Origin of the sequence: Allosphingosinicella sp. (assembly GCF_036403745.1) — a bacterium.
Lineage (GTDB): Bacteria > Pseudomonadota > Alphaproteobacteria > Sphingomonadales > Sphingomonadaceae > Allosphingosinicella.
On the sequence record NZ_DASWQI010000043.1, the window covers coordinates 228,627 to 282,080 of the forward strand.

61 protein-coding genes, 1 other RNA gene and 2 pseudogenes (2 of these 64 running past the window's edge) are annotated in these 53,454 nt (G+C 69.2%); 28 read left to right on the forward strand and 36 right to left on the reverse strand.

What is annotated here, in order from left to right; genetic code table 11:
- Window positions 1–165, forward strand: partial view of a YbaB/EbfC family nucleoid-associated protein gene (locus tag VGC56_RS07720; protein WP_464124300.1) — the 3' portion only. Its footprint begins 159 nt before the window's first position; only the last 165 of its 324 coding nucleotides appear in the window; its start codon lies off the left edge, out of view; it ends in the stop codon at window positions 163–165.
- Between the two features lie 302 nt (window positions 166–467).
- Here the strand turns inward: VGC56_RS07720 and mtgA are convergent.
- The 4 genes and pseudogenes from mtgA to VGC56_RS07740 form a co-directional block, all read right to left on the reverse strand.
- A pseudogene (mtgA, locus tag VGC56_RS07725) lies at window positions 468–1,181 on the reverse strand (monofunctional biosynthetic peptidoglycan transglycosylase); the annotation flags it as partial.
- A 53-nt stretch (window positions 1,182–1,234) separates the two neighbouring features.
- A complete protein-coding gene (locus VGC56_RS07730; RefSeq protein WP_464124301.1) occupies window positions 1,235–2,599 on the reverse strand; it encodes a M28 family peptidase in 1,365 nt (454 codons plus the stop codon).
- Between the two features lie 115 nt (window positions 2,600–2,714).
- Window positions 2,715–3,617, reverse strand: coding sequence for an RNA polymerase sigma factor RpoH (gene rpoH, locus VGC56_RS07735; RefSeq protein ID WP_464124302.1), 903 nt, complete (start codon window positions 3,615–3,617; stop codon window positions 2,715–2,717).
- Window positions 3,618–3,677: 60 nt separating this feature from the next.
- A complete protein-coding gene (locus VGC56_RS07740) occupies window positions 3,678–4,628 on the reverse strand; it encodes an RluA family pseudouridine synthase (RefSeq protein ID WP_464124303.1) in 951 nt (316 codons plus the stop codon).
- 112 nt (window positions 4,629–4,740) lie between these two features.
- Here VGC56_RS07740 and VGC56_RS07745 point away from each other — a divergent pair, with 112 nt between their 5' ends.
- From VGC56_RS07745 to VGC56_RS07785, 9 genes are all read left to right on the forward strand, one after another.
- Window positions 4,741–5,382 (forward strand): histidine phosphotransferase family protein, encoded by a 642-nt coding sequence (locus VGC56_RS07745; protein ID WP_464124304.1) that lies wholly within the window; start codon window positions 4,741–4,743, stop codon window positions 5,380–5,382.
- Window positions 5,383–5,633: 251 nt separating this feature from the next.
- On the forward strand, window positions 5,634–7,949 hold the full coding sequence (locus VGC56_RS07750) for a chemotaxis protein CheA (RefSeq protein WP_464124305.1): 2,316 nt from the start codon (window positions 5,634–5,636) through the stop codon (window positions 7,947–7,949).
- A complete protein-coding gene (locus tag VGC56_RS07755) occupies window positions 7,946–8,368 on the forward strand; it encodes a chemotaxis protein CheW (RefSeq protein ID WP_464124306.1) in 423 nt (140 codons plus the stop codon). Before VGC56_RS07750 ends, VGC56_RS07755 begins: the two co-directional genes overlap by 4 nt.
- A gap of 73 nt (window positions 8,369–8,441) precedes the next feature.
- Complete coding sequence (locus VGC56_RS07760) at window positions 8,442–8,807, forward strand: response regulator (protein WP_464124307.1); 366 nt, start codon at window positions 8,442–8,444, stop codon at window positions 8,805–8,807.
- A complete protein-coding gene (gene cheB / locus VGC56_RS07765) occupies window positions 8,804–9,919 on the forward strand; it encodes a chemotaxis-specific protein-glutamate methyltransferase CheB (protein ID WP_464124308.1) in 1,116 nt (371 codons plus the stop codon). The genes VGC56_RS07760 and cheB overlap by 4 nt, the downstream gene beginning before the upstream one ends.
- Window positions 9,910–10,749, forward strand: coding sequence for a CheR family methyltransferase (locus VGC56_RS07770; RefSeq protein WP_464124309.1), 840 nt, complete (start codon window positions 9,910–9,912; stop codon window positions 10,747–10,749). Before cheB ends, VGC56_RS07770 begins: the two co-directional genes overlap by 10 nt.
- A gap of 34 nt (window positions 10,750–10,783) precedes the next feature.
- Complete coding sequence (locus VGC56_RS07775; RefSeq protein ID WP_464124310.1) at window positions 10,784–11,479, forward strand: N-acetylmuramoyl-L-alanine amidase; 696 nt, start codon at window positions 10,784–10,786, stop codon at window positions 11,477–11,479.
- Between the two features lie 6 nt (window positions 11,480–11,485).
- Window positions 11,486–11,850: RNase P RNA component class A (rnpB, locus tag VGC56_RS07780), an RNA gene on the forward strand.
- Window positions 11,851–11,906: 56 nt separating this feature from the next.
- Window positions 11,907–12,446, forward strand: a complete 540-nt coding sequence (locus VGC56_RS07785) for a J domain-containing protein (protein WP_464124311.1) — start codon at window positions 11,907–11,909, stop codon at window positions 12,444–12,446.
- On the opposite strand, the gene VGC56_RS07790 is transcribed toward VGC56_RS07785, so the two are convergent.
- The 11 genes from VGC56_RS07790 to VGC56_RS07840 all read right to left on the reverse strand — a co-directional run bounded on the left by VGC56_RS07790 (window position 12,430) and on the right by VGC56_RS07840 (window position 16,314).
- Window positions 12,430–12,816 (reverse strand): PaaI family thioesterase, encoded by a 387-nt coding sequence (locus VGC56_RS07790; protein ID WP_464124380.1) that lies wholly within the window; start codon window positions 12,814–12,816, stop codon window positions 12,430–12,432. The two genes, VGC56_RS07785 and VGC56_RS07790, sit on opposite strands and share 17 nt — an antisense overlap.
- A gap of 47 nt (window positions 12,817–12,863) precedes the next feature.
- The gene (locus tag VGC56_RS07795) at window positions 12,864–13,271 is read right to left on the reverse strand and encodes a SufE family protein (RefSeq protein ID WP_464124312.1); all 408 of its coding nucleotides are present in this window, start codon (window positions 13,269–13,271) and stop codon (window positions 12,864–12,866) included.
- Window positions 13,272–13,309: 38 nt separating this feature from the next.
- A complete protein-coding gene (locus VGC56_RS07800) occupies window positions 13,310–13,531 on the reverse strand; it encodes a hypothetical protein (RefSeq protein WP_464124313.1) in 222 nt (73 codons plus the stop codon).
- The gene (locus VGC56_RS07805; protein ID WP_464124314.1) at window positions 13,528–13,758 is read right to left on the reverse strand and encodes a hypothetical protein; all 231 of its coding nucleotides are present in this window, start codon (window positions 13,756–13,758) and stop codon (window positions 13,528–13,530) included. Before VGC56_RS07805 ends, VGC56_RS07800 begins: the two co-directional genes overlap by 4 nt.
- 9 nt (window positions 13,759–13,767) lie before the next feature.
- The gene (locus tag VGC56_RS07810) at window positions 13,768–14,034 is read right to left on the reverse strand and encodes a hypothetical protein (protein WP_464124315.1); all 267 of its coding nucleotides are present in this window, start codon (window positions 14,032–14,034) and stop codon (window positions 13,768–13,770) included.
- A gap of 11 nt (window positions 14,035–14,045) precedes the next feature.
- On the reverse strand, window positions 14,046–14,372 hold the full coding sequence (locus tag VGC56_RS07815; protein ID WP_464124316.1) for a hypothetical protein: 327 nt from the start codon (window positions 14,370–14,372) through the stop codon (window positions 14,046–14,048).
- Window positions 14,373–14,397: 25 nt separating this feature from the next.
- The gene (locus tag VGC56_RS07820) at window positions 14,398–14,658 is read right to left on the reverse strand and encodes a hypothetical protein (RefSeq protein ID WP_464124317.1); all 261 of its coding nucleotides are present in this window, start codon (window positions 14,656–14,658) and stop codon (window positions 14,398–14,400) included.
- Between the two features lie 32 nt (window positions 14,659–14,690).
- Entirely contained in the window at window positions 14,691–15,074 is a 384-nt protein-coding gene (gene pspC / locus VGC56_RS07825; protein ID WP_464124318.1) for an envelope stress response membrane protein PspC, read from the reverse strand.
- Entirely contained in the window at window positions 15,071–15,391 is a 321-nt protein-coding gene (gene pspB, locus VGC56_RS07830) for an envelope stress response membrane protein PspB (protein ID WP_464124319.1), read from the reverse strand. Before pspB ends, pspC begins: the two co-directional genes overlap by 4 nt.
- 4 nt (window positions 15,392–15,395) lie before the next feature.
- Window positions 15,396–16,070 carry a phage shock protein PspA gene (gene pspA, locus VGC56_RS07835; protein WP_464124320.1) on the reverse strand — a complete coding sequence of 225 codons (675 nt, stop codon included), beginning with the start codon at window positions 16,068–16,070 and terminating at the stop codon, window positions 15,396–15,398.
- A 112-nt stretch (window positions 16,071–16,182) separates the two neighbouring features.
- Window positions 16,183–16,314 (reverse strand): hypothetical protein, encoded by a 132-nt coding sequence (locus VGC56_RS07840; protein ID WP_464124321.1) that lies wholly within the window; start codon window positions 16,312–16,314, stop codon window positions 16,183–16,185.
- A gap of 167 nt (window positions 16,315–16,481) precedes the next feature.
- On the opposite strand from VGC56_RS07840, the gene pspF reads away from it, so the two are divergent.
- The 3 genes from pspF to VGC56_RS07855 all read left to right on the forward strand — a co-directional run bounded on the left by pspF (window position 16,482) and on the right by VGC56_RS07855 (window position 18,843).
- Complete coding sequence (gene pspF, locus VGC56_RS07845; protein ID WP_464124322.1) at window positions 16,482–17,528, forward strand: phage shock protein operon transcriptional activator; 1,047 nt, start codon at window positions 16,482–16,484, stop codon at window positions 17,526–17,528.
- A gap of 47 nt (window positions 17,529–17,575) precedes the next feature.
- The gene (locus VGC56_RS07850) at window positions 17,576–18,130 is read left to right on the forward strand and encodes a tetratricopeptide repeat protein (RefSeq protein WP_464124323.1); all 555 of its coding nucleotides are present in this window, start codon (window positions 17,576–17,578) and stop codon (window positions 18,128–18,130) included.
- A gap of 86 nt (window positions 18,131–18,216) precedes the next feature.
- Window positions 18,217–18,843, forward strand: coding sequence for a superoxide dismutase (locus VGC56_RS07855; RefSeq protein ID WP_464124324.1), 627 nt, complete (start codon window positions 18,217–18,219; stop codon window positions 18,841–18,843).
- 141 nt (window positions 18,844–18,984) lie between these two features.
- On the opposite strand, the gene VGC56_RS07860 is transcribed toward VGC56_RS07855, so the two are convergent.
- Genes VGC56_RS07860 through dapF form a run of 6 tightly spaced genes read right to left on the reverse strand, consistent with a single transcriptional unit; the run spans window position 18,985 to window position 24,331 of the window.
- Window positions 18,985–19,761: an ABC transporter permease gene (locus tag VGC56_RS07860; protein WP_464124325.1), complete on the reverse strand. Its 777-nt coding sequence runs from the start codon at window positions 19,759–19,761 to the stop codon at window positions 18,985–18,987.
- Complete coding sequence (locus VGC56_RS07865; RefSeq protein WP_464124326.1) at window positions 19,758–20,690, reverse strand: ABC transporter ATP-binding protein; 933 nt, start codon at window positions 20,688–20,690, stop codon at window positions 19,758–19,760. The genes VGC56_RS07860 and VGC56_RS07865 overlap by 4 nt, the downstream gene beginning before the upstream one ends.
- 17 nt (window positions 20,691–20,707) lie before the next feature.
- Window positions 20,708–21,322 (reverse strand): inner membrane-spanning protein YciB, encoded by a 615-nt coding sequence (locus tag VGC56_RS07870; RefSeq protein ID WP_464124327.1) that lies wholly within the window; start codon window positions 21,320–21,322, stop codon window positions 20,708–20,710.
- Window positions 21,319–22,254 (reverse strand): signal recognition particle-docking protein FtsY, encoded by a 936-nt coding sequence (ftsY, locus tag VGC56_RS07875; protein ID WP_464124328.1) that lies wholly within the window; start codon window positions 22,252–22,254, stop codon window positions 21,319–21,321. Before ftsY ends, VGC56_RS07870 begins: the two co-directional genes overlap by 4 nt.
- Window positions 22,251–23,543 (reverse strand): tRNA (N(6)-L-threonylcarbamoyladenosine(37)-C(2))-methylthiotransferase MtaB, encoded by a 1,293-nt coding sequence (mtaB, locus tag VGC56_RS07880; protein WP_464124329.1) that lies wholly within the window; start codon window positions 23,541–23,543, stop codon window positions 22,251–22,253. The genes ftsY and mtaB overlap by 4 nt, the downstream gene beginning before the upstream one ends.
- Window positions 23,540–24,331, reverse strand: a complete 792-nt coding sequence (dapF, locus tag VGC56_RS07885; protein ID WP_464124330.1) for a diaminopimelate epimerase — start codon at window positions 24,329–24,331, stop codon at window positions 23,540–23,542. Before dapF ends, mtaB begins: the two co-directional genes overlap by 4 nt.
- 217 nt (window positions 24,332–24,548) lie before the next feature.
- Between dapF and VGC56_RS07890 the strand changes: the two genes are divergently transcribed.
- The 3 genes from VGC56_RS07890 (at window position 24,549) to VGC56_RS07900 (ending at window position 26,373) form a co-directional block, all read left to right on the forward strand.
- Window positions 24,549–24,764, forward strand: coding sequence for a PEP-CTERM sorting domain-containing protein (locus tag VGC56_RS07890; RefSeq protein WP_464124331.1), 216 nt, complete (start codon window positions 24,549–24,551; stop codon window positions 24,762–24,764).
- Between the two features lie 120 nt (window positions 24,765–24,884).
- On the forward strand, window positions 24,885–26,093 hold the full coding sequence (locus tag VGC56_RS07895; RefSeq protein ID WP_464124332.1) for a serine hydrolase domain-containing protein: 1,209 nt from the start codon (window positions 24,885–24,887) through the stop codon (window positions 26,091–26,093).
- Window positions 26,094–26,160: 67 nt separating this feature from the next.
- The gene (locus tag VGC56_RS07900) at window positions 26,161–26,373 is read left to right on the forward strand and encodes a hypothetical protein (RefSeq protein ID WP_464124333.1); all 213 of its coding nucleotides are present in this window, start codon (window positions 26,161–26,163) and stop codon (window positions 26,371–26,373) included.
- Window positions 26,374–26,459: 86 nt separating this feature from the next.
- Here VGC56_RS07900 and VGC56_RS07905 read toward each other — a convergent pair whose 3' ends face one another.
- Window positions 26,460–26,669 carry a hypothetical protein gene (locus VGC56_RS07905; protein ID WP_464124334.1) on the reverse strand — a complete coding sequence of 70 codons (210 nt, stop codon included), beginning with the start codon at window positions 26,667–26,669 and terminating at the stop codon, window positions 26,460–26,462.
- A gap of 395 nt (window positions 26,670–27,064) precedes the next feature.
- Between VGC56_RS07905 and VGC56_RS07910 the strand changes: the two genes are divergently transcribed.
- Window positions 27,065–27,460: a DUF2147 domain-containing protein gene (locus tag VGC56_RS07910; RefSeq protein WP_464124335.1), complete on the forward strand. Its 396-nt coding sequence runs from the start codon at window positions 27,065–27,067 to the stop codon at window positions 27,458–27,460.
- Between the two features lie 66 nt (window positions 27,461–27,526).
- Window positions 27,527–28,375: a dienelactone hydrolase family protein gene (locus tag VGC56_RS07915; RefSeq protein WP_464124336.1), complete on the forward strand. Its 849-nt coding sequence runs from the start codon at window positions 27,527–27,529 to the stop codon at window positions 28,373–28,375.
- Window positions 28,376–28,566: 191 nt separating this feature from the next.
- Here the strand turns inward: VGC56_RS07915 and VGC56_RS07920 are convergent, their stop codons facing one another.
- Window positions 28,567–29,271 (reverse strand): PspA/IM30 family protein, encoded by a 705-nt coding sequence (locus tag VGC56_RS07920; protein WP_464124337.1) that lies wholly within the window; start codon window positions 29,269–29,271, stop codon window positions 28,567–28,569.
- Window positions 29,272–29,408: 137 nt separating this feature from the next.
- Here VGC56_RS07920 and VGC56_RS07925 point away from each other — a divergent pair, with 137 nt between their 5' ends.
- Window positions 29,409–30,158 (forward strand): phosphatase PAP2 family protein, encoded by a 750-nt coding sequence (locus tag VGC56_RS07925; protein ID WP_464124338.1) that lies wholly within the window; start codon window positions 29,409–29,411, stop codon window positions 30,156–30,158.
- On the opposite strand, the gene VGC56_RS07930 is transcribed toward VGC56_RS07925, so the two are convergent.
- Window positions 30,155–30,712 carry a hypothetical protein gene (locus VGC56_RS07930; RefSeq protein WP_464124339.1) on the reverse strand — a complete coding sequence of 186 codons (558 nt, stop codon included), beginning with the start codon at window positions 30,710–30,712 and terminating at the stop codon, window positions 30,155–30,157. The two genes, VGC56_RS07925 and VGC56_RS07930, sit on opposite strands and share 4 nt — an antisense overlap.
- Before the next feature lie 16 nt (window positions 30,713–30,728).
- Here VGC56_RS07930 and VGC56_RS07935 point away from each other — a divergent pair, with 16 nt between their 5' ends.
- The 5 genes and pseudogenes from VGC56_RS07935 to rimM all read left to right on the forward strand — a co-directional run bounded on the left by VGC56_RS07935 (window position 30,729) and on the right by rimM (window position 34,426).
- Complete coding sequence (locus VGC56_RS07935) at window positions 30,729–30,914, forward strand: hypothetical protein (RefSeq protein WP_464124340.1); 186 nt, start codon at window positions 30,729–30,731, stop codon at window positions 30,912–30,914.
- Window positions 30,915–30,972: 58 nt separating this feature from the next.
- Window positions 30,973–31,452, forward strand: coding sequence for a tetratricopeptide repeat protein (locus tag VGC56_RS07940; protein WP_464124341.1), 480 nt, complete (start codon window positions 30,973–30,975; stop codon window positions 31,450–31,452).
- A gap of 154 nt (window positions 31,453–31,606) precedes the next feature.
- Window positions 31,607–33,109 (forward strand): signal recognition particle protein, encoded by a 1,503-nt coding sequence (ffh, locus tag VGC56_RS07945; RefSeq protein ID WP_464124342.1) that lies wholly within the window; start codon window positions 31,607–31,609, stop codon window positions 33,107–33,109.
- 72 nt (window positions 33,110–33,181) lie between these two features.
- A pseudogene (gene rpsP / locus VGC56_RS07950) lies at window positions 33,182–33,673 on the forward strand (30S ribosomal protein S16); the annotation flags it as partial.
- Window positions 33,674–33,946: 273 nt separating this feature from the next.
- Window positions 33,947–34,426, forward strand: a complete 480-nt coding sequence (gene rimM / locus VGC56_RS07955; protein ID WP_464124343.1) for a ribosome maturation factor RimM — start codon at window positions 33,947–33,949, stop codon at window positions 34,424–34,426.
- A 340-nt stretch (window positions 34,427–34,766) separates the two neighbouring features.
- On the opposite strand, the gene VGC56_RS07960 is transcribed toward rimM, so the two are convergent.
- The 7 genes from VGC56_RS07960 to VGC56_RS07990 form a co-directional block, all read right to left on the reverse strand.
- The gene (locus tag VGC56_RS07960; RefSeq protein WP_464124344.1) at window positions 34,767–35,993 is read right to left on the reverse strand and encodes an argininosuccinate synthase; all 1,227 of its coding nucleotides are present in this window, start codon (window positions 35,991–35,993) and stop codon (window positions 34,767–34,769) included.
- A complete protein-coding gene (gene argR / locus VGC56_RS07965) occupies window positions 35,990–36,460 on the reverse strand; it encodes an arginine repressor (protein WP_464124345.1) in 471 nt (156 codons plus the stop codon). The genes VGC56_RS07960 and argR overlap by 4 nt, the downstream gene beginning before the upstream one ends.
- 151 nt (window positions 36,461–36,611) lie before the next feature.
- Window positions 36,612–37,484: an ornithine carbamoyltransferase gene (argF, locus tag VGC56_RS07970; protein WP_464124347.1), complete on the reverse strand. Its 873-nt coding sequence runs from the start codon at window positions 37,482–37,484 to the stop codon at window positions 36,612–36,614.
- Window positions 37,481–38,350: an acetylglutamate kinase gene (gene argB, locus VGC56_RS07975; protein ID WP_464124348.1), complete on the reverse strand. Its 870-nt coding sequence runs from the start codon at window positions 38,348–38,350 to the stop codon at window positions 37,481–37,483. Before argB ends, argF begins: the two co-directional genes overlap by 4 nt.
- Complete coding sequence (argJ, locus tag VGC56_RS07980; protein WP_464124349.1) at window positions 38,347–39,507, reverse strand: bifunctional glutamate N-acetyltransferase/amino-acid acetyltransferase ArgJ; 1,161 nt, start codon at window positions 39,505–39,507, stop codon at window positions 38,347–38,349. The genes argB and argJ overlap by 4 nt, the downstream gene beginning before the upstream one ends.
- Window positions 39,504–40,505: an N-acetyl-gamma-glutamyl-phosphate reductase gene (gene argC / locus VGC56_RS07985; protein WP_464124350.1), complete on the reverse strand. Its 1,002-nt coding sequence runs from the start codon at window positions 40,503–40,505 to the stop codon at window positions 39,504–39,506. The genes argJ and argC overlap by 4 nt, the downstream gene beginning before the upstream one ends.
- A 44-nt stretch (window positions 40,506–40,549) precedes the next feature.
- A complete protein-coding gene (locus VGC56_RS07990; protein WP_464124351.1) occupies window positions 40,550–41,551 on the reverse strand; it encodes an alpha/beta hydrolase in 1,002 nt (333 codons plus the stop codon).
- Between the two features lie 149 nt (window positions 41,552–41,700).
- On the opposite strand from VGC56_RS07990, the gene VGC56_RS07995 reads away from it, so the two are divergent.
- Together VGC56_RS07995 and VGC56_RS08000 are read left to right on the forward strand one after the other, a co-directional pair.
- A complete protein-coding gene (locus VGC56_RS07995; RefSeq protein ID WP_464124352.1) occupies window positions 41,701–44,154 on the forward strand; it encodes a glycoside hydrolase family 3 protein in 2,454 nt (817 codons plus the stop codon).
- Window positions 44,154–45,704, forward strand: a complete 1,551-nt coding sequence (locus VGC56_RS08000) for an MFS transporter (RefSeq protein WP_464124353.1) — start codon at window positions 44,154–44,156, stop codon at window positions 45,702–45,704. The genes VGC56_RS07995 and VGC56_RS08000 overlap by 1 nt, the downstream gene beginning before the upstream one ends.
- Here the strand turns inward: VGC56_RS08000 and VGC56_RS08005 are convergent.
- From VGC56_RS08005 to VGC56_RS08020, 4 genes are all read right to left on the reverse strand, one after another.
- On the reverse strand, window positions 45,679–46,431 hold the full coding sequence (locus VGC56_RS08005) for a hypothetical protein (protein ID WP_464124354.1): 753 nt from the start codon (window positions 46,429–46,431) through the stop codon (window positions 45,679–45,681). The genes VGC56_RS08000 and VGC56_RS08005 overlap by 26 nt on opposite strands.
- Window positions 46,432–46,489: 58 nt before the next feature.
- Window positions 46,490–47,632: an acyl-CoA dehydrogenase family protein gene (locus tag VGC56_RS08010; RefSeq protein ID WP_464124355.1), complete on the reverse strand. Its 1,143-nt coding sequence runs from the start codon at window positions 47,630–47,632 to the stop codon at window positions 46,490–46,492.
- 117 nt (window positions 47,633–47,749) lie between these two features.
- The gene (locus tag VGC56_RS08015; protein WP_464124356.1) at window positions 47,750–48,865 is read right to left on the reverse strand and encodes an acyl-CoA dehydrogenase family protein; all 1,116 of its coding nucleotides are present in this window, start codon (window positions 48,863–48,865) and stop codon (window positions 47,750–47,752) included.
- Between the two features lie 3 nt (window positions 48,866–48,868).
- Window positions 48,869–50,035 carry an acyl-CoA dehydrogenase family protein gene (locus VGC56_RS08020; RefSeq protein ID WP_464124357.1) on the reverse strand — a complete coding sequence of 389 codons (1,167 nt, stop codon included), beginning with the start codon at window positions 50,033–50,035 and terminating at the stop codon, window positions 48,869–48,871.
- Between the two features lie 135 nt (window positions 50,036–50,170).
- Between VGC56_RS08020 and VGC56_RS08025 the strand changes: the two genes are divergently transcribed.
- Entirely contained in the window at window positions 50,171–50,749 is a 579-nt protein-coding gene (locus VGC56_RS08025; RefSeq protein WP_464124358.1) for a DUF805 domain-containing protein, read from the forward strand.
- On the opposite strand, the gene VGC56_RS08030 is transcribed toward VGC56_RS08025, so the two are convergent.
- The gene (locus VGC56_RS08030) at window positions 50,742–52,202 is read right to left on the reverse strand and encodes a flavin-containing monooxygenase (protein ID WP_464124359.1); all 1,461 of its coding nucleotides are present in this window, start codon (window positions 52,200–52,202) and stop codon (window positions 50,742–50,744) included. The two genes, VGC56_RS08025 and VGC56_RS08030, sit on opposite strands and share 8 nt — an antisense overlap.
- A 232-nt stretch (window positions 52,203–52,434) precedes the next feature.
- On the opposite strand from VGC56_RS08030, the gene VGC56_RS08035 reads away from it, so the two are divergent.
- Window positions 52,435–53,454, forward strand: partial view of an NPCBM/NEW2 domain-containing protein gene (locus VGC56_RS08035; protein WP_464124360.1) — the 5' portion only. The gene runs 867 nt beyond the window's last position; 1,020 of the gene's 1,887 nt are visible here — the first part of the coding sequence; it begins with the start codon at window positions 52,435–52,437; the stop codon falls past the right edge of the window.

The window sequence follows — 53,454 nt, forward strand, 5'->3', positions numbered from 1 at the left end:
ATCGACGAGAGCCTGCTGCAGCCCTCCGAGAAGCAGATGGTCGAGGACCTCGTCGCCGCCGCCTTGAACGACGCCCGCGCCAAGGCCGACGAAGCCGCCGCGGCCTCGATGCAGGACGTCACCGGCGGGCTGCAACTCCCGCCGGGCTTCAAGATGCCGTTCTGACGCCGAGCGTCGGTCCGGCGGTCGGCATCACCCCAGCGAAGGCCGGGGTCCCAGGGGGTGAAAAGCGTCTGCGCCAGTCCTCGCTGGGATCCCAGCCTGCGCTGGGATGACGGTCAGGCGCCGTTCGTCGTCTCGGCAGGCGGCGCAGGCTCCGGCACCGCCTGCTCCGGAGGCGCTCCCGCCCCCTGCGCCTGCTCCAGCTCCTCGCCCGGCAGCGGCTGCTGCGCCGGCGGCGGGGCATTGCGCCGCACCTTCGGCGCCGCCGGCTCCGGCCGATCCACGGGCGCCGCCGCATTGCGGTAGACGCAGCCATCCAGCCCGCCCCCCGCCACCACCGGAATCCGCGCCGCGATCATGTTGCCGTAGCGCCGCGTGAAGCCCTTGGGCGCCACCGCACCGCGCTTCTTGGGCAAGGGCAAAACCGCCGCGATCCGTGCCGCCTCGGTGCGGTTCAACGCGCTCGCGTCATGCCCGAAATAGCGCTCCGACGCGGCGTTGGCGCCATAGGTTCCGAGGCCGGTCTCGGCGAGGTTCAGATAGACCTCCATGATCCGGCGCTTCCCCCAGACATTCTCAATGAGCAGCGTGAACCACGCCTCGAGCCCTTTGCGGACATAGCCGCCGCCCTGCCACAAGAAGGCATTCTTCGCGGTCTGCTGGCTGATCGTCGAGCCGCCGCGGATGACGTTTCCGCCCCGCGCATTGCGCTTCATCGCCGCCGCGATCGCGTCCTCGTCGAAGCCGCGATGCGAGCAGAACTTGCTATCCTCCGCGGCAATGACGGCGCGCACCATGTCGCGGTCGATCGCCGCGATCGGCATCCATTGCCGTGCCACGTTGCGCCCCTGCAGCCGGTCGGCGAGCATCGTGAACGTGTAGGGCGGGTTCACCCACGCATAGAGCAGCACCCACAGCAGGCTGACGACGACGAAGCCGACGATCAGCCCAGCGATCCAGTTGAGCAGCCTCCGCCCCCATCCGCGGCGGCCCCGCGCGCGTGTCCTCGTCCGTGCCATGGCCGCCCTCTACGGCAAGCCGGCCGAACTGCAACGCCGATCGTCGCGGCGGTTCAGCGGCTCGGCTGGCCTCCCGCGTTCCACTTGGGCTGGAAGTCGCTGGCGGCGAGCCAGCGCACCGGCTCGATCAGCGACTGGATCGCGGCGGTCATGAACGGGAGGTCGAGGTTGGCGATCGTGTCGGTGGGCTGGTGATAGACCGGCGTGGTCGCCCAGCCGGACAGGGTGTGGGCAACGACGCCCTTGAGCGCGAGCTGGTAATTGTCCGACCGCTCGAAGAAATGCTGCTCGGGATAGGGATCGGGCGCCACCAGCGCGCCATGCGCCGCCAGCGTCTCGGCGAGATTCGAGCGCTCATAGCCCGTCACCATCAGCGCCCCGCGCGGCAGCTTCGGGTCCTGCGCCCCGATCATCTCGAACTCGATATTGAGGGCGATCTTGGAGAGCGGCACCGGCGGGTGCGCGCCGAAATAGGCCGAGCCGAAGCCTCCCATCTCCTCCGACCCGTAGCAGACGAACAATATGCCCCGCCGGCTGCGCGGCCCCGCGGCAAGCGCCCGCGCCAGCTCCAGCACCGCCGTCACGCCCGAAGCATCGTCGTCCGCGCCATGCATGATCGTCCCGTCGGGCCGCCGCCCCAGATGGTCGACATGCGCGCTGAGCAGCAGCACGCCGGCCTCGGGATCGGTGCCCGGCAGATAGCCCAACGCGTTGGTGGTGGTGCTCCGCGTCGCCGTCATCCCCGGGAGCGCCAGCGTAACCTCCTGTCCCGGCTTCTGCACGAGGCGGTCGAACTCGGCAGGCGGCAGCGTGGCGAGCGCGATCGACTCCGGCGCATCGCCCTCCAGATAGCCCGGGATGCGCGCGGCGCCGCCCATCTGCTTCAGGATGCCCTTCGTCTCGGCGCTTTCGCGCACGAGCAGCAGCTTGGCCCCATGCCCGCGCGCCGCCATCAGCATGGGAATCAGCGGCAGCTTGGGAGAGGCGAGGGCAATCACGTCCCCCGCCGGAAGGGCCGCGGGATCGTCAGAGGTCGCGATAACGAGCCGCCCGCGCACTTCGCCGGCCGGCGCCATGAGCAGCGTCAAGCCCGCCACGCTCTGGCCGCCGACACCAAGCGCCGGCGCCCCGCCGAGCTTCGGCTGAACGATTGTCGCCGTCTGTAGGTAGCCGCTCATCCCCGGCGCCCGGACCAGCCCGAACTGCTCGAACTGCGACGCGACCCACGCCGCCGCCTTCGCCTCATCCGGCGTGGCACTGCCGCGACCGGCCAGCGCATCGCTGGCCAGATAGGCCTCGTCCGCCTTCACCCATTCCGGCTTCACCACCCACGGCGCCGCCGGCGCCGCCAAGGCAGGTGCGCTCGCAAGCAGCAAAGCGAGAACCGCGCCAGCCCGGCCGAGCGTCGAATCGATCATCGAGAAATCCCTTATTATGCGCAGCTTGCATAACAGGGCCGGTCACCCCGCGTCACTCCGGAGAGACACGGCGCTCGAGCAACCCAGGTCGAAGTACCACTTCGACCTGAACCCATCACATCGCCGGCAGCAACCTCCGCTCGCCGGCGAGGCTCATCAGTGCCTTCTGGAGCTTCTCGAACGCCCTGACCTCGATCTGGCGGATGCGTTCGCGGCTGACGTCGTAGACCTGGCTCAATTCCTCGAGCGTCTTGGGCTCATCGGTCAGCCGCCGCTCGGTCAGGATATGCTTCTCGCGCTCGTTGAGCGACTCCATCGCCTCGACGAGGAGGTCGTGCCGGACCCGCGTCTCCTGCGCCTCGGCAACGCGCTCGTCCTGCAGCGGCTCATTGTCGACCAGCCAATCCTGCCAGGTCCCCTCGCCGTCCTCGCGCAGCGGCACGTTCAGGGAGGTGTCCCCTCCCATCGCCATGCGGCGGTTCATCGAGATGACGTCCTCCTCGGACACGCCGAGGTCGGTGGCGATCTTGGTGACGTCCGCCGGCTTCAGATCGCCGTCCTCGAACGCCTCGATCTGGTTCTTCATCCGCCTGAGGTTGAAGAACAATTTCTTCTGCGCCGCGGTGGTGCCCATCTTCACGAGCGACCAGGAGCGCAGGATGAATTCCTGTATGGAGGCGCGGATCCACCACATCGCATAGGTGGCGAGGCGGAAGCCCCTTTCCGGCTCGAACTTCTTCACGCCCTGCATCAGGCCGATATTGCCCTCGGAGATCAGCTCGCTGACGGGCAGGCCGTAGCCGCGATAGCCCATGGCGATCTTGGCGACGAGGCGCAGGTGGGAATTGACCAGCTTGGCCGCCGCATCGGTGTCCTGATGCTCGGTCCAGCGCTTGGCCAGCATATATTCCTCCTCGGGGGCGAGGATCGGAAATTTCCGGATTTCGGCGAGATAGCGGTTGAGGCCCGCCTCGCCGCCCATGGCGGGAATGGTCGCTACGCTCTTACCGCTTGCCATCGTCTTTGCTCGCTCCCTGGTATCCGGTGATCTTTGCGATCCTTGCCGGTCCGTTCGTGTCTATAGCGCAAGCGCGCTTAACAGTTCCTGCATATCGGACGGAATGTCGCTTTTGAACGACAAGGCCGCCCGTGTCACCGGATGGATGAAACCAAGCTCCGCGGCATGCAGGGCCTGGCGCTCGAAACCCAGTTCTTTCAGTACGTCCCGAAGGCCCTGCCGGATGCGCCCGTAGACCGGATCGCCGAGCAAAGGATGCCCGAGCGAGGTCATGTGGACCCGAACCTGGTGCGTCCGCCCGGTTTCGAGCCGGCATTCGACCAATGTGGCGTCCTTCAGCGGCCGGATCATCTTGTAGTGCGTCACGGCGCGTTTGCCCCGATCCGCCTCGACGATCGCCATCTTCTGCCGGTTGGCCGACGAGCGGGCGAGGGCGGCGTCGACCTTGCCCTCCGCCGGGTTCGGCCGCCCCGCGACGATCGCCCGGTAGCGCCGCTCGATGCTGTGCTTCGCGAACTGCGCCGCCAGCCCCTCGTGCGCCACGTCGGTCTTGGCGACGACGAGCAGCCCCGACGTATCCTTGTCGATCCGGTGCACGATCCCCGGCCGCGCCACCCCGCCGATGCCGCTCAGCCGGCCGGCGCAATGATGGAGGAGGGCGTTGACCAAAGTGCCGTCGAAATTCCCCGCCGCCGGGTGCACCACCATCCCCGCCGGCTTGTCGACGATCAGCAGATGCTCGTCCTCGAAGACGATCTCGAGCGCGATGTCCTGCGCCTCGTTATGCGCCGCCACCGGCGCCGGCACGTCGACCTCATAGGGCCCCGCCAGCGCCTTCGCCGCCGGATCCCGCACCAGCCCTCGCGGGCCCGTCACCCGCCCGCTCGAGATGAGCGCCTTCAGCCGCTCGCGCGACAGGGTCGGAACGGCTGCGGCGAGCGCCCTGTCGAGGCGCCAGCCGGCGGCGTCGTCGGCGATGGTGGCGGTGATGTGAGACTCCCCCCGGGTCATTCCTCACCCGATGTGGAGTGGATGTGATGGATATCAAGCCTCTGCGGGTTGCCAGCCGAATCCCATGCCGCCATTAGGGGCGGACGTCGTCGAACGGGGGCAGCCTTTCGCCATGAAATCCCACGAATTTGCGAGCCTTCTCTGTTCGCGCCTCTGCCATGACCTGCTGTCGCCGGTCGGCGCGCTCAACAACGGCATCGAACTGCTCTCGGACGAGCACGATCCGGAGATGCGCGCCCGCTGCCTGGACCTGCTCGGCGAGAGCGCGCGGGCGTCGGCGAACAAGCTGAAATTCTTCCGCCTGGCTTTCGGCGCCGCCGGCGGCTTCGGCGACGAAGTCGACACGCGCGAGGCCCGCGTCGCCATCGAAGGCCTGTTCGGCGGCGACGGCCGCATCCAACTGGGCTGGATGGTCGACGAGCCGACCATGGGCAAGGCGGCGCTGAAGGTGCTCCTCAACCTCGTCCTCATCGCCGGCGACGCTCTGGTCCGCGGCGGCCGCCTCGACGTCGGCGCCGAGAAGCACGATGCCGGCCTCGACATCGTCGTCCGCGCCGAAGGGCCGCGCATCGTCCTCGATCCCGAGCTCAAGAAGGTCCTCCTCGGCGAGACCGAGGAAGACAGCCTTGCCCCCCGCGCCGCCGCCGCCTGGCTCGCCCACTGCCTCGTCGAAGACAGCCGCGGCGAAATCCAGGTCGCCGACCAGGAGGAGGGCGTCCTCCTGATCGGGGCCAGCGTGCCGTCGGGGGGCTGACGGTTAACGGCGCTCGACCTGGACCTTGATCAGATCGCTACCACAAGAGCCCCTCTCCCCGAGGGGGAGAGGGTAGGGTGAGGGGGTTCGGGCCTCAGCGGATAATCTCATGAGGCAGAACCCCTCACCCCAACCCTCTCCCCTCGGGAGAGGGGGCTAAGGCTGAACACTCCTGGCCTTTCGCCCACTTCCCTTTAACCCCCCCTTTACCACGCCGCCGCCATAGCCTTCCGACAGCGACCGGCGGGGCCATGGACGACCTTCTCAACGAATTCATCGCCGAGACGAGCGAGATGCTGGGCGCATTGGGCGGCGCCATCGTCGCCTGGGAGGGCGCGCCGGACGACCGGCCGCGCCTCGACGAGATTTTCCGCTTCGTCCACACCGTCAAGGGCAATAGCGGCTTCTTCGACCTGCCGCGCATCACCGCGCTCAGCCACGCCGCCGAGGACGCCCTGGCCGCGGTCCGCTCCGGCAAGCGCCAGGCCGACCACCGTCTCGTCAGCGCCGTCCTCGCCGCCATCGATCGCCTCGGCGAGCTGGTCCACGCCATCGAGACCGGCGAAGCGCTCGCCAGCGCCGACGACGAGCCGCTGATCGAGGCGCTCTCCCGCGAGGAGCCGGCGCTGCAGCCGGAGGTCCAGCACGCCGCCGCCGCCGCCGCGCCCCGCGCTGCCGTCCGCACCATCCGCCTCCCCGTCGACTTGCTCGACCGGATGATGAGCGGCATCTCCGATCTCGTCCTCGCCCGCAACGCCCTCGCCAGGCGGCTGCGCGACGGCGCCGCCGAGGCCGAGGTCGCCGCCTGCTTCGAGCGGGTGTCGGGGACCGTCGCGGACCTTCGCGACGCCATCACCCGCACCCGCATGCAGCGGATCGAGAACCTCTTCGCCGCGCTCCCCCGCATGGTCCGCGACCTCGGCACCGAGACCGGCAAGAAGGTCGCGCTCGAGATAGACGGCGGCGACGTCGAACTGGACCGCGAGATGATCGAGATGATCCGCGATCCGCTGACCCATATCGTCAGGAACGCGATCGACCACGGCATCGAGCCCGGCGAGGACCGCCGCCGCGCCGGTAAGTCGGACGGCGGCCGCCTCACCGTCTCCGCCCGCCAGGCCGGCAACCAGATCCTCATTGAAATTTCCGACGACGGCCGCGGCATCGACGGCGACCGCCTCGTCGAGAAAGCTCTCGCCACCGGCACCCTCACCGCCGAAGCCGCCGCGCAGCTCACCCCGGCGCAGAAGACGGCCCTGATCTTCGAGGCCGGCCTCTCCACCGCAGCGGCAGTGACCAATCTCTCCGGCCGCGGCGTCGGCATGGACGTGGTCCGCGCCAACGTCGAGCGGATCGGCGGCATCGTCGAGGTCGACAGCCGGAAGGGAGAGGGCGTCACCTTCACCCTGCGCGTGCCGCTGACCCTCACCATCATCCCGGCGCTGACCGTCCGCGTCGCCGGCCAGGCCTTCGCCATTCCGCGCTCGGCGATCGAGGAGATCGTGCGGGTGAAGGGCGGCGCCGTCCGCGTCGAACGGCTCGGCCGCGCCGCCGTCGCCACCGTCCGGGACCGCCGCCTGCCGCTGGTCGATTTCGCGGAGATCATCGGCCTGCCGCCCGCCACCGAACCCGAAGACCGCATGCTGGTGGTGCTGAAGCCCGCGGGTGGCGGCCTCTACGCCCTCGCCGTCGATGCCGTGCAGGACCATGAGGAGCTGGTGGTGAAGCCCGCCGCGCCCGCCGTCATGGCGGCAGGCCTCTACGCCGGCACTACCCTCGCCGACGACGGCCGCCCCGTCCTCCTCCTAGACCCGCCGGGCATCGCCGCCCGCGCCGGCATCTCGTTCGCCCGCAAGGAAATCGAGGAGACCGAACGCGCCGCACCGGCCCGCGCCGCGACGCCCTTCCTGCTCTTCCGCACCCTCGCCGGCGTGCTGCGCATGGTCGAGGCGAGCGCCGCCCAGCGCATCGAGGAAGTGCCGGCCGAAGCGATCGCCGCCACCGCGGGGCGCCTCCGCGTCGCGATCGGCGAGGCGATCCTGCCGCTCGAAGGCTGCGCGGCAAAGCCCGACAGCCAGATCCGCCTCCTCCGCCTCACCGACGGGGGGACCGAGATCGCCTATGCGGTGCGCGAGATCGTCGACATCATCCCGTTCGCCGGCACTCCGATCCCGGCGTCGGCGCCCGGCGAAATCCGCGGCGTCGCGCTGGTCGAAGGCGAGCAGGTCGAGCTTCTCGACCTCCACTGGCTCTTCGCCCGCCACGCCGGCGCGCCCGCCGATGCGCGCCGCCCGATCTGCCTGCTGCCCACCGAGGACCCGTTCCTCGAGACCATCCTGCGCCCGCTGGTCGAATCGGCGGGCTACGAAGTCCGCACCGGCGGCCCGGACGAGGAGGCCGACCTCGTGATCCACACCGACGCCTCCGCCCCGCCGCCCGCGACCACCGGACGTGTCCTGCGCCTCCGCGCCGCCGCCGAGCCGGCAGGGGAGGGGGATGACAGCATCCACCGCTACGACCGCGACGCCCTGCTCCGTGCTCTGACAGAAGGAAGGAAGCGCGCATGAGCCTCGTCCTCGTCCTCACCCTTGCCGGGCAGCGCGTCGCGCTCCTTGCCGACGCAATGGAGTCGGTCGTGGAGATCGAGGCCATCGCCCCCGTTCCCGGCGCCGCGCCGCACGTCGCCGGTCTCTCGGCGCTGCGCAGCCGCGTCCTCACGGTCATCGACGCCCGCGCCTCCCTGGGCTTCGGCCCGACCGAAAGCCCGCGCGATGCCGTCGTCGCGATCGTCGACGGCCACCCCTACGCATTGCTCGTCGACACGGTCGAAGACGTGGTCGAAGGCGGTGAGCCGCGCCCGCTCGGCGCCTCCGCCGGCCCCGGCTGGAGCCGCGTCGCCCGTGCCGCCGTCGAGGCCGAGGGAAGCCTCATGCTGCTCCTCGATTTGCCGGCTTTGATAGCCGGCCCGGCCGCCGAAGCGGCTTAACCTCTTTAAGTCTGTCCTTACCAATTGCCGTTACCGTGCCTGCCACAGGTTTAGAAAAGCGAGACGATCGATCATGAAGAGCTGCCTCGTCGTCGACGATTCGAAGGTCATCCGGAAGGTGGCGCGCCACATCCTGGAGACGCTCCAGTTCGCGGTCGACGAGGCCGAGGACGGCCGCGAGGCCCTCTCGCGCTGCGAGGCGAAGATGCCCGATGTGGTCCTCCTCGACTGGAACATGCCGGTGATGGGCGGGATGGAGTTCCTCCGCACGCTGCGCGCGCGCGAATTCTCGACCCAGCCCAAGGTCGTCTTCTGCACGACGGAGAACGACACCGCCCATATCCGCGCCGCGATCGAGGCCGGGGCCGACGAATATGTCATGAAGCCGTTCGACCGCGAGACGCTGGAGAGCAAGCTGCAGATCGTCGGGGTGGCGTGAACCGTCCCGCCGCCGCGGCCGTGCCGCCGGCGGGCCCGCCCAAAGCCGCGCCGCCGCCGATTCGCCTCCTCATCGTCGACGATTCCGCCGTGGCTCGCGCCGTCTTGTCGCGGATGGTCACCAGCCAGCGCGGCTTCGAGATCGCCGCCACCGCCGCCAATGCCGCCGAGGCGGTCGAGGCGCTGAAGCGGGTCCGGGTCGACATCGTCCTGCTGGACGTCGAGATGCCCGGCCGCACCGGCCTCGAAGTGCTGCCCGAGATCCTTCGTCTGGGCCGCGGCGCGCGCGTCCTCGTCGTCTCGTCGCAATGCGAAGCCGGCGCCGAAGCGGTGGTGAAGGCCCTCGCCATGGGCGCCGCCGACACCTTGCCGAAGCCGGGCACCGAGAATTTCGCCGGGCGCTTCGCCTCCGTCCTCGCCGAGCGGCTGCGCAAGATCGGCCGCAACGAGGGGGCCGACGCGCCGCTTTTCCGCGCCGCCTCCCCAGCCGAAGCCTCGCTGCCGCCGCTGCGCGAGGTCGAGCCGTATCGCCTCGGCTGCCTCGCCATCGCTGCCTCGACCGGCGGCCTCCACGCCATCGGCGCCTTCCTGGAAAAGCTGCCGCCGCGGGTCGGCGCACCGATCCTCGTCACCCAGCACCTCCCGGCTTTGTTCATGCCCTTCTTCGCCTGCCAGGTCGCCGCCGCTTCCGGCCGCCCGGCGCGGGTCGCGGAGGAGGGGATGGAACTGCGCGCCGATCACATCCTCATCGCCCCGGGCGACGCCCACCTCTCGCTCGAGCAGCAGGGCAGCCGCGTCCGCGTTCGCCTCGACACCGCGCCCGCCGCGAGCGGCTGCCTGCCCAGCGCCGACGTGATGCTCGGCGCCGTCGCCGGCCTCTATGGCCGCAGCGGCCTCGGCGTCGTCCTGACCGGCATGGGCCGCGACGGCCTGGCGGGGGGCCGCAGCCTCGCCGCCCGCGGCGGCGTCCTCCTCGCCCAGGACAAGGGCTCCAGCGCCGTCTGGGGGATGCCGGGCGCCATTGCCGGCGCCGGCCTCGCCTCGCGCATCGCCCCGCCGGCCGAACTTGCCCACTACGTGGCCGAGCGCGCGCGGAGGCCGGCATGGAGCTGAGCGACGCCTCCGCCCGCATCCTCGCCGGCCTGCTCGAAGCGCGGACCGGCCAGCGCCTCGCCGTCAGCCGCCGCTGGCGCATCGAAAGCGCCCTCCAGCCCTTCGTCCGCGATTACGGTTCCCCCGACCGCCTCGTCGCCGCCCTTGCCCGCGAGCCGATGCTCGCCGAGGCGGTGGTCGAGGCGTTGCTCAACAACGAGACCTTTTTCTACCGCGACCGCCCCGCCTTCGACCTGCTGCTCGGCCCGGCGCTCTCCCGCGTCGAGCGCACCCGCGCCCAAGCCAAGCGCCTCCGCATCTGGTGCGCCGGCTGCTCGACGGGGCAGGAAGCCTATTCGATCGCCATGCGCTTTGCCGAGCAGAAGACCCGCTGGGCCGGCTGGACCATCGACATCCTCGGCACCGACGTCTCCCGCGCCGCCGTCGAAAAGGCCCGCAAGGGCGTCTACACCCAGTTCGAGGTGCAGCGCGGCCTCGCCGTCACCCAGATGATGCGCTGGTTCGCCGAGCAGGACGGCCAGACCTGGCAGCTCGCCGACGAGATCCGCCGCATGGTCCGCTTCGAGATAAGGAGCCTGCTCGATCTCGCCCCGCCGCCGCCGGCCAGCTTCGACATGATCCTCTGCCGCAACGTGCTGCTCTATTTCTGCGCGGAGCGGCGGCGCACCGTCTTTTCCCGCCTCGCCGGCGCGGCGGCGCCCGATTCGCTGCTGATGCTGGGGGCGGGGGAGACGGTGATCGGCCAGACCGACGCCTTCGTCACCGATCCCGATTGCCGCGGCCTCTATCTGCGCGCCCCGGAGCCGCACAGGCTCGCCGCAGCCTCTTGACGCGCGGCGGTTTTTGGCGCGGTTTGGCGCCGCCATGAGCGACATCATCGACGCGCCCTCTCCCAATTTCAACGAGCGGGACGCCCCCGTCTCGATGCTCGTCCTCCATTATACCGGCATGCGCGACGCGGCCTCGGCGATCGCCTGGCTGCGCAATCCCGAATCCGGCGTCTCGTCTCATTATGTCGTCGCCGAGGACGGCCAGATCCTCCGTCTCGTCGCGGAGGACAAGCGCGCTTGGCACGCCGGCAAATCCTGGTGGCGCGGCATCCAGGACATCAATTCAGCCAGCATCGGCATCGAGATCGTCAATCCCGGCCACGAATTCGGCTACCGGCCGTTCCCGATCCCGCAGATCGACGCGCTGATCCCGCTGGTCGCCGACATCGTCCGGCGCCACAAGATCCGTCCGCCCTACGTGGTCGGCCATTCCGACATCGCGCCGCGCCGCAAGGAGGATCCGGGGGAGCTCTTCCCCTGGGGCCGCTTCGCCAAACTGGGCCTCGCCATGGCCCGCCCCACCGCCAACCTCATGGACCCGCACTGGACCGACGGCGGCTTCCTGCTCGCGCTCGAGCGGTTCGGCTACGACGTCCACGATGCCAAGAAAGCGGTGACCGCCTTCCAGCGCCGCTACCGCCCCGAAATGGTGGACGGCATCATCGACGGCGAATGCCGCGCGATCCTATTGGGACTCCTCTTGGACCCGAAGAGCGCACCGGCTACATAGTCCCCGCCAGAGGATCGGGCGACCGCGGCCTGCGCAAGCGGGGCGAGGAAAGTCCGGGCTCCAAGTAGCAACGGTGCCGGGTAACGCCCGGCGGGGGCGACCCCAGGGACAGTGCAACAGAAAGCAGGTCGCACAGGCTTCGGTCCTGCGACAGTGAAAGGGTGGGGTAAGAGCCCACCGCGGACCCGGTAACGGGCGCCGGCACGGTAAACCCCACCGGGAGCAAGACCGAATAGGGACGGCGGGCTCGCTGCGGCCGATGTCGTCCGGGTTGGTTGCTGGAGGGGCGGAGCGATCCGTCTCCTAGAGGAATGGTCGCCCATCCGCTTTCGGGCGGTGGACAGAACCCGGCTTACAGATCCTCTGGCACTTTTTCCCTGAATGCAGCGGGTGGCGGCGCGGCCGCTTTGCCCCTATCTGGCCTCAGATGGCGAGATCGACGCGTTCCAACGACTGGGGTTTTCCGCGCTGGCGGGGCTATGGCAGCACCCGCGAGGCCGCCCAGGTTCGCCTGTGCGACCGCGAAGGCTGCACCAATGCCGGCAACCACCCAGCCCCCAAGGCGCCGAACAACCCGGAGCGCTGGCTGTTCTGCGAGGCGCACGCCGCCGAATATAATCGCGGCTGGAACTACTTTCAGGGTTTGAGCGCCGAGGAAGCCGCCGACCGCGAGGCCGACGAACGGCGCGGAAACAACGGCTACCGCCAGTCCGCCCAATATGCATGGGCCGGCCCCGGCGACGGCACCCGCTCGCGCGAGGAGATGCGCGCGCTCGACGTGCTCGAGGTCGAGACCGACGCGAGCTTCGACGAGATCAAGTCCGCCTACCGCCGCCTCGCCAAGGCCAATCATCCCGACGCCGCCCCCGGCGACGACGATGCCGCCAAGCGCTTCCAGGCGGTCCAGGCGGCGTACGAAGTGCTGAAGAAGGCCGAGGAACGGCGGACCGTCACTCCGTCCCGATGAACGTTCCTGTGACGTGGGCAACGGGGTCGTCCGGGTCGCCATCATGGGCGGTGCCGCGGACGAAGGCGATGCTCCGCGTCAGGCCGTAGCATTCGCCGCGGCCGAGGATGCGGCGGCCGGGCGTCGCCGGGCGGAGATAGTCGACCCGCATGTCGAGCGTCGCCTGCGGGCGGAAGCGGCCGAGCCGCACCCAGATCGCCATGCTCGTCGCCATGTCCATCAGGCTGATGATCGGCCCCGAGGCCAAGACGCCGGTCTCCACCACTCCGACCAGCTTCTGATCGTAGTCCAGCCCAAGCTCGACCCAGTCCGCACCGTGGCCGACATAATGGATACCGAGCGCGCCGCCGTGGCCGACCCGGCGGACCATCGACGTGAAGCGCTCAGGGTCGAACCCAGCCGTGAAATCGAAGCGGCTCACCCGGCGAGCCGCTGCGCCGTCGCCCGCACCAGGGCGATCATGTTCGGAATGCCCTGGGTGCGGTTGGAGCTCAGCTGGTTCTTGAGGTCGAACGGGGCCAGCAGCCCCTCGAAATCGGCGGCGAGGATCTCCGCCGGCGTCCGATCCTGCACCGCCGCCAGGACCAGCGCGACGATCCCCTTGGTGATCGCCGCATTGCTGTCGGCGAGGAAGTGTAGCCGGCCGTCGTCGCGGGGGAGGGGATAGAGCCAGACCGACGCCGAGCAGCCGCGCACGAGGCTCGCGTCGGCCTTCAGCGCGTCCGGCATCGGCTCCAGCGCGCGGCCGAGGTCGATCAGCAGCCGGTAGCGGTCGTCCGGCTCCAGCAGTTCGTAATCGCCGTAGATGTCGTCGAGGGGAGGCATGGCGGGCGGCGTAGCAGAGCCGCGCGGCCCCGCAAGCCTCAGCGCTCGACGCCGCTCGCGATCGCCTCCAGCCGGCGCACCCGCTGGCGCAGCGCGGCGACGTCGAGGCCGGCGGGGCTCGGCGCCTGTCCCGCGGCGAGGGCGGCGCGGCGCAGGTCCAGCCAGCCGTGCCAGGCGCGGAGCGCCGCGTAGCTCAGCAGCGCCAGCGCGATGACGCTCGCCAGCGCGAAGACCAAAAGGGGCGCCGCGGCGTCGGTCACCGGTCCCTCAGCTCCTCGATCTCATGCTCCAGGCGGCTGCTCTTGTCGGTGGCGATCCGCTCGAGGACGGCGATGCGGTCCTTCAAGACCTTCACCTCGTCGCGCAGCCGCGCCGCCTCCGGGTCGGGCTGCGGCGCCGGAACCCGCGGGTTGTTCTTCGCGATCGTTTTGATGACGCTGGCGATCATGACGATGGCGATGACGCCGAGGATGAACTCGTAGGGCATGTTCGTTCCTTAATTCACGCGGTCGTCGCGCAGCCGCTCGATTTCGTCCGAGACGACGATTCCCTTGTCGGTGACGATCCGCTCCAGCACCCGCACCCGCTGTTCGAGCCGCTCGGTGTGCGCCGCATATTGCGCCGCCTTTTCCGCCGACTGCGAGCCGACCGCCTGCAACTGCTTTTCCTTGAGCGCCAGGAAGCGGCTCATGGTGCGCGACAGGATCGCGACGATGGGGATCATCAGGGCGACGATCGGGATGAGTATTCCTGCTCCGTGCATGTCCGTTCCCCTCAATTCTTGGGCAGGCGCAGGGCTTCGATTTCCTGCGTGAGCCGGTGGCTGTCGTCGGTGACGATCCGCTCGACGTTGGCGAGCCGGTCCTTCACGGAACCCAGCTCGGCGCGCAGTTGCGCATTCTCCGAGGAGAGCAGCCGGATCCGCTCCATCGCCTCGTCGCTCTTCCTGGGATAGATTGCCTGGCCCCAAGCGCCGTCGAGCGGATAGCCGTGCTTGATCCGCATCCAGGTGGTGATCACCCAGCCGCCGACGCCGATCGCCGTCACGGCGATGATGAACGGGATGATCTCCCGAAAGAATAGAAGCTTTTGCGGGTCCATGTCTCGTTCGTCCCCAGATCCTTGCTCAGCGCAGCGCTTCGATCTCGCGCGCGGTACGCTCCGCGGGATCGGTCGCGATCCGCTCGAGCACCCGCAGGCGGTCCTCCAGCCGTTCCACCTGGCTCCTCAGCGCCGCATTTTCGGCGGCGAGCGCGGGATCCTCGCGGACGGTGACGCCGCCCTTCCGGCTCTCCAATGGATAGCCGTGCTTGGCGCGGATCCAGTTGTTGGCGACCCAGGCGATCGGCCCAATGCTTATGGCCACGATCGGTATCAGCAAAGCCATGTTCATCTCATTCCCCCTTCAAACCCTCGCGTTCAGCGCAGGCTCTCGATCTCGCGGGCGAGGCGCCCGTTGGAGCTGGTGACGTAGGTCTCGACGTCGGCAAGGCGGCGGTCGATCTCACGGAAGCGGGAGCGGACGTCGCGGACGGTGCGCGCCGGTGAGGTGCGCACGCCCTGCCAGAACTTGGCCTGCTCGGGCGTCTCGGCGATCAGCTCGTGCGGCTTGACCGGCGCGATCCAGGCGGCGACCCAATAAGCGATCAGCGTCCAGGGGAAGCCGCCGACGAAGGTCAGGACGACCAGGCCGATGCGGATCAAGGTCGCGTCGAAGCCGGTATAATCGGCGATCCCCGCGCAGACGCCCTTCCATTTCTTGTTCTGCTTATCGAGATAGAATTTGGTGTGACGGGCGCTCATCCCCGGATCCTTCCTGCGGTGCTGCTGCTCCTCGTGGAGCCGCGAAGCGTGTCGAGTTCGCCGGCAACCCGGCTTTCGAGGGCGGCGTCGACCGGATCGCAGCCGACCTGGCGCCAGTTCGGATTCTCGGCCGACATGATCCGCTCGATGGAGCACATCCGGTCGTCGAGGCGGCGGGCGAGGTCGAACAGCTCGTCGAGCAGATTCTCGTCCTCGCGGGTGATCGACGCATTCTTCTTCCACTGGGTGATGTAGTGGAAGATGATCCACGGGAGCCCGATGAACAGGATCGGGATGATGATGACTTCAGAGCCCATCTGATCAGCCCTCCTTGCTCTGGCTCATGCGCGCCTTGAGCGCTTCGAGCTCGGCGTCGACCTTTTCGGAATTGCGAAGCTCGGCGATTTCCTCGTCGAGCGTCTTGGGCGGCGCGCCCAGCGCCAGCGCATCGGCCCGGCCCTCCGCGAGATCGGCGTGGCGCTCCAGTACGTCGAAGCGCGAGAAGGCGTCGTCGACCTTGGGCCCCTGGTACATTTCCCGAAGTCGCGTGCGCTGGTTGGCGCTCTCGAGCCGCGTCTGGATGGCGTTCTGCCGGGTGCGCGCCTCGCGCAGCTTGCCCTGCAGCTTTGCGATGTCGGCCTCGGAGGCGCGGAGCGCGTCGTCGAGCACCTCGATCTCGGTGCGCAGGCTGTCGCCCATGTCGGCAGCCTTCTGCTTCTCGACGAGGGCCGCCTTGGCGAGATCCTCGCGGCCCTTCGACAGAGCCAGCTCGGCTTTCTCGACCCAGCTCTCCTGGAGCTTGTCGAGACGGGTGATCTGGCGGCGCATCTCCTTCTGATCGGCGATCGTGCGGGCCGCCGACGCACGCACCTCGACGAGCGTCTCCTCCATCTCGAGGATGATCATGCGGATCATCTTCGCTGGATCTTCGGCCTTGTCGAGAAGGTCGGCGAAGTTGGCGGCGACGATGTCGCGGGTGCGCGAGAAGATACCCATTCCTTACTCCTATTCACTGGGCCGGCAGAGGCCGGGGGCGCCAAGGGGGTGCGAAGCCCCCGAGCCCCTGCCGCCGGACCAGGCTGTACGCAGCCTGACCCGGTTATTGTTGTCAGGCAAGGCTTACGACGGCCGTCTCGGCTGCGCGCGCCGGACCGACGGCCGCCGTGACGGCGGTGGCGGTGCAGGTGGCGGCGAGCAGGATGGCGACGAAGCCCTGCGCGAATTTCCCCATGTTGAACATTTTCGGTCTCCCTGAAATCTCGTCCCGCTTTTGCGGTGTATTCTCTCCTTAACAAGAGGCGTGCCAAGTGGCGGGAGTGGCGGAAATCCGCCATTTTCATGGCTTCACACTCATTGTTGTCGCGTGCGCACTTGCCAAGCGTCGGGAAAATGCGCCAAATGTTGGCCATGGAGCGCAACACCCAGCTGGTCGGCCAGTCCTCGTCCTTCCTCGACGCCGTTGAGCGTGCCAGCCGAGCCGCGCCGCTCGACCGGCCGGTGCTTGTCATCGGCGAGCGCGGCACCGGCAAGGAGCTTATCGCCGAGCGCCTCCACCATCTCTCAAGCCGCTGGGACGGACCGCTCGTCACCATGAACTGCGCCGCGCTACCCGAGACGTTGATCGAGGCGGAGCTGTTCGGCCACGAAGCCGGTTCGTTCACCGGCGCCACCAAGACCCGCATCGGCCGCTTCGAAGAAGCCGACGGCGGCACCTTGTTCCTCGACGAGCTCGCCACCTTGAGCATGGGCGCGCAGGAGCGGTTGCTGCGCGCCGTCGAATATGGCGAGGTGACCCGGATCGGCGCCTCCAAGCCCCTGCGCGTCGACGTCCGCATCGTCGCGGCGACCAACGAGCATCTGCCGCGGCTCGCCGACGAAGGCCGTTTCCGCGCCGACCTTCTCGACCGCCTTTGCTTCGAGGTGGTGACGTTGCCGCCGCTGCGCCACCGCTCCAGCGACATCCCCGTCCTGGCCGATCATTTCGGCCGCCGCATGGGACTGGAGCTCGAATGGCAGAGCTGGCCGGGCTTCAGCAGCGGCGCGATGAACCGGCTGCTCGAATATAATTGGCCCGGCAACGTCCGCGAGCTGCGCAACGTCGTCGAGCGCGCCGTCTACCGCTGGGGCGATGCGACGAACCCGATCGACGCCGTGCAGTTCGACCCGTTCGAATCGCCCTGGCGGCCATTGAAGGGCCCCGGCGCGAGCGAAGAGGCCGAGTCGCGGCCGACGGTCGAAATCCTCCCGCCGGAAGGGGGGCCCCCGATGCCGTCGCCGCCATGGGACCCGTCGGGCTGCGCCGATTTCCGCCTCGCCGTCGCCGAATATGAAAAGGCGATCCTCGCCGCGGCGCTCGAAAAATGCCGCTGGAATCAACGCCAGGCGGCCTCCGCTTTGCAGCTCACCTACGACCAGCTCCGCCACGCGATGAAGCGCCACCAGCTCATGGCGTGAACCGGCAAATCCTGCTATGCTCGCACGCATTGCAGGAGGACTGGGCTATGACCGGTAAATTCCTCTTCGGGGCCGCTTTGGCGGCCTTTGCGGGCCCCGCGGGCGGCGCCGTGATGGTGATCGGCAACACGTCGGCCCGGATCTGCTACGAGGCCGCCGAAGCGCGTGCCTCGCCCGCCTGGGACAGTATCGGCAATTGCGACCGCGCTCTCGCCGAGGAAGCCCTCGGGGACGCGGACCGGGTCGCCACCTACGTCAACCGCGGTATCTTGAAGCTGCGCACCGGCAGGACCGAGGCCGCCATCGCCGATTTCGATCTCGCCATCGCCCGCGACCCCGCTTTGGGCGACGCCTATCTCAACAAGGGTATCGCGCTCGTCCGCGCCGGCCGCGATTCGAATGGGGCGATCGGCCTGTTCAACGCCGCGATCGAGAAGCGGACGCGGCGGCCCGCGCTGGCTTATTACGGCCGCGCCGTCGCCTATGAGACGACGGGCCGGATCAAGGAAGCTTATCTCGATTATCGCGAGGCCAACCGGATCGAGCCCAAATGGCGCGAGCCGCAGACCGACCTCGCCCGCTTCTCGGTGCAGCGCCCTTAGCGTCACCCTAGTGTGACCTTTGTCGTCGAAGGAAGGGAGCCCTCGCCTCCATCGCGCGTTCGCGGTGCGATTGAGGAGGAGGCCCGATGCCGTTCAGACTGCCCGATTTGCCGTTCGCCGCCGATGCGCTGGCGCCGCACATGTCCGCGGAGACGCTCGAATTTCACCACGGTAAGCACCACAAGGCCTACGTGGAGAAGACCAACGCGCTGGTCGCCGAGAAGGGGCTGGAAGGCGCGCCTCTCAGCGCGGTGATCCGCACCGCCGCCCAGCGCGGCGAGAAGGGCCTGTTCAACAATAGCGGGCAGCTGTGGAATCACAGCTTCTTCTGGCAATGCCTTGCCCCCGCCGGCGGCCCGCGCCCGACTGGCCGGCTCGCGGCCTTGATCGAGGAGGGGTTCGGTTCGACCGACACGATGCTGGAGCAGTTCAAGGCCGAGGCCGTGAACCATTTCGCCAGCGGCTGGGCGTGGCTGATCCTCGACGGCGGCGCGCTCAAGATCATTTCGCTCCACGACGGCGACACGCCCGTCGCCCATGAGGGGATGCAGCCCCTGCTGACGCTCGATGTGTGGGAGCATGCTTATTACATCGACTATCGCAACGCGCGGCCCAGGTTCGTCGACGCCGTCGTCGACAATCTCATCAACTGGGACTTCGTCGCGCAGAATCTCGACGGCAATGGCGTCAGCCGCGCGGACCAGCAGGGCTGAGATTATGCCTCCCCGCGAGCGCAGCTCGTGGGGAGGGGGACCACCGAAGGTGGTGGAGGGGTATTCGCCCCCGCCGCGTGCGCCAAATACCCCTCCACCAGCTACGCTGGTCCCCTCCCCATCTCGGATGGGGAGGCATGATCAGCTCTTCAGCCGATACCCCGTCCGGAAAATCCACGCGATTGCGATGAGGCACACGGCGAGGAACCCCATTGTGGCGCCCAGGCTCACCGCCACCGCCACGTCGCCCTTGCCGTAGAAGGACCAGCGGAAGCCGCTGATCAGGTACACGACGGGGTTGAACAGGGTCAGCGTCCGCCACGGCTGGGCGAGCATGTCGGTCGAGTAGAAGGCGCCGCCGAGGAAGGTGAGGGGCGTGACGATGAGCATCGGAATGAACTGTATCTGCTCGAAATTCTTGCCCCAGATGCCGATGATGAAGCCGAACAGGCTGAAGGCCAGCGCGATCAGCACCAGGAACGCCGCCATCCACACCGGGTGGAGGATGGTGATCGGCACGAACAAGGCGGCGGTGGCGAGGATGATGAGGCCGAGCATCACCGACTTGGTCGCGGCCGCGCCGACATAGCCGGTGACGATCTCGAACGGCGAGACCGGCGCCGACAGAACCTCGTAGATCGTGCCGGTGAACTTCGGGAAGAAGATGCCGAAGCTCGCGTTGAACAGGCTCTGCGTGAACAGCGACAGCATGATGAGGCCCGGCACGATGAAGGCGCCGTAGGGCACCCCGCCGACATCGTGCATGCGCGAGCCGATCGCCCCGCCGAACACGACGAAGTAGAGCGAGGTGGTGATCACCGGCGCGACGATGCTCTGCCAGATGGTGCGCAGCGCCCGCGCCATTTCGAAGCGGTAGATGGCCCAGACGCCGTAACGGTTGAAGGCGCGAACGCTCATGCCCCGTCTCCGGAATGCACTAGGCTTACGAAAATGTCCTCCAGCGAGCTCTGGCTGGTGTGAAGGTCCTTGAAGGCGATGCCCTCGTCGCTCATCCGCCGCAGCAGCGAGGGGACGCCGGTGCGCTCTGCATTGGCGTCGAACTCATATTCCAGCTCGCTGCCTTCCGCCTTCAGCCGCAGCTTCCATTCCGCCAGAGCCGGCGGGATGTCGGCCATCGGCTCCGCGAGGTTCAGCGTCAGCGTCTTGCGGCCGAGCTTGGCCATCAGCGCCTTTTTCTCTTCGACGACGATCAGCCGCCCCTTCGAGATCACGCCGACCCGGTCCGCCATCTCCTCCGCCTCTTCGATGTAGTGCGTGGTGAGGATGATGGTGACGCCGCTCTCCCGCAGCCGGCGGACCAGAGCCCACATGTCGCGGCGCAGCTCGACATCGACGCCGGCGGTCGGCTCGTCGAGGAACAGGATCTCGGGCTCGTGGGAGAGCGCCTTGGCGATCATCACCCGGCGCTTCATGCCCCCCGAAAGCTCCATGATCTTCGACTTGCGCTTGTCCCAGAGCGACAGCTCCTTCAGCACCTTCTCGATATGCGCCGGATTGGGCGCGCAGCCGAACAGGCCGCGGCTGAACGTCACCGTCGCCCACACCGTCTCGAAGGCATCGGTGTGCAGTTCCTGCGGGACCAGGCCGATCATCGATCGTGCCTTGCGATAATCGCGGCCGATGTCGAACCCGCCGGCGGAGACGCTGCCCGCCGTCGCCGTCACGATCCCGCAGACGATCGAAATGAGCGTCGTCTTGCCCGCCCCGTTCGGCCCAAGCAGCGCGAAAATCTCGCCCGGCTGGATGTCGAGGCTGACGTCGCTCAGCGCCTCATGGCCGCCGGCATAGCGCTTGGACAGGTTTCGGATCGAGACGACCGGCTGCATGTTCCCCCCTTCAGCCATTATTGGGAAGGCGGGACGGGCGGCTCGGCTGCCGCCTGCTCCAGCTCCAGCCCGTGCCGCATCAGCATCGGCACGTTGGCGAGCGCGAAGAAGAAGGTGGCGGGGAGGAAGCCCCACAGCTTGCTCCCGACCCAGAAGCTGGTCGTCGTCGAGCGCCACACGACTTCATTCAGCACCGCCATCACCGCGAAGAACACCGCCCAGTTGCGCGCCAGGAGCTGCCAGCCGCGCTCCGACAGCCCCGGATAGGCGCCGCCGAGCAGCACCTTCAGATAGTTGCGGCCGGTGAGCAGGCCGAAGCCGAGGATGCCGGAGACGGTCGCGTAATAGATGGTCGGCTTGACCTTGATGAACGTCTCGTTGTGCAGCCAGATGGTGAGGCCGCCCAGAGCCAGCACCATGACGGCGGAGAACCACAGGATCGGCGACACCCGCCGGTAGCGGAAGGCAGAAAACCCGATCGCCACGACGATCGCCACCATGAAGGCTGCCGTCGCGGTGAAGATGCCGCGCCACGCATTGGCGGCGAAGAAGATGACCAGCGGCCCCAGATCGATGAGGAGGCGCGCGCCGGCGCCGGGTTCCTTGGGCTTCGTGTCGGGCTTGGTGCTCACGCGCCCGCCCTCCCAAGGCCGGCGATGGCCCGGGCCGTCTCGCGGGCGTCGAACGGGCGCAGATCGTCCATCCCCTCGCCGATGCCGATGGCGTGGATCGGCAAGCCGAACTGCTCGGCCGCCGCGACCAGCACACCGCCGCGCGCCGTCCCGTCCAATTTGGTCATGATCAGGCCCGTCACTCCGGCAACCTCCTTGAAGACTTCGATCTGGCTCAACGCGTTCTGGCCGGTCGTGGCGTCGAGCACCAGCACCACGTCGTGCGGCGCCGCCGGATTGAGCCGCCCGAGCACGCGCCGGATCTTGGCGAGCTCGTCCATCAGCCCCTTCTTGTTCTGGAGCCGCCCGGCGGTGTCGACGATCAGCGTGTCGATCCCCTCCGCCGTCGCCCGCTTCACCCCGTCGAAGACGATTGCTGAGCTGTCGCCGCCCTCCGGCCCGGCGATAACGGGCACGCCAATGCGGTCCGCCCAGATCTTGAGCTGCTCGATCGCCGCCGCCCGGAACGTATCGCCCGCGGCGAGGAGGACGCCGTAATCCTGCTCCAGCAGCAGATGCGAAAGCTTGGCGATCGTGGTGGTCTTGCCCGAGCCGTTCACGCCGACGATCAGGATCACCTGCGGGCGCGGAAACGCCTCGATCTCGAGCGGCTTCGCCACGGGTGCGAGGATCTTCTCCACCTCCTGCGCGACGATCTCCCGCACCGCCTCTTCCGAAAGCCCGCGCTCGAACCGCTCGCCCGCCAGCCGTCGCCGGATCTTCGCCGCCGTCGCCGGCCCGAGGTCGGAGGCGATCAGCGCCTCCTCGATCTCGTCGAGCGTCTCGTCGTCGAGCGCGGCGCGGGTGAACAGGCCGGTGAGATTGTCGCCGAGCTTCTCGGAGGTCTTACGAAACCCGGCATTGAGCCGGTCGAACCAGGAGCCTTCGTTCACGCGGCAACTCCGACCAAGCGAGCGCCGTCGACGCCGGTGATGCGCACGGGGACGACCTCGCCCACTGCGCCGAAACCGGCGGGCAATCGCACCGGCGCGAAGTTCTCCGCGTGGCCACCGCCGCCACGCTCCGCGAGCACATGCTGCGTAGTCCCCACCAATCCCTCCAGCCAGATGCGCCGCTGCCGCGCGCACGCTTCGCGCAGGCGCCGCGCCCGTTCCTTGATCGCGGCGGCGCTCACCTGCGGCATCCGCGCCGCCGGCGTCCCCGCCTTGGCCGAATAGGGGAAGACGTGGCCCATGACGATGTCGCACTCCGCCACCAGCGCGACGCTGTTCTCATGCATCGCGTCCGTTTCCGTCGGGAAGCCGGCGATGAGGTCGGCGCCGATCGCCAGCGCCGGCCGTTTCGACTTCAGCCGCCGCACCGTCTCGACCGCCTCGGCGCGCGAATGCCGCCGCTTCATCCGCTTCAGCACCATGTCGTCGCCGGCCTGGAAGCTCATGTGGAGGTGCGGCATGAAGCGCGGGTGGGAAGCGATGATATCCTCCAGCCGCGCGTCGATCTCGATGCAGTCGAGCGAGGAGAGGCGCAGCCGCGGCAGGTCCGGCACGTGCCGCAGGATGCGCTCGATCAGCAGCCCGAGCGACGGCGCTCCCGGCAGGTCCGGCCCGTAGCTGGTCACGTCCACCCCGGTCAGCACCACTTCCTTGAAGCCCTCGCCGACGAGCGACTTGATCCGCTCGACCACCAGCCCCGCCGGCACCGACCGGCTGTCGCCGCGGCCAAAGGGGATGATGCAGAAGGTGCACCGATGGTCGCACCCGTTCTGCACCTCCACGAACGCGCGGGATCGGTCGGTGTAGCTGGCGGGGCCTGACGTCATCCCGGCGAAAGGGACCCCATCAAAGTAGTACTTTGATGGGAGCCCACCCGGGATCTCGTAGAGATTAGCCGCCGCGCCCGTAGCGGCGGGAGATTCCGGCTTCCGCCGGAATGACGGGAGGGCGAACTTCCCGCCATTCCCCACCACCCGGTCCACCTCCGCCATCGCCGCAAACGTCTCCGGCTCCACCTCCGCCGCGCACCCCGTCACCACCACCCGCGCCTCGGGCCGCGCGCGCTTGGCGCGGCGGATCGCCTGGCGGGTCTGGCGCACAGCCTCGTTGGTGACGGCGCAGCTGTTGACGATGATGAGGTCGTCCTCGCCGGCCGCGAGCTGCCGCATCGCCTCGCTCTCGGCGATGTTGAGCCGGCAGCCGAGCGTGATCATCTGCGGCCCGCTCACAGCTCGACCTCCCCCTCGAAGACCAGGGCCGCGGCGCCGGTCATCACGATGTCCCGCCCCGGCGCCCAGTCGATGGTCAGCACCCCGCCGGGCAGCCGCACCGTCACCGGGCTCTGGACCAGCCGCCGCCGGATCGCCGCCACCGCCGTCGCGCACGCCCCGGTGCCGCAAGCCTGGGTCAGCCCCGCGCCCCGCTCCCACACCCGCAGGCGCACCACCCCCTCCTCGATCGACGCGACGTTGACGTTGACCCGCTCCGGAAACAGCGCGTCCGTCTCGATGACCCGCCCCAGCCGGTCGAGCGGCACCGCCCGCGCATCCTCGACGAAGAATATGACGTGCGGATTGCCGACATTGACCGCCGCCGGCCCCTGCAGCTCGTCCCACCCCACCGGCAGCGCGTCCGTGTCCATCGGGTAGGCGAGGGGGATTTCGTTCCAGCCGAAGCGCGGCCGCCCCATCGCCACGCTGGCGCCGTCCCCCTTCGCGGAAGCCCGCAGCGTCCCGCCCGCCGTCTCGATCACCGTCTCGCCGCCGAGCAGCCAGGCGACGCAGCGCGAGGCGTTGCCGCAGGCTTCCACCTCGCCGCCGTCGCCGTTCCAGATCCGCATGCGCACGTCCGCGGTCTCGGAACGCTCCAGCACGATCAGTTGGTCGCAGCCGATACCGGTCCGACGGTCGGCGAGCGCACGGGCGCGATCCGCGTCCATCTCCAGCGGCGCCTCGCGCGCGTCGAAGATGACGAAGTCGTTGCCGAGGCCGTGCATCTTCCGGAACCGCCGCTTCATCGTCCCGCGCATCTAGGTGGGGCCAGGGGGCAAGTCCACCGCCGCTCCCGACACGGCGGCGCAAGCCCCCACGTTAACACCTTGAACCCCCTGCCGTATCAAAGCGGAACAGCCGGATTTTGGGCCTCCGGAGCCATAGCCGAGTGTCCGAATCGGGCGTATCTGACGCTCCACGGCCCCACCTTCCGGCGGCCACGGGCGACAACAGGAGGCTATTATGGCTCAGCTCAAGACTCTTCTCGTCATCGGCGGCGCCGCTCTCGCGATCGCGGCTCTTCCGGCTCCGGCGCAGGCCTGCCACAGCGGCTGCCCCGGCACCACCACCACCAGCTCCGGTTCGGGCGGCACGGACGTTCCGGCCCCGGCGGCTTTCGGCCTGTTCGGCGCTGCCGCGCTCGGCCTGGTCGCCCGCCGCCGCCGCGCCCGCGGCTGAAGCACGGCCCGGCGGCGCCCGCGCCGCCGGCCGCCGACACAAAGGAAAGCCCGCCGCTTGCCGGCGGGCTTTTCTTTTGGGCTTCACGCGCCGCCTCGCCCGCGCCAAGGCGGATAGGCGATGCACGTCTCCGATCCCAGGACCCTCGGCTTCGATCCCGAACGCCTCGCGCGCATCGACGCGTTCCTCGCCCGCGCCTATGTCGCGCCGCGCCGCCTCCCCCACGCCCAGATCCTGATCGCCCGCGACGGCGAGCCGGTCCACTTCTCCACCCAGGGCGAAGCGCGGCAGGGCGAGCCCCTCCGCGACGACGCCATCTTCCGCATCGCCTCGATGACCAAGCCGGTCACCTCCGTCGCCTACATGATGCTGCTCGAACAGGGCCTCACCGCGCTCGACCAGCCGGTCGAGGAAGTGGTGCCGGAGCTGAAGGAGCTGGGCGTCTACGCGGACGGCGGCGCCGCCAAACCCGCCGCGCGGGCGATGACGATGCTCGACCTCCTCCGCCACACCTCCGGCTTCACCTACGATTTCCAATACCGCACGCCCGTCGACGCCGCCTATCGCGCCGAGCGGCTCGAAGCGCTGAAGGCGAAGCGGCCGCTCGAGGATTTCGTCGGGACGCTCGGGCGGCTCCCGCTCGAATTCTCGCCCGGCGACGCGTGGAATTACTCGGTCTCGACCGACGTGCTCGGCCTCGTCGTCCAGCGCCTCTCCGGCGAGCCGTTCGAAGACTATCTCGCCCGCCACATCTTCGCCCCGCTCGGCATGGCCGACACTGGCTTCCACGTCCCCGCGGACAAGCTCCACCGCCTGCCGGAGGCGTGGTGGATGCACCCGGAGCAGGGCATCATCGTCTACGATCTGGCGGGGGAGGGGAGCGACTGGGCGAAGCCGCCGATGCTCGTCTCCGGCGGCGGCGGCCTCGCCTCGACGACGGCCGACTATCACCGTTTCTGCCGCATGCTGCTCGGCGGCGGCGCCCTCGACGGCACCCGCCTCCTCGGCCGCAAGACGCTCGACCTCATGACCCGCAACCACCTTCCCGGCGGCGCGGATCTCACCCAGTTCAGCCGCTCGATGTTCAGCGAGGCGATCTATTCCGGCCAGGGCTTCGGCCTCGGCTTCGGCGTCAATTTGGATCCCGTCCGCGCCATGCTCCCGGGCTCGGCGGGCGAGTTCTACTGGGGCGGCATCTTCTCGACCTACTTCTTCATCGACCCCGTCGAGCGCGTCTCGATGATCTTCATGACCCAGCTGATGCCGTCGTCCACCTACACGGTGCGGCGCCAGCTCAAGGCCATGGTCTACGCCGCCCTCACCGGCTGAGCGCGGGGTTCCCCGCGAAATTCTCGCTGCGGGGCAACCGCTTGCAATGTTTGGGGTTTCGGGAGGGATGGAACCGCTCGACGACAACAGTCCCGCCAACCCACGCCGCCCTTCCGGCGGCACGTCGCTGCTCATGCTGCTCGTGCTGGCGTTCGTCGTCGCCGGGCTGTTGATCTGGGCCTATGCACGCTCCGATCCGGGTCAGCCCAATCCCAGCGCAACCGCGAAGCCGAAGGTGCTGCCGGCGGCAGGCTCGGGCGGACCTTCGTCGGCTCACTGAATTTTCCACGAAGAAAGGCCCGCCGCGGGTGTCCGCGACGGGCCTCTTCATTCTCGCGCCGCTCTTGGGAGCGGCGGGCGCCTGGTTTAGCGCGGACCCTTGGGGCCCGAATTCCAGCCGGTGAGCTGCGGGTTGTGCGCGCCCGAATTGCCCGGGGGCGGGCCGGACTCGGGGCCGTTGCCGTAGCCGTTGTTGTTCTTGGTCTTGTCGCACGAGGGCGGGGGCGGCGGCGGGCAGCTGCAATCGCAGCAGCCGCCGGCGACAAAGGCGATTTCGTTCGTGTTGAGCTGGCGCATTTTGGTCTCCGTGATCGCAAAGGCGCTGCAACCGGGGGGAAGCAGTCACCCGGGCATGACCCCCCGTTTCGGAGGCGGCAATCGGGCAAAACCGGCTGTCCCACACAGGGACGCGGGGTGTCGGGAGGTAAAGGTTACGGCAGCCCGCCATCCCGAAGCTAAGCTGTTGGCAGACAACGGAATTCACACACTTCCCCTCCCGGATTTCCGGGAGGGGGAGGGGTGGGCTGTTGTCGGAGGCAGTGTCCCACTCCCGACCCCTCCGGGAATCCGGAAGCGGAGGAGGGCGGATCACGCGATTCGCGCCACCGCCCCGATTGTTTCGCTTCCATTCATCCGTGCGTGCGCTAAGCTCCCGGCCTGCCTTCACTTCTAGACTATGGAGCGGCCACGACGTGACCCTGTTGCTGAGCCTGCTCCTCGCCGCGGCCGCGCCCCGCGCCGCGCCGGCCGCCGATGCCAGCATCAACGGTCTCTGGTGGAATTCCGACGCCAGCGTCGCGGTCGACGTCCAGCCCTGCGGCAACCTCCTCTGCGGCACCGTCACCCATGCCGAAAAGCGCGCCGAGCTCGACGCGCGCAAGGGCGGCTACGACCATATGGTCGGCCTGCGCGTCATGTACGGTTTCGAGCATGTCGCGCAGGGCAGATGGAAGGGCAATGTGCTCATCCCGGAGCGCAAGATGAACGTCCGCTCCACCGTCACCCGCCTCGATGCCGGCCACATCAAGGTCGAGGGCTGCATCCTCGGTTTCCTCTGCTCCCACGAAATCTGGCGCCGGACGCGCTAGCTCTGCGGATTGCGCACTGCCAAGGCCGCGCTTAGGCTCTCCACTCCGTTTCAGGAGACCCCCGCGATGCTGAACCTCACCCGCCCCGACGGCTCCGAGCCGGAGGATTTCCACGTCAGCCGCCGCGCCGCCGTCGGCATGTTCTTCGCCGGCTACGCACTCGCCGCCGTCTCCGCCGAAGCCTCGCCCATCACCACCTCGACCGACGGGCTCGTCATCGAGGAAGGCTTCGTCCCCAACGGCGCGCCCAAGCCACTCCCCGCCTATATCGCCCGTCCCGCCGGCCGTGGCCGCCACGCGGCGATCGTCGTCGTCAACGAGATTTTCGGCATCCACGATTACATCAAGGACATCTGCCGCCGCCTCGCTCGGCTCGGCTACGTCGCGATCGCCCCCGATTTCTTCTACCGCTCCGGCGCCAACCTCCCGGCGATGACGAGCATCGACCAGATCCGCCCGATCGTCGCCCAGGCCGGCGTCGAGCAGGTCGACGGGGACGTCCGCGCCGTCACCACCTGGCTCAAGGCGCAATCGTTCGTAAAGCCGGCGCAGATCGGCATCACCGGCTTCTGCTGGGGCGGCGCCGTCGTCTGGCGCTCGGCGATGGTCGATCCCGACATCAAGGCCGGCGTCGCCTGGTACGGCCAGCTCAAGCCGCTCATCGCGCGCGCCGCCGAACTGAAGGCGCCGGTCCTCGGCCTCTACGGCGCCCTCGACCAGGGCATCCCGCAGGCCGACGTCGAGGCGATGCGCGCGGCGCTCAAGGCGGCCGGCAAGAGCGCGGCCGAAATCCGCGTCTATCCCGACGCCCAGCACGGCTTCCACGCCGATTACCGCGCCAGCTACAACGAAGCCGACGCCAAGGACGGCTGGGCCCGCATGCTCGCCTTTTTCAAGGCCCACGGGGTCGGGTAGGCGCTCCGTGCAAGACGCGGTGGAGGACAGAACCCGCTCATCCTCCCTGTTGCCGAAGGCGATGGGGAAGGGGACCATGCGAAGCATGGTGGAGGGGCCTTCTCGGTCTCAGTAGGGCCCCTCCACCGCACTGCGTGCGGTCCCCGTCCCCATCGGCTGCGCCGACAGGGAGGACTGGGTGTCGATAGAGGCTAGCCCTGCGCGCGCTTCCGCGGCGCGGCAGGCTTGGCGGTCTGGCCGGCCCGCAATGCCGCCAGCCGCTCGGCTACGGCGGCTTCCTTCTGCAGCGCCTCGATCTCCGCGACCCGCGCCGCCGTATCGGCCGTCGGCGCCTCGCCCGCGACGCCGCCGGCCGCCGCCACCGCGCGGCGGAACGCCGTCTCGGCCTGCTCGGCCCGGCGTTCGACCCGCGCCTCCGGCCGGCCCGGCGCCGCGTCGTCGAAGGCGGCCGCCCGCCGGGCCGACTGGAAGGCGGCGAGCTCTTCCTCCATCTGCCCCTTGCGCAGGTTGAGCGCCGTGCGGCTCTCCTCGAGCCGGCGCTCTTCCTCCGCCGCCTCCTGCTGCGCCTTGCCAAGCCGCGCCACCTGCGCCTCGATCTCGATCTGCCGCGCGATCGCCGCCTCGGCGAGATCCTCGCGGCCCTTGCTCAATGCGAACCGGGCCTGCTCCTTCAGCGTCGCGAGCTGCTCGCGCCCGCCGGCAATCCGGTGCTCGGCCTGCAGGCGCGTCTCGCGCGCCGCCTCGGCCTGGGTGCGCGCCTTGGCGATGGCGTCTTCCATGTCGCGGATCGCCTGGCGCATCAGGCTGGTGCCGCTCAGCTGCTCGGCCGCGCCCACGGCGCTGTCGAGGCCGCCGGTGACGACCTTCTGGACCCGCACGAATATCGAATCGCCCATTGCGCTTCCCCCCTGTTTCTCGCCGGATAAGCGGAGCGCCTCAAGGCCCGGTATATCGCCGAGAAAATCCTCCGCGGCAATCTCGCCGTGTCCGGCCGCGCACGCTATGCAGGCCGCGACGAACAGGGAGGCACTTCATGGGCACTCGAATTTGGCTGAGAGCGGCGGCCGGGCTGCTGTTGATGGCCGCGGCCGGCAACGCGGCGGCGCAGGCGCCGGAACGCGGCTTCCTCGCCCACCCGCTCGACGTCAAGGCCTGGCTGGCGCCGGCGCCAGCTCCCGCCTCCCTGGCGGAGGCGGAGGACGAAGCCGTCTACCTCCACACCCGCGCGATCCTCGACACGCCGCGCGGCGCCGAAGCCGCGGCGGACAATGTCTACGTTCCGGAAGCCGTCGCCCCGCGCTTCGCCGAGGCGCTTGGCACCGCCCTCACGCCGGAGGACAATCCGCTCGCGCTCGCCCTCATCGGCCGCGTCGTGAAGGACGCCGAAGCTTTGGTGGCCCCGGTCAAGCAGCCCGCCCCGCCCGCCGGCACCGGCCGCGTCCGCCCCTTCGTCGCCTTCGGCGGCAAGACCTGCCCGCTGAGGCCCGACGATTTCAAGTTCCACCTGCGCGAGAGCGGTTCCTATCCCTCGACCCACGCCGCGCTCGGCTGGATCTGGGCGTCGGTGCTGACCGCCCTCGCGCCCGACCGCGCCGACCGCCTCATAGCCCGCGGCATCGCGTTCGGCGAAAGCCGCGTGATCTGCGGCTTCCACTATCGCTCCGACGTCGAAGCCGGCCGCCTCGCCGCCGCCGCCTTGATGGCCCGCGAAGCCGCGGATCCCGGCTTCCAGGCCGCCCTCGCCGCGGCGAAACGGGAGTTCGACGCCCGCCGCCGCCGCTAAGCGGAGGTCAGCGCGGTCTCGATCGAATTGACCCAGTCCGCCATCGGCCGCGTCGAGTCGCGGTCGGCCAGCATCGCGGCGATGAGGCGCAGCGGCTCGAACAGCGCGTCGTCTTTGGCACCGCTCCCGGCGCTGCCCCACGCATCGCGGAACTCGGCGACGAGGCCGTTCGCCCGCTCGGCCGACAAGCCCTGGTCGATCAACGCCGCGAGCAGCCGCCGGCCAATCTCGCCCGTCGCGAAGGCATAATCGCCCGGCGAGGTCCGCGCGGCGAACTCCGCCGCCAATTCTTCCAGCTCGGCATGGCAGGCGGCGCCGTCGAGGCCCGAGCGCAGGGTCAGCAGCACGCTCGCCGTCACCGCCATCAGCCCCGCCTGGCAGGCTTCGGTGGGATCGCCCGCCCGCCCGAGCTTCCACGCCCGGCGATAGGCGTCGCGCATCCGCGTAAGCTCGGTATCGCGCGCGTCGCCGAGGCTGAGCTGCGCCGCCCGGTCCGCGGCCTTGACGATCAGCGCCAGCCGCTCGGCCGTCGCGCCCGCCAGCGTGCAGAGCAAGGTCAGCTGCTCCCTTATGGCCTCGATCCGCGCCAGCGCCGCGACCGGCGCTTCGTCCAGCCCCGCCGCCCCCGGCTGCAGCGCCGCCCGCAGCCGCAGCCGCGCCAGCGCCTCGACGACGCCCAGCGACGGCGCTGCATCGTCCTTCAGCGCCTCCTCGAACCAGCGGATCGCCGGCCCTTCCTCGGCCAGGGCCAGGTAGGCGCGGCCGGTCTTCGCCTCGCCCGCGGAAGCGACGGGGGCGGGTCGCCCTCGATCCTTTGAACCCGCGCGCCCACAAGTCCCTGCGCCTCGGCCTCTACGCCGCCCGCGATTATGCCGGCGCCGCCGACGCGATCCGCCGCGCCCTCGCCCTCAGCCCGAAGATGACCCTCGCCCATTCCGTCCTCGGCGACACCTTCCTGATGCGCGGCGACCTCGCCGGCGCGGCGGCCGAATACCGGCTCGAGCCGGTCGCCTGGGCAAAGCTCACCGGCCTCGCCGTCGCCGCCGCCCGCAGCGGCCGCAAGGCGGAGGCCTCGGCCATGCTCGCCGACCTCACTGCCCATTATGGCGACAGCAACGTCTACCAGCAGGCCGAGCTGCGCGCCCAGCTCGGCGACGTCCCCGGTGCCGTCACCGCCCTCCGGCGCGCCCGCGCCGTCGGCGATGTCGGCCTCGCCTACGTCTGGACCGACCCATTGCTCGATCCCGCACGGGCCGACGAAGGCTTCAAGGCGCTGCTTCCGCGCCTCGCCTGATCTTGCCAAGTCTTCCCCCGGCGGCTAAGGGCCCCACATCCCGCAAGGGTGACTGTCTCGTGTCCCGAAGGGCGCACGCTGGCCGGCGAGTTTCGCCCGCCGGCGTTTTGTGCGTTTTCGCCGGAAGCGGCAGTCTCGAAACGAAGGAAGCAGCATGTTCGACAGCCTAAGCGATCGCCTGAGCACGGTCTTCGACCGCCTGCGCGGCCGCGGTGCGCTCTCCGAAGCGGACGTGCGCGGCGCCATGCGCGAGGTGCGCATCGCCCTGCTCGAAGCCGACGTCGCGCTGCCGGTCGTCCGCACCTTCGTCGACAAGGTCACGGAAGCAGCCGTCGGCCAGCAGGTGCTGAAGTCGGTCACGCCGGGCCAGCAGGTCGTCAAGATCGTCCACGACGCCTTGGTGGACATGCTCGGCGCCGACGCCTCCGAGCTCCACCTCGACGTCACGCCGCCGGCGATCATCCTGATGGTCGGCCTGCAGGGCTCGGGCAAGACCACCACCACCGGCAAGATCGCCAAGCGCCTCAAGGAAAAGGCCGGCAAGAAGGTCCTGATGGCCTCCTTGGACGTCGCTCGCCCGGCGGCGCAGGAGCAGCTCCGCGTGCTCGGCGAGCAGGCGCAGGTCGCGACCCTCCCGATCGTCGCGGGTCAGCAGCCGGTCGAGATCGCCCGCCGCGCCCTCCAGGCGGCGAAGCTCCAGGGTTACGACGTCCTCCTCCTCGACACGGCGGGCCGCCTCCACGTCGACCAGGCGCTGATGGACGAGATGAAGGCGATCGCCGACGTCTCCGCCCCCGCCGAGACCCTGCTCGTCGTCGACGCGCTGACCGGCCAGGACGCGGTCAACGTCGCCAAGAGCTTCTCCGAGCAGGTGGCGCTGACCGGCGTCGTCCTGACCCGCCTCGACGGCGACGCCCGCGGCGGCGCGGCTTTGTCGATGCGCGCCGTCACCGGCAAGCCCATCAAGTTCGCCGGCGTCGGCGAGGGCCTCGACGGCCTCGAAGCCTTCCACCCGGACCGGGTCGCCGGCCGCATCCTCGGCATGGGCGACGTCGTCAGCCTCGTCGAGCGGGCGCAGGAGACGATCAAGGTCGAGGAGGCCGAGGCGCTCGCCAAGCGCATGGCCAAGGGCCAGTTCGACTTGAATGACCTGCGCAGCCAGCTCGCCCAGATGCAGCGCATGGGCGGCCTGAGCGGCCTCGCCGGCATGCTGCCCGGCATGAAGAAGGTGCAGGGCGCGATGGCCCAGAGCGGGGTCGACAACAAGGTCCTCGTCCACATGGACGCGATGATCGGCTCGATGACTCCCAAGGAGCGCGCCCGCCCCGAATTGCTGAACGCCAAGCGCAAGATCCGCGTCGCCAAGGGCTCGGGCCGGACCGTCCAGGAAGTGAACAAGCTCCTGAAGATGCACCAGGACATGGCGGGCATGATGAAGAAGCTGCGCAAGATGGGCGGCCTCGGCAAGCTCGGCGCCCTGTTCGGCGGTGGCGGCGGCGGTATGGGCGGACTTGGCGGCGGGGGGATGGGCGGCCTCGGCGGCGCGGGCGGCGGAATGCCTCCGATGCCCGGCGGCGGCCTGGGCGGCCTTCCCGGACCCGGCGGCGCCGCCCCGTTCAACCTCCCGCCCGGCTTCGACAAGTTCATGAAGAAGTAGAACTCCGCCGTCTCAGCCTCCGCTGCGACGACGATCCGATCAGACGAGACTTAAAAGAGAAGGACAAACATCATGGCAGTATCCATCCGCCTTTCCCGCGGCGGCGCGAAGAAGCGCCCTTATTACAAGATCGTCGTCGCCGACGCCCGCACCGGCCGCGACGGCAAGGTGCTGGAGCGCATCGGCAGCTACAATCCGATGCTCCCCAAGGATTCGGCCGAGCGCGTCAAGCTCGACGCCGACCGCGCCCGCCACTGGCTCTCCGTCGGCGCCCAGCCGACCGACCGCGTCGCCCGCTTCCTCGACGCCGCCGGCGTCCGTGAGCGCGCCCAGCGCAACAACCCGAACAAGGGCGCGCCGGGCGACAAGGCCAAGGACCGTGCCGAGGAGCGCGCCACCCGCGAGGCCGAAGCCGCCGAAGCCGCCGAAGCCGCTTCCGCCGCCAGCCAGGAAGAGACCGTCGAAGCGATGACCGAAGCCGTCGAAGAGGCCACCCCCGAGGCCCCGGCCGAGGAAGCCGCCGCCCCCGCCGAGGAGGCTCCCGCCGCCGAGGAGGCCGCCGCTCCGGCCGAGGAGGCTCCGGCCGCCGAGGAAGCCGCCGCCGCCGAGGAGGCTCCCGCCGCCGAGGAAGCCGCTGCCCCGGCCGAAGAGGCTCCGGCCGCTGAAGAAGCCGCTGCCCCCGCCGCCGAAGAGGCTCCCGCCGACGCCCCCGCCCCCGACGCAGGCGAAGCCACGCCCGCCGACGAAGCGTCCAACGAGGGCGTCTCCACCACCGAGCCGGCCGAAGGTTCGGAGGAAGCCGCTCCGGCCGAAGGCGCCGAGAAGGCTGAGTAAGCCTTGGACGACGAGATCGCCCTCGCCGCGATTGCCGGCGCGCACGGCATCGCCGGCGAGGTGCGCCTCAAGCTGTTCGCCGCCGGGCTCGAGAGCCTCAAGCGGCACAAGCAGGTGAGGGTAGGGGGCCGCGCCCTCACCCTCACGTCCTTGAAGCCCGCCAAGCAGCCCATCGCCCGCTTCGCCGAGATCGACGACCGCACCGCAGCGGAAGGCTTGCGCGGCCAGCTCGTCACCATCTCCCGCGCCGCCTTGCCGCCGCTGGAGGAGGGCGAATATTATCACGCCGACCTCATCGGCCTGCCCTGCGAAAGCGCGGCGGGAGACCCGCTCGGCACGATCGTCGCGGTCGAGAATTTCGGCGCCGGCGATCTCCTCGAGATCGAGAAGCCCGACGGCCGCCGCGCCCTCGTCCCCTTCCGTCCCGGCGTCGCCGACCTCCACGACCGCCGCGTCGTCGCCGATCCGGATTTCCTCGCCTGACGCAGGCGCGGCGCGCGTCCGCGCCGTGGGGCTGAGTCGACCCTGATCCGATGAGACGAGAACCTCCCTCTCCCCGGCGGGGAGAGGGCAGGGTGAGGGGGCTCGGCGGTGGGAGGTCATCCTCGGGCGCCGAACCCCCTCGCCCCAACCCTCTCCCCAGGGGGAGAGGGGGCTAAAGGCCGGAGCCCGACCCAACCTGGACCGAAGTCCTCACCCCGCCCATCGGCCGATGGGCGAGCCGCTTATCCGATTCACACCTTCAAAGATGCCACCCACACGACTCGGCGACGGTGCAAGTGTACCGAATCCGTTCTACAATGTCAAGCTCAAAAGCGGAACATCATCCCCGCCGCGCCCGCCGCGCGCCGATCTGCAGCCGCAGCGCATTGAGCTTGATGAACCCCGCCGCATCCCTTTGGTCGTAGGAGCCCGAGCCCTCCTCGAACGTCACCAGATCCTGGTCGTAAAGCGCCACGTCGCTCTCCCGCCCGATCACGGTCACATTGCCCTTGTAGAGCTTGACCCGCACCGTCCCGCTGACATTGCGCTGCGACAGGTCGATCGCCGCCTGCAGCATCTCGCGCTCCGGCGAGAACCAGAAGCCGTTGTAGATGAGCTCCGCATAGCGCGGCATCAGCTCGTCCTTCAGATGCCCCGCGCCGCGGTCGAGCGTGATCGACTCGATCCCCCGATGCGCCGCCAGCAGGATGGTTCCGCCCGGCGTCTCGTAGACCCCGCGCGACTTCATCCCGACGAACCGGTTCTCGACCAGATCGAGCCGCCCGATGCCGTTGTCGTGGCCAAGCTCGTTGAGCCGCGTCAGCAACGCCGCCGGCGACAGCGCCTCGCCGTCGATCGACACGGGATCGCCCCGCTCGAACGCGATCGTGATCACCGTCGCCTTGTCCGGCGCATCCTCCGGCGAGATCGTGCGCTGGTGCACGTACTCGGGCGCCTCGATCGCCGGATCCTCCAGCACCTTCCCCTCCGACGAGGAGTGGAGGAGGTTGGCGTCGATCGAGAAGGGCGCATCGCCCCTCTTGTCCTTGGCGATCGGGATCTGGTTCTTCTCGGCGAAGTCGAGCAAAGCCTCGCGACTGGCGAACTCCCACTCCCGCCACGGCGCCACCACGCGGATGTCGGGCTCCAGCGCGTAGTAACCGAGCTCGAAACGGACCTGATCGTTGCCCTTGCCCGTCGCGCCGTGACACACCGCGTCTGCGCCGACCTTGCGGGCGATCTCGATCTGCTTCTTGGCGATGAGCGGCCGCGCGATCGAGGTGCCGAGCAGATACTGGCCCTCATAGACCGTGTTCGCCCGGAACATCGGGAAGACGTAGTCGCGGACGAACTCTTCGCGCAGATCCTCGATGAAGATGTTCTCCGGCCGGATGCCGAGCAGCTCCGCCTTGCGCCGCGCCGGCTCGACCTCCTCGCCCTGGCCGAGGTCGGCGGTGAACGTCACCACCTCTGCGCCATATTCCGTCTGCAGCCACTTCAGGATGATCGAGGTGTCAAGCCCGCCCGAATAAGCGAGCACGACCTTCTTGGGATGGGGCAAGGTCATGAGGGTTCCTGGATAAGCTTACGAAATTGGTTGGCCATCGCGCCGGGAACGATCTCGTCCTTCAGCGCCACAAAGAGCGTGTCGTCGCCCGAAATGGTGCCGGCGACCTCGGGCAGCCTGGCCTGGTCGAGCGCGACGCCGACGATATGGGCCGATCCCGGCGGCGTCTTCAGCACCAGCATGTGGCCTGCGGTCTCGACCGTCAGCACCCATTCCGAAAAGATGCGGGAAAGCCGCGCCGCCGCCCAGTCGCTGTCGCCGATCTCGGCGGGGAGCACATAGCGGATCGAGCCGCCCTTCTTGACCTTGACCGCGCCAAGCTGATCGAGGTCGCGCGACACCGTCGCCTGCGTCACCTCGAGCCCCGCCGCCGCGAGCCTGGCGGTGACCTCCTCCTGGCTGGTGATCGGCTCCTGCCGAAGCAGGTCGGCGATGATCCGCTGCCGGCGCATGCGCGCGTCGGTCATCTGAAAAATCCTCCCCTTTGAGGGGAGGGGGACCATGCGAAGCATGGTGGAGAGGTGTCAGAAGCCGAGGAGAGTCGCCCACGCTGACACCTCTCCGTCAGGCCTGCGGCCTGCCACCTCCCCTCGAAGGGGAGGATTTTGGCTGGACGGATCACGCCCCAACCCCCATCAACCACGCCAGCGCGCCGCGCGCCGTGTGCATCCGGTTCTCCGCCTGCCGCCACACCGCGCTGCTGGGCGCTTCCATCACCTCGTGCGTCACCTCCTCGCCCCTCTTGGCGGGAAGGCAGTGGAGGAAATGCGCGCCCGGCGCCCGCGCCATCAGCGCGGCATCGACCTGGTAGGGCGCGAACGCCTTCATCCGCGCCTCGGCCTCATCGTCCTGGCCCATCGACACCCAGACGTCGGTGTAAACGACGTCCGCTCCCTCGACCGCCTCGACGGGATCGGCGACCTGCCGCACCCCCTCCGGCGCCTGGCCGAGCCGGTACCCCTCGGGGCTGGCGATGACCAATTCGGCGCCGGCCATCGTCGCGGCCTCGGCCAGCGAGCGCGCGACATTGTTGTCGCCGTCGCCGATATAGGCGATCCGCGCCCCTTCGATCCGCCCGCGCAGCTGCTTGACCGTCAGCAGGTCGGCCAAAGCCTGCAGCGGGTGGTCGCGGTCGCTGAGCATGTTGAGCACCGGCCGCGGCGACACCGCCGCCATCTTCTCGAGATCGCGATGGTCCATCACCCGCGCCGCCACCACCTCGTGGAAGCAGGCGAGGGTCCGCGCCACGTCCTCGGCCGTCTCGCGCGTGCCGAGCCCGACCTCGTCCTTCTGGATGTAGACCGGATGCCCGCCCAATTGGACGACCGCCATCTCCATCGAATTGCGCGTCCGCGCCGACGGCTTCTGGAAAACGAGCGCGACACCCTTGCCAGCCAGCGGCCGGCCGAGATCGGTGCGCTCCGAAAGCGCCAGAATCTCCGCCACCCCCGCGGCGCCGAGGTCCGCGATGCTCAGCAGATGGCGCGTCACCAATTCTTCTCCCGCCGGATCATCGTGCCGATGCCCTCGTCGGTCAGCAGCTCGATGAGCAAAGCATGATGCACCCGCCCGTCGATAATGTGCGCCGTGCCCACCCCGGCGTCGACCGCCTCGGCGCACGCGCGAAGCTTCGGGATCATGCCCTTCGACACGCTGTCATGCTCGATCCGCTCGAAGAGCTCGGTCGACGTCAGGCGGTGGATGAGGCTCGCCTCGTCGGCCGGATCCTCGAGGAGCCCGGGGGCGGCGGTGAGGTAGACGATCTTCTCCGCCGCCATCGCCACCGCGATCGCCCGCGCCGCCTCGTCGGCGTTGATGTTGTAGGGCTGGCCGCCCGTGTCCGCGCCGATCGTCGAGACGACCGGCGTCAGCCCCTCGTCGAGCAGCCGCTCGAGCACCGAGGCGCGCACCATGCTGACGTCGCCGACGAAGCCCAGGCTCGACTCGCGCGGCGTCACCGTCAGCAGCCCGCCATCCTCGCCCGACACGCCGACCGCGACCGGCTCCTCCGCCGCCTCGCGGTTGATCGTGCCGACCAGGTCGCGGTTGATCTTGCCGACCAGCACCATCCGCACGACCTCGAGCGTCTCCGCCGTGGTCACCCGCAGCCCGTCCCGAAATTCGGGCTTCATGCCCAGCCGCCGCATCATCACGTCGACCTGCGGGCCCCCGCCATGGACGAGCACCACCCGCATGCCCACCGAGCGGAGCAGCAGCACGTCCTGCGCCAGCGCCCGGTCCAGTTCGGCATCGAGCGCCGCCCCGCCCAATTTCACGACGACAGATCGGCCCGCAAAGCGCTGGATGTAGGGCAGCGCCTGGACGAGGACGTTCGCGGTATGCGTCGCGTCTATCATGAGGTTTTCGAATTCTCTTTGATGTAGCCCGGCCCGAGATCGATGCCGATCACCTGCGCCGCGCCCGAGCCGAGCCCCAGCGCCACCTCGATGTCGATCTTCTCATTGGCCATGTGCGCCGCCACCGCGTCTTGGTCGTGCTCGGCATTGGTGCCGCCGCGCGACACGATTATGCCGCCGTAGGCGACCTCCGTCTTCTCCGGCTCGAACGCGATGCCCGCCGATCCCGCCGCGCCGAGCAAGCGCCCCCAATAGGGATCGCCGCCATACCAGGAGCATTTTACGAGATTGTTCTCGGCGATGTTCTTCGCCGCAACCCGCGCCTCCGCGTCCGACGCCGCGCCGGTCACCTTGAGCAGCACCATCTTGGTCATGCCCTCTGCATCGCGCGCCATCTGGTAGGTCAGATCCTCGCAGACCTTGTGCAGCGCGTCGGCGAACTCCTTCATGTCCGGCCTGCCGCGCCGCCCGTTGGCGAGCACGATCACCGTGTCGTTGGTCGAGGTCGCGCCGTCGACGTTGAGCGTGTTGAACGTCCGGTCGGCGGCGTCGCGCAGGATCGCCTGCAGCTCGGCCTGCTCGACCTCCGCGTCGGTGGTGAGGAAGGCGAGCATCGTCGCCATGTTCGGCGCGATCATGCCGCAGCCCTTAGCCATCCCGCCAAGCGTGAAGGTCGAGCCGTGCACCACGGCCTCCTTCTGCTTGTGGTCGGTGGTGAGGATGCCGCGCGCCGCATCTTCGCCACCCGCCTTGGACAGCTTCTTGGCGAGCTTTGGCGTGGCGGGGAGGATCTTGTCCATCGGCAGCCGCGTCCCGATGATCCCGGTCGAGCAGACCAGCACGTCGGACGAATCCACCCCGAGCGCCTTGGCCGCGACGGCCCCCATCTCCTCCGCATCGGCGAGGCCCTCGGCACCGGTCCCGGCATTGGCGTTCCCGGAATTGACGATCACCGCCGCCGCTTTGCCGCCGTTTGCCGCGAGCAGCCGGCGGTCGAGGATCACCGGCGGCGCCGCGAACTTGTTCTGGGTGAAGACGGCGGCGGCGGTCACCGCCTGCCGATCCTCGGTCGCGACCAAAGCCATGTCGTAGCGCTTGCGCTTGACCCCGGCATGGCACCCCGCCGCGACGAACCCCTCGGCTGCGGTGACGCTCATGGCCAGACTCCCACGCGGGGCAGCCCGGCGGTCTCGTCGAGGCCGAGCATCAGATTGGCGCACTGGATCATCTGGCCGGCGGCTCCTTTCACCAAATTGTCGAGCGCCGCGATCGCCAGCACCCGGCCGGTGCGCGGATCGTGGCGGGCGGTGAGGTGGACGGCGTTGGACCCCAAGGTCCACTTGGTTGAGGGGGCGCGTTCGGAAACGTGGACGAACGGCTCGGCCGCATAAGCTTCGCGCAGCGCCGCGAGGGGATCGCACGGCCCCTTCGCCATGCCGTAGCAGGTCGCCAATATGCCGCGGTTCATCGGCGCGAGGTGCGGCGTGAACAGCAATGTGCCGCCCAGCGCCATCTCCATCTCGGCGGTGTGGCGGTGGCCGAGAAGGCCGTAGGCGCTGAAATTCTCGTCGACGCTGTTGAAGTGCGTCTCGTCCTTCAGCCCCTTGCCGGCGCCCGACACGCCGGACGCGGCATCGACGACGATCGTCTCAGGATCGATCAGCCCGATCAGCGGCTTCAGCGCCAGGATCGCCGAAGTCGGATAGCAGCCCGCCGCCGCCACCGCCTGGCTCGCCGCGATCGCCTGGCGGTTCAGTTCGGGGATGCCGTAGACGAAATCGCCGAGCAGTTCCGGCGCCTGGTGCGGCTCCTTGTACCAGCGCTCGTAATCCTCGGCGCTATCGAGCCGGAAGTCGGCGCCCAGGTCGACGAACTTGGCGCCCGTGGCCAAAATCTCCGGCGCCAGCGCCTGCGAATGGCCATGCGGCAAGGCGGCGAAGATCAGCTCGGCGCCGCGCAGCGCCTCAGCCGAATAGCGCTCGACCACCAACTCGGGATAGGCCAGCGCCAGATGCGGGTGCACCTCGGCGAGACGCTGCCCGGCCTGGCTGTCGCCGAACACCGCGACAGGCTCGAGGCCGGGGTGCATCGCCAGTAGCCGCAGCAATTCCGCGCCCACAAAACCGGACGCGCCAAGGATCGCCACACGAATCATCGGCGGCGCATGCAGAAAACTGCATAATTATGCAATAGCCTGGATCAGCCCCGCCGCCCCTCGGCCGCAATACGCATCCACGCACCGAACAGTTCCGGCCACCGCGACCCCGGCAGCACCGGCGGCAGATGCAGCCCGAAGCCGTGCCCGCCCTGCTGGAACAGGTGCGCCTCGACCGGCACCTTCGCCGCCCGGCAGGCGGCGATCCAGCCCAAACTGTGCTCGAGCGGCACCACCGGATCGTCGATGGCGTGGACGAGGAAGGAGGGCGGCGTCTCGGCGCTCACCCGCGTCACCGGCGAGCGCGCCGCGACGATCTCCGCCGAGGGCGCCGCGCCGCCGCCGGTCAGCATCGTCGGCGCGTGCCCGATCCGCGCATCGGTCACCGGATAGACGAGGCCGGCAAAGGCGGGCCGGGCCGACAGCGCGTCCGCCGCATCGACCGGCGCATAGGTCCGCTCCGCATGCGCGACGCACAGGTCCGCGGCGAGGTGACCGCCTGCAGAGAAGCCCACCACGCCCAGCTTCGCCGGGTCGATCCTCAAATCCCCGGCCCGCGCCCGGATCAGCCGCATCGCCCGCTGCGCGTCCTGCAGCGGCACCTGCCACGGCGTCGCCCATCCTTCGTTCGGCAGCCGATAGGACAGCACGAACACCGTCGTCCCAACAGCATTGTAGCGCTCGGCGACATCCAGCCCCTCATTCTGGAACGAGACGAACTCGTACCCCCCGCCGGGCAGCGACAGCAGGCACGACCCGTCCGAGCGCGCCGGGCGGTAGACATGCACCTCCGGCACCGCGATGCCGCGCAGCCACAGCTCGCGCGACCCCTTCGGCCCGTTCATAGTCGGGTTGAAGGTCGGAAGGACCCCCGGCGCCCCCGGCGCCCCCTTCGGCCACAAGGCGAACCGCTCCCGCGACGGATACAGCGGCGCATCGGGATCGCCCCCCGCCGGCGTCGGCGGCTCCCCCCATTGCTGCGCCGCGGCGCTCCCCGAGGCGAGCGCCCCCGCCAGCGTCATTCCCAGCACATCGCGCCGCCGCATTTGCATCGCTCCCTCCTTTTCACCCTTGGCTTGGATCGCGAGCAGGCATAGCCTCGGCTACGCGACAGGGGGAGAGGCGAAAGGCGGTTCCTCCTTGCCAGATGTTAGCGTTCACATCTAACTGCGCCGAGAGGGCGGGAGAGACGGTGATGCGCAGACTTCACGTGCTGGCGGCGGCATTGATCGCGGCGGCGGGAGCGGCCGTCGCGGCGCCGCCGGCCGCGCCGGTGCGCTGGCCTTCGGTGCACAGCCGCGTCCAGCGGGATTCCGCCGTCGAGGCGCGCATCGACCCCCTGCTTGCTCGCATGAGCGTCGAGGACAAAGTCGCGCAGGTTGTCCAGCCCGACATCGCCGCCGTCACCCCCGCCGACATGCGGCGCTACCATTTCGGCTCGATCCTCGCGGGCGGCAATTCCTCGCCGGGCGGCGTCGAGACCGCGCCGGCGGCCGAGTGGCTGAAGCTCGCCGACGCCTATTGGGACGCGGCGATGGACCGGCCGGCGGGGCAGCTGCGCATCCCCTCCATGTGGGGGATCGACGCCGTCCACGGTCACGCCAACATCGTCGGCGCGACCATCTTCCCGCACAATATCGGCCTCGGCGCCGCCCGCGACCCGGAGCTGATCCGGCGCATCGGTGAAGTGACGGCGAAGGAGATGGCGGTCACCGGCTTCGATTGGGACTTCTCGCCGACGCTGGCGGTGGTCCGCGACGACCGCTGGGGCCGCACCTACGAAGGCTTTGGCGAGGACCCTGAGATCGTCCGATCCTATGCGGGCAAGATGGTCGAGGGCCTGCAGGGCGTTCCCGGCACCCCCGGTTTCCTCCGCGCCGGCAAGGTCATCGCCACCGCCAAGCATTTCGTCGGCGACGGCGGCACCGCGGGCGGCAAGGACCAGGGCGACAACCCCTCCAGCCCCGCCGAGCTGCGCGACATCCACGGCGCCGGCTACCCGCCCGCGATCGAGGCCGGCGTCCAGGCGGTGATGGCGAGCTTCTCGTTGGTGCGCGGCGAAAAGGTCCATGGCGACAAGGATTTGCTGACCGGCGCGCTCAAGGGCGACATGCATTTCGACGGCCTGGTGGTCGGCGACTGGAACGCGCACGGCCAAGTGCCGGGCTGCTCCAACACCAGCTGCGCCGCCTCGATGAATGCCGGCCTCGACATCTTCATGGCGCCCGACAGCTGGAAGGGCCTCTACGAATCGACGCTCGCCCAGGCCCGCTCGGGAGAGATCCCGATGGCGCGGCTCGACGACGCGGTGCGCCGCATCCTGAGGGTCAAGATTCGCGCCGGCCTGTTCGAGAAGGGGCGGCCCTCGTCGCGGCCGTTCGCCGGCCGGTTCGAACTCCTCGGGGCCCCGGAGCACCGCGCGGTGGCGCGGCAGGCGGTGCGGGAATCGCTGGTGCTGCTCAAGAACGAGAAGCGCCTGCTCCCGCTGTCGCCGAAGCTGGACGTGCTGGTCGCCGGCGACGGCGCCGACACCATCTCGAAGCAGGCGGGCGGCTGGACGATCACATGGCAGGGTTCGGGCCTCACCAACAAGGATTTCCCCCACGCCCAGTCGATCTGGTCTGGCATAAACGAGGCGGTGGGCGCCGCCGGCGGCTCCGCCACGCTGAGCCCCGACGGCAGCTTCGCCCGCAAGCCCGCCGCCGCGATCGTCGTGTTCGGCGAGGACCCCTATGCCGAGTTCGTCGGCGACCGCCCCCGCAGCCTCGAATATAGCCCCGCCGACAAGAAGGATTTCGAGCTCCTAAAGCGCCTGAAGGCCGCCGGCATTCCGACCGTGGCGGTGTTCCTCTCCGGCCGGCCGATGTGGGTCAATCCGGAGATCAACGCCTCCGACGCCTTCGTCGCCGCCTTCCTTCCCGGCAGCGAAGGCGGGGGCGTGGCGGACGTGCTGTTCCGCAAGCCGGACGGCGGCGTGAACCACGATTTCCGCGGCAAGCTTTCCTACAGTTGGCCGCGCCGCGCCGATCAGACGCCGCTCAACAAGGGCGACGCGGGCTACGACCCGCTCTTCGCCTACGGCTACGGCCTCACCTATGCCGACGACCGGCACGTGCCCCGGCTTGCCGAGGATCGCCCGGCGGGCGCGGGTATGCCGGACGGCGTCTTCTTCGCCCGCGGGGCGGTGCCGCAAGGCTGGCGCTGGACCACCGCCGGCGCGGTGCAGATGCGCCGCGTCGATCGCCGCGCCCAGGAAGATGCCCTGAGCTTTGCCTGGAGCGGGGCAGGGGAGGGCAGTGCTTTCCTCGCTGCGCCGCCGCTCGACATCTCCCGCGAGGCGACGGGCGAATTGAGCCTCCTCGTCGACTACCGCGTCGACTCCCCGCCCGCCGGCGCCGCAACTCTCTCCATGACCTGCGGCCAAGGCTGCGGCGGCACCATCCCGATCGCCGGCCTGCTCCGCGCCGCACCGGCCGGGCAGTGGCAGACGATGGTCGTGCCGCTGCGCTGCTTCGTCCGCGCCGGCCTCGACCCGAAGCAGGTCGCAAGCCCGGTCGGCGTCAGCACCGCCGGAAGCCTTACTCTCGCGCTCTCCGACGCCCGCATCGCCAGCGCCGCGGTGCCGCAGGACCGGTGCGGAGCGCCCTGATGGCCGCTCGCCCGCCCCGCGTATCGATCATCGGCGAGCGCGCCCCGATCTTCTGGGGTGCGTGCATCGCCATCAGCCTCGGCGTGCTCGCCCATTTGCCGATGCTGGCGATGGCGCACCACATGCACAACCGCCTCGCCGGGATGGGCATGGACCCGCAAATGTGGGCCGGAATGGTGCTGATCGTTCTCGGCGTGCCGGCGGCGATATACGGCGCCCTGCCCAGGCACCGCACCACCCACGATGCTCACGCCGGCACGAGCTACGAGGCGCCCGATACGACGCCGCTCGGGCGGTGGCATGTCGGCGTGCTCGCGGTTTTGATCATCGGCCTCGTCATCGACGTGATGAAGCCGGCCACCCTCGGCTTCGTGCTGCCGGGGATGAGCGCGGAATACGGCATCTCCAAAACCACCGTCGCCTGGTTCCCGTTCTGCGCGCTGGTCGGCACCACCATCGGCTCGTTCGTCTGGGGCTGGATTGCCGACGCTTATGGCCGCCGCGTGTCGATCCTGCTGTCGACCATCCTCTTCGTGTCGACGTCGATCTGCGGTGCGATGCCGCTCTTCCAGCTCAACCTCATCATGTGCTTCCTGATGGGCTGCTCGGCCGGCGGCATGCTCCCCGTCGTCTACACCCTCCTCGCCGAGATCATGCCGCCGAAGCACCGCTCCTGGGTTCTGGTCCTGGTCGGCGGAACCGGCCTCGTCGGCGGCTATCTCGCCGCGAGCGGCGCCGCCCACACGTTCGAGCCCCAATTCGGCTGGCGCGTGCTGTGGCTGCAGGGCTTCCCGACCGGCATCCTGCTGCTCTTCCTCGCCCGCCTCATCCCCGAATCCCCGCGCTTCCTCGCCGAGCAGGGCCGCACCGCCGAGCTCGCCGAGATGGAGCGTAAATACGGCATCGTCCCCCGCGCCCGCGAAGCCCGCCCCGACGATGCAACGGTGGCAGTGCAGCGCCACGGCAAGCTCACCGCCGCCTTGGTCGTCACCGCGCTCAGCTGGAGCTTCATCAATTTCGGCCTGCTCCTGTGGCTCCCCACCGATCTCCAGGCCCGCGGCTATTCCTCGGCGCTGGCGAGCGGCATCCTCGCCAAGTCGGCGCTCGTCGCTTTGCCGACGATCATGGCCGCCGCCTGGCTCTACGCCCGCTGGAGCAGCAAATGGACCCTGGTCGGCACCATCCTCCTCACCCTCCTCGGACTCGCCGGCGCCCTTCTCCCGGTCCGCATCCTCGCCTCGGACGTCGTCATCGTCACCGTCATCGCGTCGCTGATCGTCGGCACCAACGGCATGATCGCCGTCCTGCTCCCTTATGCCGCCGAGAACTACCCGCTCGGCATACGCGGCCGCGCTACCGGCCTCATCGCCGGATCGAGCAAATTCGGCGGCGTCGCCGTCCAGGCCTTCGCGCTGCTGGGCTTCATCCCGACCCTGGCCGGCGGCGCCGCCGCCCTCTTGGTGCCGATGCTGCTCTCGGTCGGCCTCGTCGGCTATGCCGGGCGCGAGACTCGCGGGCGCAGCCTCAGGGAGCTGGAGGTCGGGCTTTAGGCGGTTGCGCGGGAAGGACCGTTATCGGCTGGCCTTTCTTCCCCTGCATCAGGGTCCGAATCTGCTCATGCGTCGCCGGCGCCGCTGGCAGGACGAACCGACTGGGGTCCACGCGCCCCTCCTCGACCTTTTCGAGCGTCATCGGTCCGAACTTCAGCGGCGCGCCCTTGTCGAGCAAGGCCTGCATCTGCGCGAAGACGGTTGCCCCGGGGGCACACGAACCCATCATCTTGGTGCTGGACCGGAACTGGGCCGCCATCGCCGCGCCCAGTGGGGCCAGCGCCGGGTCGCGGCTGATGACGACGTCCGGAGATCCGGGGCTGCGGCCACCGCTGGAATAGGCGTCGCCGGTCCGGCCGGCGATGGTGACCTGCCCTTGGGAGACGAGGGCCGCGAGCGGTGGCGCCTTGGCTATCTGCTCGCAAAAATGCGGGTCGGCCTTACGCATCTCCTCCTCGGCGGCGGCCGCCATTTCCTCGACGTCGGCCACTAACGGACCATCAGGTTCCGGAATCACGAAATAGACCCGGCCCTGATGCCGGATTATCATCATGGGCTTGTTCACGCCGGTCATGGTCATGTCGCCGCGCAGGTCGCCGTTGGAGGCGATCTGGATGGTCATCGTCATGGGCACGCCCGCTCCGGGCATCGTGTAGGTCGCCGTCATATCGGCACGCGCGGGTGCCGCGAGGGCCGCCGAAGCAGCGAAGAGGGCCCACATTTTCATCGATGATCTCCCACCACCTTGGCCATGACTAGACCAATCGTGCTGCCCCCGCCAACCATCACCCGCCGCGCTTCAGCGTCTCGCGGGCGATGACGAGTTGCTGGACCTGGCTGGTCCCTTCGTAGATGCGGAACAGACGGACGTCGCGGTAGAGGCGCTCGATGCCGTAATCGGCGATGTACCCCGCGCCGCCGAAGATCTGCACGGCGCGGTCGGCGACGCGGCCGACGGTCTCGCTGGCGAAATATTTGGCCGCCGCGGCTTCCAGCGTGATCGGCGCGCCTTCGTCCTTCAGCCGCGCCGCCTCGATGACCAGCGCCCGCGCCGCCAGCGTCTCGGTCTTGGAATCCGCGATCATCGCCTGGACCAGCTGGAAGTCGGCGAGCGGCTGCCCAAACTGCTTCCTCTCCTTCGCATAGCCGACCGCATCCGCGATCAGCCGCTCGGCGATGCCGACGCACACCGCGGCGATGTGCAGCCGCCCGCGGTCGAGCACCTGCATCGCGATGCGGAACCCCTCGCCCTCTTCGCCGAGCCGGTTGGCCGCCGGCACGGCCACATCGTCGAAGATCACGTCGCAGACATGGGCGCCCTGCTGGCCCATCTTCTTCTCGGGCCTGCCGATGCCGAGGCCGGGCAGGTCGGCGGGCACCAGGAACGCCGACACGCCCTTGGCGCCGGGCTCGCCCGTCCGCGCCATCACCGTGAACAGCGAGGCCTTGTCGGCGTTGGTGATGAAACGCTTCGAGCCGTTGAGGCGGTAGACGTCGCCGTCGCGTACCGCCCTGGTCTGCACCGAGGCGCTGTCGGAGCCGGCGCCGGGCTCGGTGAGCGCGAAGCTGGTGATCACCTCCCCGCTCGCAATGCGGGGCAGCCACTGCGCCTTCTGCGCGTCGGACCCCGCCATCACCAGCCCCTGGCTGCCGATGCCGACATTGGTGCCGAACACCGAGCGGAAGGCGGGCGTCGTGCCGCCCAGCTCCAGCGCGACCCGCACCTCTTCGCCCATAGTGAGGCCCAGGCCGCCATATTCCTCGCGGATGGAGAGGCCGAACAGCCCCATCTCCCGCATCTCCTGGACGATGTCGGTAGGCACCTCGTCGTCCTGCTCCACGCGCGCCTCGAGCGGGCGCAGGCGCTCGGTGACGTATCGCCGTACGGTGGTGAGGAGGAGATCAAAGGATTCGGCGTCGAGGGGCATGTCCGAGTCTCCCCCCTCCCGGATTTGCGGGAGGGGTTGGGGGTGGGTTCTTGCGGCGAAAGAGCCGCTTCGCGGCCCCACCCCTTAATCCCCTCCCGGAAATCCGGGAGGGGAGATTCAATACCCCCGCATCCGCGCCAGCCTGTCGGCGTGATAGGCCGCGTCGCCGAACAGCTCGTTCAGCACCCGGTCGCGCTTCATGTAGAGGCCGATGTCGTACTCGTCGGTCATGCCGATGCCCCCGTGCATCTGCACGCCCTCCTGCACCGCCAGCCGCGACGCCGCGCCGGCCTTTGCCTTGGCGACCGAGACCATCGCCTCCGCTTCGTCGCTCTCCTCGTCGAGCAGCTGCTGCGCCTTGAGCGTCGCCGCCCGCGCAATCTCCAGCTCGGAATAAAGATGCGCCGACCGGTGCTGCAGCGCCTGGAATTCGCCGATCAGGCGACCGAACTGCTTCCTCTGCTTGAGATAGTCGACCGTCATCGCCATCGCCTGGCTGCCGAGCCCGACCATCTCCGCCGCCGCGCCTGCGCGACCGGCACTGAGCACGCGCCCGAGCACCGCCTCGCCGCCGCCGACCTCGCCGATCACTGCATCGGCATCGACCTCGACGTCCCGCAATTCCATCCGCGCGCCGATGCTGGAATCGACCAGCCGCACGCCTTCCGTCTCCAGCCCGCTCGCCGCCTTTTCGACCGCGAACAGGGTGACGCCCTCTTCGGCCCGCGCCGCCACCACGATCAGGTCCGCCGAGGCGCCCTGGACGACGAACTGCTTGGCGCCCGACAGCCTGAAGCCGTTCCCGGAGCGCTCGGCGCGCATCTCGATCTCCTCGGGCCGGTGCTTGCGCCCCTCGTCGACCGCCAGCGCCGCCACCGTCTCGCCGGCGAGAATGCCGGGAAACCAGCGGGCGCCGTGCGGGGTGCCCTTCAGCGCCTCGACGACCGCAACGGCCGTGATCAGGAACGGCGAGGGCGTCAGGTTGCGCCCGATCTCCTCCAGCACGATGCCCGCCTCGACATGGCCGAGCCCGAGCCCGCCGTCTCCCTCGGGAATGAGGATGCCGGTAAAGCCAAGCGCGGCGAACTGCTTCCACAGCCCGTGCCCGAACCCGTCCTTGCACCCGATGTCCCGCCAATGCCGCAGCTGGCCGCCGATCGCGCCCTCGGCCGCCATGAACTCCCGCGCGGTGTCGCGGAGCATGTTCTGATCGTCGTTGAGGTAAAGGGGCATCTGTCAGGCTCCGGGAAGGTCGAGGATGCGCTTGGCGACGATGCCGAGCTGGATCTCACTCGTCCCGCCCTCGATCGAGTTCGCCTTGGTGCGGAGCCACTCGCGGGCGGCCTTGCCGCCGCGGGCGCGGTCGCTTTCCCATTCGAGCGCGTCGGAGCCGCCCGCGGCCATCGCCAGCTCGTGGCGCGCCTTGTTCAATTCGGTGCCGGCGTATTTCATCATCGACGGCTGCGCCGGATGCGCCATCCCCGCCTTGAGCCCGTCCAGGAACCGCTCCGACATCGCCCGGAAGGCGAGCGCGTCGACGTCGAACTTCGCCACCTCCGCGCGCAGCACCGGATCGTCGGCGAGCACGTCGGCGAAGGCTTCGCCGAGGCTCTGCGACCCGCTGCCGCCGAGCCCCATGCCGCTGATCATCTCACGCTCATGACCGAGCAGATATTTGGCGACGTCCCACCCCTTGTTGACGTCGCCGACCACCTGGTCCTTCGGTACCTTCACGTCGTCGAAGAAGGTCTCGCAGAAGGGCGAGTTGCCGGAGATGAGCAGGATCGGCTTGGTCGAGACGCCGGGGCTCGCCATGTCGAACAAGAGGAAGCTGATCCCCTTATGCTTGGGCGCCTGCGGGTCGGTGCGCACCAGGCAGAAGATCCAGTCCGCCTTGTCGGCGTAGCTGGTCCAGACCTTCTGACCGTTGACCAGCCAATGGTCGCCCTTATCCTCGCACTTGGTCTGGAGCGAAGCGAGGTCCGAGCCCGCGCCCGGCTCCGAATAACCCTGGCACCAGCGTATCTCGCCGCGCGCGATCTGGGTGAGGTAATGCGTCTTCTGCTCTTCGGTCCCGTACTTCAGCAGTGCCGGCCCGAGCATCGAGATGCCGAAGCTCATCAACGGATTGCGCGCGCCCAGCCGCGCCATCTCCTGCCGCAGGATCTTGGTCTCGGCCGGCGATAACCCGCCGCCGCCATAGGCCTTGGGCCAGTCGGGCACGGTCCAGCCGCGCGCCGCCATGCGCTCCATCCACAGCTTCTGCGCCTCGCTTTGAAACACGGCATTGCGGCCGCCCCAGCAGGCGTCGCCCTCGTCGCGCATCGGCTGGCGCATCTCGGCCGGGCAATTCGCCTCCAGCCAGGCGCGGGTGTCGGCACGGAAGGTCTCGAGCTCAGCCATCACCGCCTCTCCTTTACGTAAACGTCAGTGCCGCCCGCCGCGCCGCGCGTCAACTGTGGCGGCCCCCTTTACCGCAGCCGCCAATGGGCTAGTCTCGCCGCGCTGCCGCAAACTGCGGCCGGGGAGGGGCACAGCATGATCGGACGGTCGCTCGGCTACAATCTCGCAAGGCTGTTCAATTTCTCCGGACGCGAGACGCGGCGCCTGTTCTGGCCCTACGCGATCACGGTCTTCGTCCTGACCATCATCATCGACATGCTGCTCTTCGTTCCGGTGATGATGCAGATGATGCAGCGCATGGCGGCCTATGTGCAGGCGCACCCGGAAGGGCTACCCCAGCCTGCGGCGGGGCAGCCGCCGGTGTTGCCGCCGGAACTGTTCCCGGACATGCGCTCGGTGCTGATGCCGATGGTCGCGGTCTCGGTCGCTGCCATGTTTCTCTACGCGGCCGCCGCCGTCCGCCGGCTCCACGATTGCGGCCGCACCGCATGGTGGGCGGCGCTTCCGGTCCCGTTCATGGCCGTCGGGATCGCGTTGGCCCCAAGGGCGATGGACGGGGTGATGCATCTCGACTCGGCGCCATCGCTCTGGTCGACGCTCGGCAGCCTGAACAGCCTCGTCTCCTGGGGCATCTGGATCCTGCTGATCGTGTTCCTGGCCAGCCAAAGCGAGACCGGTCCGAACCGCTTCGGGGAGGCGCCCGCGCTCAGCTGAACTCCATCGCCTCGTCGTCCGTCCGCCCGAGGGTGAACGCGGCAAGGTCCCGCAGATAGTTTTGCGGCACCCGCCACGGTCCCTTCGAGCCCCGCACCGGCAGCGCGTCCGAGGCGCGGGCGATGTAGCCGGAGGAGAAATCGAGCAGCGGCTCCCGCGCCACCGACGCATCGCGCAGGCGCGGCGTCGCGATCCGCTTGCCGCGCGCGTCCATATGCTCGAGCAGCCGGCAGACGTAACGGGCGGTAAGGTCGCATTTCAGCGTCCACGAGGCGTTGGTATAGCCGAAGGCGAAGGCGAGGTTCGGCACGTCCTCCAGCATCATCCCCTTGTAGACCAGCCGCCCGGCGGGGGAGGCTGGGACGCCGTCCATCGTCAGCGATACGCCGCCCATCAACCTGACCACCAACCCCGTCGCCGTGACGACGATGTCCGCCGGCAGCTCCTCCCCCGATTTGAGCTTCAGGCCCGTCGATGTGAACCGCGCGATCTCGTCGGTGACGACCGACACATTGCCCGCCTTGATCGCCTCGAACAGATCATTGTCCGGCACCAGGCACAGCCTCTGGTCCCAGGGATTGTAGCGCGGGCCGAAATGCCGCTCGACGTCGTAGTCCGCCGGCAGCGTCTTGCGGATGCGCTTGAGGATTGAGCGGCGCGCCGCCTGCGGCCGCCGCCGCGCCACGCCGTAGAGGTAGCGGGCGAGCGCCACGTTCTTCCACCGCACCGCCGCCGCCGCCGCCCGCTGCGGCAGGAAGCGGCCGAGCCAGCCCGCGATCGGGTCGCGCGCCGGCAGCGACACGACATAGCTCGGCGAGCGCTGCAACATGGTGACGTGCGCCGCTTGCTCCGCCATCGCCGGCACCAGGGTCACGGCCGTGGCGCCGCTGCCGATCACCACCACGCGCTTGCCCGCGAAGTCGAGATCCTCCGGCCAATGCTGCGGGTGGACGATCGTGCCGCCGAAATCCTCTTCGCCGGGCCAATGCGGGCGGTAGCCGCCGGCATAATCGTAATAGCCGGCGCACAGATAGAGGAAGCGGCAGGTGAAGTGCCGCGTCCCCGCCAGCGTCTCCACCTCCAATGTCCACCTTGCGGCCGCCGTCTCCCACCGCGCCGCCGCGACGCGGTGGCGAAAGCGGATGCGGCGGTCGATGCCGAAGGCACGGGCCGTGTCCTCGACATAATCCCGAATCGCTTCGCCGCCGGCGATGGAGAGGTCGCCCGTCCACGGCCGGAACGGGAAGCCCAGAGTGTACATGTCGCTGTCGGAACGGATGCCGGGATAGCGGAACAGGTCCCACGTCCCGCCGATCGCCTCGCGCGCCTCGAGGATGGCGTAGCTTTTGCCCGGCAGGCGGCTCTGCAGCCGGTACGCGCCATCGACGCCGGAAATGCCGGCGCCGACGATCAGCACGTCGAAATGTTCGGTAATGCCGCCCGCCTCCGCCATGCCGCTTCATGGCAGGCGGCGAGGGGAGGGGGAAGGGGACCGCCGGCCTGTTAGCGGGCTTGGCAGATCAGGTGGGGCGCAATGCCCACACCGTTCGCCCTGACCCTGTCGAAGGGCCTTCCTTTTTACCGAGGAGGAGGGGAAAGGGCAGGGCTTCGACAAGCTCGGCCCGAACGGTGTCGGGAGCGAGGGCACGAGCGAGGGAGCCTGTATGCGGTTGAGGAAATGGTGGGTGGGTGCGGCACTCCTGGCACTTGCCGCCGGGCCTGTGCAGGCAAAGGACCCGCTCGCCCCCACCGGCCGCTGGAGCGCCAACGAGCGCGGCGCCGCCCGTACCCCGCCGATGGGCTGGAACAGCTGGAACGCGTTCGGCACCCGCATCACCGAGGACAAGGTGCTGGGCGCCGCGCAGGCGCTCGTCGACACCGGCCTCGCCAAGCTCGGCTACACGTACGTGAACATCGACGACGGCTGGTGGCTGAAGCGCCGCACCGCTGATGGCCGCCTCCAGGTCCGCACCGCAATCTTCCCGAGCGCCGCCACCGGCGGGCCGGAGGAGACCAGCTTCCGCCCCTTCACCGACCGGCTCCATGCAATGGGCCTCAAGGCCGGCATCTACACCGACGCCGGCCGCAATGCCTGCAGCCAGGCTTTCGACCTCAAGTCGCCCAACCTGCCGGTGGGCACGCCGGAGGAGCGCAGCGTCGGCCTCTACGGCCATGTCGATCAGGATATCGGCCTGTTCTTCGGCGACTGGGGGTTCGACTATGTGAAGGTCGATGCCTGCGGCCTCGCCGATTATGCCGGCAAGAGCGAACTCGTCGCCCGGCAGCATTACGTGCCGCTCGATCCGCTGATGGAGCGCGGCGTCCTCAGCCGCACCGATATCGCGGGCATGCGCGGCCTTTACCTGCAGGTCGCCGAGGCCCTCCAGCGCCACCGCCCGAACGGCGATTATGTCTTCTCGATCTGCGCCTGGGGCCAGGCCAATGTCCGCGCCTGGGGCAAGGATGTCGGCAACCTCTGGCGGACCAGCGACGATATCACGCCCTCCTGGACGCGCATGCTCCACACCTACGACAGCGCCGCCGACCGCCCGCTCTACGCCCAGCCTTATGCGTGGAACGACCCGGACATGCTCGAGATCGGCCTCGGCGACTTCGACGAGAACCACCTCACCGAAGCGCGCAGCCATTTCTCGCTCTGGGCGATGATCGACGCGCCGCTGCTGATCGGCGCCGACCTCCAGAAG

Bases quoted from the DNA above. Each gene is read 5' to 3' on its own strand.
- VGC56_RS07890 (WP_464124331.1), top strand. From the start codon at position 24,549: ATGGCTCAGCTCAAGACTCTTCTCGTCATCGGCGGCGCCGCTCTCGCG.
- VGC56_RS07935 (WP_464124340.1), top strand. From the start codon at position 30,729: ATGGCCTCGATCCGCGCCAGCGCCGCGACCGGCGCTTCGTCCAGCCCC.
- VGC56_RS07740 (WP_464124303.1), bottom strand. From the start codon at position 4,628: ATGACCCGGGGGGAGTCTCACATCACCGCCACCATCGCCGACGACGCC.
- VGC56_RS07745 (WP_464124304.1), top strand. From the start codon at position 4,741: ATGAAATCCCACGAATTTGCGAGCCTTCTCTGTTCGCGCCTCTGCCAT.
- VGC56_RS08005 (WP_464124354.1), bottom strand. From the start codon at position 46,431: ATGAAAATGTGGGCCCTCTTCGCTGCTTCGGCGGCCCTCGCGGCACCC.
- VGC56_RS07905 (WP_464124334.1), bottom strand. From the start codon at position 26,669: ATGCGCCAGCTCAACACGAACGAAATCGCCTTTGTCGCCGGCGGCTGC.
- VGC56_RS07925 (WP_464124338.1), top strand. From the start codon at position 29,409: ATGGGCACTCGAATTTGGCTGAGAGCGGCGGCCGGGCTGCTGTTGATG.
- argR (WP_464124345.1), bottom strand. From the start codon at position 36,460: ATGACCGACGCGCGCATGCGCCGGCAGCGGATCATCGCCGACCTGCTT.
- pspA (WP_464124320.1), bottom strand. From the start codon at position 16,070: ATGGGTATCTTCTCGCGCACCCGCGACATCGTCGCCGCCAACTTCGCC.
- VGC56_RS07750 (WP_464124305.1), top strand. From the start codon at position 5,634: ATGGACGACCTTCTCAACGAATTCATCGCCGAGACGAGCGAGATGCTG.
- VGC56_RS07850 (WP_464124323.1), top strand. From the start codon at position 17,576: ATGACCGGTAAATTCCTCTTCGGGGCCGCTTTGGCGGCCTTTGCGGGC.
- rpoH (WP_464124302.1), bottom strand. From the start codon at position 3,617: ATGGCAAGCGGTAAGAGCGTAGCGACCATTCCCGCCATGGGCGGCGAG.
- VGC56_RS08020 (WP_464124357.1), bottom strand. From the start codon at position 50,035: ATGGCTGAGCTCGAGACCTTCCGTGCCGACACCCGCGCCTGGCTGGAG.
- VGC56_RS07895 (WP_464124332.1), top strand. From the start codon at position 24,885: ATGCACGTCTCCGATCCCAGGACCCTCGGCTTCGATCCCGAACGCCTC.
- argB (WP_464124348.1), bottom strand. From the start codon at position 38,350: ATGATAGACGCGACGCATACCGCGAACGTCCTCGTCCAGGCGCTGCCC.
- VGC56_RS07900 (WP_464124333.1), top strand. From the start codon at position 26,161: ATGGAACCGCTCGACGACAACAGTCCCGCCAACCCACGCCGCCCTTCC.
- VGC56_RS07770 (WP_464124309.1), top strand. From the start codon at position 9,910: ATGGAGCTGAGCGACGCCTCCGCCCGCATCCTCGCCGGCCTGCTCGAA.
- VGC56_RS08015 (WP_464124356.1), bottom strand. From the start codon at position 48,865: ATGCCCCTTTACCTCAACGACGATCAGAACATGCTCCGCGACACCGCG.
- VGC56_RS07855 (WP_464124324.1), top strand. From the start codon at position 18,217: ATGCCGTTCAGACTGCCCGATTTGCCGTTCGCCGCCGATGCGCTGGCG.
- VGC56_RS07760 (WP_464124307.1), top strand. From the start codon at position 8,442: ATGAAGAGCTGCCTCGTCGTCGACGATTCGAAGGTCATCCGGAAGGTG.
- dapF (WP_464124330.1), bottom strand. From the start codon at position 24,331: ATGAAGCGGCGGTTCCGGAAGATGCACGGCCTCGGCAACGACTTCGTC.
- ffh (WP_464124342.1), top strand. From the start codon at position 31,607: ATGTTCGACAGCCTAAGCGATCGCCTGAGCACGGTCTTCGACCGCCTG.
- argC (WP_464124350.1), bottom strand. From the start codon at position 40,505: ATGATTCGTGTGGCGATCCTTGGCGCGTCCGGTTTTGTGGGCGCGGAA.
- VGC56_RS07915 (WP_464124336.1), top strand. From the start codon at position 27,527: ATGCTGAACCTCACCCGCCCCGACGGCTCCGAGCCGGAGGATTTCCAC.
- VGC56_RS07775 (WP_464124310.1), top strand. From the start codon at position 10,784: ATGAGCGACATCATCGACGCGCCCTCTCCCAATTTCAACGAGCGGGAC.
- argJ (WP_464124349.1), bottom strand. From the start codon at position 39,507: ATGAGCGTCACCGCAGCCGAGGGGTTCGTCGCGGCGGGGTGCCATGCC.
- VGC56_RS07990 (WP_464124351.1), bottom strand. From the start codon at position 41,551: ATGCGGCGGCGCGATGTGCTGGGAATGACGCTGGCGGGGGCGCTCGCC.
- VGC56_RS07920 (WP_464124337.1), bottom strand. From the start codon at position 29,271: ATGGGCGATTCGATATTCGTGCGGGTCCAGAAGGTCGTCACCGGCGGC.
- VGC56_RS08010 (WP_464124355.1), bottom strand. From the start codon at position 47,632: ATGCCCCTCGACGCCGAATCCTTTGATCTCCTCCTCACCACCGTACGG.
- VGC56_RS07820 (WP_464124317.1), bottom strand. From the start codon at position 14,658: ATGGCTTTGCTGATACCGATCGTGGCCATAAGCATTGGGCCGATCGCC.
- VGC56_RS07785 (WP_464124311.1), top strand. From the start codon at position 11,907: ATGGCGAGATCGACGCGTTCCAACGACTGGGGTTTTCCGCGCTGGCGG.
- VGC56_RS07815 (WP_464124316.1), bottom strand. From the start codon at position 14,372: ATGGACCCGCAAAAGCTTCTATTCTTTCGGGAGATCATCCCGTTCATC.
- VGC56_RS07810 (WP_464124315.1), bottom strand. From the start codon at position 14,034: ATGCACGGAGCAGGAATACTCATCCCGATCGTCGCCCTGATGATCCCC.
- VGC56_RS07730 (WP_464124301.1), bottom strand. From the start codon at position 2,599: ATGATCGATTCGACGCTCGGCCGGGCTGGCGCGGTTCTCGCTTTGCTG.
- VGC56_RS07840 (WP_464124321.1), bottom strand. From the start codon at position 16,314: ATGTTCAACATGGGGAAATTCGCGCAGGGCTTCGTCGCCATCCTGCTC.
- VGC56_RS07865 (WP_464124326.1), bottom strand. From the start codon at position 20,690: ATGCAGCCGGTCGTCTCGATCCGAAACCTGTCCAAGCGCTATGCCGGC.
- VGC56_RS08000 (WP_464124353.1), top strand. From the start codon at position 44,154: ATGGCCGCTCGCCCGCCCCGCGTATCGATCATCGGCGAGCGCGCCCCG.
- pspC (WP_464124318.1), bottom strand. From the start codon at position 15,074: ATGAGCGCCCGTCACACCAAATTCTATCTCGATAAGCAGAACAAGAAA.
- pspB (WP_464124319.1), bottom strand. From the start codon at position 15,391: ATGGGCTCTGAAGTCATCATCATCCCGATCCTGTTCATCGGGCTCCCG.
- pspF (WP_464124322.1), top strand. From the start codon at position 16,482: ATGGAGCGCAACACCCAGCTGGTCGGCCAGTCCTCGTCCTTCCTCGAC.
- VGC56_RS07790 (WP_464124380.1), bottom strand. From the start codon at position 12,816: ATGGTCCGCCGGGTCGGCCACGGCGGCGCGCTCGGTATCCATTATGTC.
- VGC56_RS07755 (WP_464124306.1), top strand. From the start codon at position 7,946: ATGAGCCTCGTCCTCGTCCTCACCCTTGCCGGGCAGCGCGTCGCGCTC.
- VGC56_RS07860 (WP_464124325.1), bottom strand. From the start codon at position 19,761: ATGAGCGTTCGCGCCTTCAACCGTTACGGCGTCTGGGCCATCTACCGC.
- VGC56_RS08025 (WP_464124358.1), top strand. From the start codon at position 50,171: ATGATCGGACGGTCGCTCGGCTACAATCTCGCAAGGCTGTTCAATTTC.
- VGC56_RS07805 (WP_464124314.1), bottom strand. From the start codon at position 13,758: ATGCCCTACGAGTTCATCCTCGGCGTCATCGCCATCGTCATGATCGCC.
- VGC56_RS07960 (WP_464124344.1), bottom strand. From the start codon at position 35,993: ATGACCTTGCCCCATCCCAAGAAGGTCGTGCTCGCTTATTCGGGCGGG.
- VGC56_RS07995 (WP_464124352.1), top strand. From the start codon at position 41,701: ATGCGCAGACTTCACGTGCTGGCGGCGGCATTGATCGCGGCGGCGGGA.
- VGC56_RS07795 (WP_464124312.1), bottom strand. From the start codon at position 13,271: ATGCCTCCCCTCGACGACATCTACGGCGATTACGAACTGCTGGAGCCG.
- VGC56_RS08030 (WP_464124359.1), bottom strand. From the start codon at position 52,202: ATGGCGGAGGCGGGCGGCATTACCGAACATTTCGACGTGCTGATCGTC.